This window comes from Streptomyces sp. HUAS MG56 (assembly GCF_058673395.1).
Genome location: NZ_CM178722.1, coordinates 5,761,428 through 5,819,098, shown reverse-complemented (window position 1 = coordinate 5,819,098; position 57,671 = coordinate 5,761,428). Strand labels below are relative to the sequence as shown.

The window sequence follows — 57,671 nt, the reverse complement described above, 5'->3', positions numbered from 1 at the left end:
CGCGCGCAACGCGGGCTCGGCGAGACGGATCCAGGGCTGGCCGGGGCCGAGCGTGGCGGTCAGCCGGAGCGCGGAGGTGAAGCCGACGGCGGTGCGCTCGCCGAGGGGGGTGCGAAAGAGCCGGGCCGCACATCCCGAGGGTCCCGGCCGGACCGGCACGTACAGGGGTCCGGCCGGGGACGGATCGGAGGGCTCGGGGTCGTCGCCGAAGAGAAGTGCTGCCATGGGGTGCCTCCCGAAGGGCAGGGAGCGAGTGGTCCGAAGGGCCCCGGACGCGGGGAGGCGGACCGGGGCTCGCCGTCGACGTTATGCCCGCCGTCCGGGGGGTTCCGGCGGGCCCTGACGGGACGCTGACGACGATCCCGGTGACCTTGACGCGCCGCTGACGGGTCCGGCCGAAGGGGTGGGAACAGGCCGTCAGAAGCCCGCCAAGAACTGACGTACGGGCTGTTCGAAGGGCGGGAACGGCGGTGTGATGGACGTGGTTTCCGCTGACGAGGAGGATCCGATGTCCGAGTACCGCCCGCCTTCGGCCGCCCGGGTCGTGGTGGGAGTGAACGGCACGCCGGGCGGCGCGGCCGCGCTGGCGCGGGCCGCCGTCGAAGCCAGGCGCCGGGGGGCCGAACTCTGGCCCGTGCTGGCGTGGGAGCCGCCGGAGGGCGATCTGGCCTCCCGCCGGTTCCCGGCCACGAAAGCCCTGGTCCCACGGTGGGAGCAGCTGGCGCGCGAGCAGTTGGCCGCGGCGCTGTGCGACGTGTTCGGCGCCGCGGACACCGGGCTGCCCGGGCAGGCGCTCGTCGTCCGTGGCACCCCCGGCCGGGCGTTGGTGCGGACAGCGGGCCGGGAGGACGACGTCCTCGTCGTCGGCACCGGCGGCCGCGGCCTGCTGCGCCGCTCCCTGTGGCCGTCGGTCAGCCGCTACTGCCTGGCCCATGCCTCCTGCCCCGTGCTGGCGGTACCACCGTCACCGCTGGAGGCGGAACTGGCGGCGGTGCGGCGCCGGAACACCTGGGGACTGCCGTTGCTGCCGCCGACCGCGACCCCCTGAGGCGGGATCAGCCCCCGCTCACCCGCACTCGCCCGACGCGACCAGCCCCGCGCCCCGCTCGCGCGACGGTGCCGTCCGTACGGCCAGCACCATCGTCAGTCCCCCGCCCGGCGTGTCCTCCGCGTGCAACGTGCCGCCGATCGCCTCGGCGAAGCCCCGCGCGACCGCCAGGCCCAGCCCCACACCGACGCCCCGCGGAGCGTCCCCGTAGCGCTGGAAGGGTTCGAAGATGCGGTCCTTGGCCTCGTCCGGTACGCCCGGACCCCGGTCCACGACCCGCAGTTCCACCCGGTCGGCGAGGGCGCTCGCAAAGACCAGTACGGGCTCGTGCGCCGGGCTGTACTTGACGGCGTTCTCGACCACGTTGGCCACGGCCCGCTCCAGCAGGCCCCGGTCGACCGCGACCATCGGCAGGGTCTCCGGGATGTCCAGCTCCACGCTGTCCTCCGGCACCCCGCCGAGCGCCATCGGCACGACCTCGTCCAGGTCCGTCTCGCGGATGATCGGGGTCACCGTGCCGGTCTGCAGGCGGGACATGTCCAGCAGGTTGCCGACGAGATGGTCGAGGCGGTCGGCGCCCTCCTCGATGGCCGCGAGCAGTTCCGCCCGGTCCCGCGGGGACCACTCGACGTCGTCCGAACGCAGCGAGGTGACCGACGCCTTGATGCCCGCGAGCGGGGTGCGCAGATCGTGGCTGACGGCGGCCAGCAGGGCGGTCCTTATGCGGTTGCCCTCGGCGAGCTCCTTGGCCCGGTCGGCCTCGTGCTGGAGCCTTTGGCGGTCCAGGACGACGGCGGCCTGCGCGGCGAACGCGGCCAGCACCCGGCGGTCGGCGGCGGGCAGCACCCGGCCGCTGAGCGACAGCGCCATGTGGTCGCCGACGGGCACGTCCACGTCGGCGTCCTCCGGGATCGCGGCCGGGCGCGGGCCCACGCTGCCCGCGCAGGTCCAGGGTGCCGTCTCGGCCGAGCGCTCCAGCAGCGCGGCCGACTCCATGCCGAAGGTCTCGCGCACCCGTTCCAGCAGCTCCTCCAGGCCGGTCTCGCCGCGCAGCACGTTCCCGGCGAGGTAGGACAGGATCTCCGACTCGGCGCGCAGCCGGGCCGCCTGCTGGGTGCGCCGGGCCGCGAGGTCCACGACCGAGGCGACGGACACCGCGACCCCGACGAAGATCGCTATGGCGACGATGTTCTTCGGGTCGGCGATCGTGAGGGTGTGGACGGGCGGCGTGAAGTACCAGTTGAGCAGGAGGGAGCCCACGACCGCGGAGGCCAGCGCCGGGTAGAGGCCGCCGAGCAGCGCCGCCGCGACCGTCAGCGTCAGGAACAGCAGCATGTCGTTGGCGAGGCCGACGTCCGGCGTGGTGCTGGTGAGCAGCCAGGTCAGCAGCGCCGGTCCGAGCACGCCGACCAGCCAGCCCCGGATGACCCGGGAGCGGCCGAGCCGGGCGCCCCGGGCGGCGGGCAGCCCCGGGCCGCGGCCCTTGCCCGCCTCGTCGTGCGTGATGAGGTGCACGTCGAGGTCGGGACCGGACTCGACGGCGACCGTGGCGCCGACGCCCGGCCCGAAGACGTACTGCCAGCCGCGCCGGCGCGAGACGCCGAGGACGATCTGGGTGGCGTTCACACCGCGCGCGAAGTCGAGCAGGGCGGCCGGTATGTCGTCGCCCACGACATGGTGGAAGGTGCCGCCGAGGTCCTCGACCAGGGTGCGCTGGTCGGCGAGTTCCTTCGGCGAGGCGGCGCTGAGGCCGTCGCTGCGGGAGATGTAGACCGCCAGCACCTCGCCGCCCGCGCCCTTCTCGGCGAGCCGGGCCGCACGCCGTATCAGCGTGCGCCCCTCGGGGCCGCCGGTCAGACCGACCACGATCCGCTCGCGCGAACCCCAGATCGTGGAGACCCGGTGCTCGCTGCGGTACTCGGTCAGGTACTCGTCGACCCGGTCGGCCACCCACAGCAGCGCCAACTCCCGCAAGGCGGTGAGGTTTCCGGGCCGGAAGTAGTTGGCGAGGGCCGCGTCGACCTTGTCCGGCCGGTAGATGTTGCCGTGCGCCATGCGGCGGCGCAGCGCCTCCGGGGACATGTCGACCAGCTCGATCTGGCCCGCCCGCCGGACGACCTCGTCCGGCACGGTCTCCTGCTGCCGGACGCCGGTGATCGACTCGACGACGTCGCCCAGCGACTCCAGGTGCTGGATGTTGACCGTCGAGATCACGTCGATCCCGGCGGCGAGCAGCTCCTCGACGTCCTGCCAGCGCTTGGCGTTGCGCGAGCCGGGGATGTTGGTGTGCGGGAGTTCGTCCACGAGCGCCACGCGGGGGCGGCGGGCGAGGACGGCGTCCACGTCCATCTCGGTGAAGACGCTCCCCCGGTACTCGATCTCCTTGCGCGGGATCACTTCCAGGCCGTGCAGCATCACCTCGGTGCGCGGCCGGTGGTGGTGTTCCACGAAGGCGACCACGCAGTCGGTGCCCCGCTCGATACGGCGGTGGGCCTCCGACAGCATCGCGTACGTCTTGCCGACGCCGGGTGCCGAACCGAGGTAGATCCGGAGCTTGCCGCGTGCCATGTGGTTCCTCGGGGTCATTCCTCGAAGCGGTAGCCCATGCCGGGCTCGGTGATGAGATAGCGGGGGTGGGACGGGTCGGTCTCCAGCTTCCTGCGCAACTGGGCCATGTAGACCCGCAGGTAGTTGGTCTTGTTGCTCTGCGAGACCCCCCAGACCTCCTGGAGGAGGTGCTTCTGGGTGATCAGCCGGCCGGGGTTGGTCACCAGGATCTCCAGGAGGTGCCACTCGGTCGGGGTCAGCCGGACGTCCCGCCCGGCCCGTACGGCCTTCTTGGCGAGCAGGTCGATGCTGAAGTCCGCCGTCTCCACCAGGGTCAGCTCGGGGACGAGCGGGGTGTCCTCGGTGCGGCGGACGGCGGCCCGCAGCCGGGCCAGCAGCTCGTCCATGCTGAACGGCTTGGTGACGTAGTCGTCGGCGCCGGCGTCGAGCGCGCCCACCTTCTCGTCGGAGGCCTGCCGGGCGGAGAGCACCATGATCGGCACCCGGGTCCAGCCGCGCAGCGCCTTGATGACGTCGACGCCGTCCATGTCGGGCAGGCCGAGGTCCAGCAGCACCACATCGGGCTGGCGCGCGGCGGCGAGCCGGAGCGCGGTGGCTCCGTCCGGGGCCGCGTCCACCCCGTAGTGACGTGCCTGCAAGTTGATGACGAGGGCCCGTACGAGCTGCGGGTCGTCCTCCACCACGAGCACCCGGGTCATGGGTGTGTGCCTCTCCTGTCATGCCTGCGGGAGCCGGCACCCGGGGTGTCCCGAGGTGCCGACTCCCGGCGCGAATCGCGTAAGACCGTCACTTCTTGGCCACGAGGTCCTTGAGCGCGATGTTGAGTTCCAGGACGTTCACCTGCGGCTCGCCGATGAAGCCGAGGGTGCGGCCCTGGGTCTGGTCCTTGACGAGCTTGTCCACCGCGGCGACGGACAGTCCGTTCTTCGCGGCGACCCGGTGGACCTGGAGCTCGGCGTACTCCGGGGAGATCGCCGGGTCCAGTCCGGAGCCGGAGGAGGTGACCGCGTCGGCGGGGACGTCGGACGGCCTGACGGTGTAGCCGGGCACGGAGTTGTCCTTGACCACGGCGTCCCTGGCGGCGAGCACCTGGGCGCAGAGCGTCTTGTCCGCGGGCTGCGCGGGGCATTCGCCCTTCACCGCGCCGCTGTCCGCGGCCAGGTTGGTCGCACCCGAAAGGATCAGGCTGTAGCGGGTGTTGACGGTGTTGGTGCCGAGGCCGTTCTGCGGGCGGCCCTGGAACCACTTCAGGTCCGGGTCCGCGCTGGTCTGCCCCTTCTTCAGCGGCAGGTTGTACGACTGCCCGATCAGGGACGAGCCCACGACCCTGCCGTCCGCCTTGATCTCCGAGCCGTTCGCCTTGTTGTTGAACAGGGCCTGGGCGACACCGGTGACGACCAGCGGGTAGATGACGCCCGTCACCAGGGTCAGCACGAGCAGGGCGCGCAGGCCCGCCCCGAGCAACCGGACGGTGTTGGTAACCGAGTTGTTCATGGCGATCAGCCGATTCCGGGGATGAGGGAGATGAGCAGGTCGATGATCTTGATGCCGATGAAGGGCGCGATCAGGCCGCCGATGCCGTAGATCCCGAGGTTGCGGCGGAGCATCTTGTCCGCGCTCATCGGCCGGTAGCGCACGCCCTTCAGGGACAGCGGCACCAGCGCGATGATGATCAGCGCGTTGAAGATGACGGCCGACAGGATCGCGGAGTCGGGCGAGGACAGGTGCATGATGTTCAGCTTGTCCAGGCCCGGGTAGACCGCCGCGAACAGCGCCGGGATGATCGCGAAGTACTTCGCGACGTCGTTGGCGATGGAGAAGGTCGTCAACGCCCCACGGGTGATGAGGAGTTGCTTGCCGATCTCGACGATCTCGATGAGCTTGGTCGGGTTGGAGTCGAGGTCGACCATGTTGCCGGCCTCCTTGGCGGCCGACGTGCCGGTGTTCATGGCCACGCCGACGTCCGCCTGGGCGAGCGCGGGCGCGTCGTTGGTGCCGTCACCGGTCATCGCGACGAGCTTGCCGCCGGCCTGCTCCCGCTTGATGAGGGCCATCTTGTCCTCGGGGGTGGCCTCGGCGAGGAAGTCGTCCACGCCCGCCTCCTCCGCGATCGCCTTGGCGGTCAGCGGGTTGTCACCCGTGATCATGACCGTCTTGATGCCCATGCGGCGCAGCTCCTCGAACCGCTCCCGCATGCCCTCCTTGACGACGTCCTTCAGGTAGATGACACCCAGGATCCGGGCGCCCTTGTCGTCGTTGACCGCGACGAGCAGCGGGGTGCCGCCCGCCTCGGAGATCCGGTTGGCGATGGCGTCGGCGTCCTCGGCGACGGTGCCGCCCTCGTCCTTCACCCAGGCGATCACCGAGGCGGTGGCGCCCTTGCGGATCTTGCGGCCGTCGACGTCCACGCCCGACATACGGGTCTGGGCGGTGAACTCGATCCACTCGGCCCCGGCCAGCTCGCCCTGGTGCCGCTCGCGCAGCCCGTACTTCTCCTTCGCCAGGACGACGATGGAACGGCCCTCGGGGGTCTCGTCGGCCAGCGAGGACAGCTGGGCCGCGTCCGCGACCTCCGCCTCGGTGGTGCCCCTGACCGGCGCGAACTCGGCGGCCTGCCGGTTGCCCAGGGTGATGGTGCCGGTCTTGTCCAGGAGCAGCGTGGAGACGTCGCCGGCGGCCTCGACCGCGCGGCCCGACATGGCGAGCACGTTGCGCTGCACCAACCGGTCCATGCCCGCGATGCCGATCGCGGAGAGCAGCGCGCCGATGGTGGTCGGGATCAAACAGACCAGCAGGGCGACCAGCACGACCATGGTCAGGTGCGTGCCCGCGTACGTGGCGAACGGCGGCAGCGTGGCGCAGGCCAGCAGGAAGACGATGGTCAGCGACGCCAGCAGGATGTTCAGCGCGATCTCGTTCGGCGTCTTCTGCCGGGCCGCGCCCTCGACCAGGTTGATCATCCGGTCGATGAAGGTCTCGCCGGGCTTCGTCGTGATCTTGATGACGATCCGGTCGGACAGCACCTTCGTACCGCCCGTGACGGCGCACCGGTCACCGCCGGACTCGCGGATGACGGGCGCGGACTCGCCGGTGATCGCCGACTCGTCCACGGAGGCGACGCCCTCGACGACGTCGCCGTCACCGGGGATGACGTCCCCGGCCTCGCAGACGACCAGGTCACCGATGGTCAGCGCGGTGCCGGGCACCTCCTCCTCGGAGGTGCCGTCCGCGAGCAGCCGGCGCGCGACGGTGTCGGTCTTGGCCTTGCGCAGGGTGTCGGCCTGCGCCTTGCCGCGGCCCTCGGCGACCGCCTCCGCCAGGTTGGCGAAGATCACCGTCAGCCACAGCCAGGCGCTGATGGTCCAGCCGAACCAGTCGCCCGGGTGCTGGAAGGAGAAGACGGTGGTCAGGACCGAGCCGATCCACACCACGAACATCACGGGCGACTTGACCATCACCCGCGGGTCGAGCTTGCGGAAGGCGTCCGGCAGTGACTTGACCAGTGCCTTGGGGTCGAAGAGGCCCGCGCCGACACGGCCCTCGGCGGGCTTGTGCCCGGTGGGGACGTCGCTGTGCGGCGCCCGGGTGGGAGTGGCTGTGGACATCGAGTCCTCTTGCTTGTCTATGCCAGTGGTCATGACGCCAGTCCCTCCGCGAGCGGACCCAGGGCCAGGGCCGGGAAGTAGGTCAGACCGGTGATGATCAGGATCGCGCCCACCAGCAGGCCGGTGAACAGCGGCTTCTCGGTGCGCAGGGTGCCCGCCGTCTCCGGGACCGGCTTCTGCTCGGCGAGCGAGCCGGCCAGCGCCAGGACGAAGATCATGGGCAGGAAGCGGCCGAGGAGCATCGCGAGTCCGGTCATGGTGTTGTACCAGTCGGTGTTCGCGTTCAGACCGGCGAAGGCCGAGCCGTTGTTGTTCGACGCGGAGGTGAACGCGTACAGCACCTCGGAGAATCCGTGCGCGCCGGAGTTCAGCATCGAGTGCGGCGGGGTCGGCAGGGCCATGGAGGCCGCCGTGAAGACCAGCACCAGGGCGGGGGTGATGAGGATGTAGCAGGCGGCGAGCTTCATCTCGCGGCCGCCGATCTTCTTGCCCAGGTACTCGGGCGTACGGCCGACCATCAGGCCGGCGATGAACACCGCGATGACCGCCATGATCAGCATGCCGTACAGACCCGAGCCGGTGCCGCCGGGCGCGATCTCGCCCAGCATCATGCTCAGCATGGTGATGCCGCCGCCCAGGCCGGTGAAGGAGGAGTGGAAGGAGTCCACCGCACCGGTCGAGGTCAGCGTCGTCGCCACCGCGAAGATCGAGGAGCCGCCGACGCCGAAGCGGGTCTCCTTGCCCTCCATCGCGCCGCCCGCGGCCTGGAGCGCCGGGCCGTGGTGGGCGAACTCGGTCCACATCATGAGGACGGTGAAGCTCAGCCAGATGGTGACCATCGTGGCGAGGATCGCGTAGCCCTGCTTCACGTTGCCGACCATCACGCCGAAGGTGCGGGTCAGCGCGAACGGGATGACGAGGATCAGGAAGATCTCGAAGAGGTTGGTGAACCCGGTCGGGTTCTCGAAGGGGTGGGCGGAGTTGGCGTTGAAGTAACCGCCGCCGTTGGTGCCCAGTTCCTTGATGGCCTCCTGGGAGGCGACCGCGCCGCCGTTCCACTGCTGCGAGCCGCCCATGAACTGGCCGACCTCGTGGATGCCGGAGAAGTTCTGGATGGCGCCGCACGCCACCAGCACGATCGCGGCGACGGCCGCGCCCGGCACCAGGATGCGCAGTGTGCCGCGCACCAGGTCGGCCCAGAAGTTGCCCAGCTCACCGGTGCGCGAGCGGGCGAAGCCGCGCACGAGGGCGACGGCGACGGCGATGCCGACGGCGGCCGAGAGGAAGTTCTGCACGGCCAGACCGGCGGTCTGCACGACGTGCCCCATGGTCTGCTCGCCGTAGTACGACTGCCAGTTCGTGTTGGTCACGAACGAGACGGCCGTGTTGAACGACTGCGCCGGGTTGACCGCGGAGAAGTGCAGCGAGCCCGGCAGGACGCCCTGGAGCCGCTGGAGGAGGTAGAGGAAGAGGACGCTGACGGCCGAGAAGGCGAGGACGCCGCGCAGATACGCGGGCCAGGTCATCTCGGCGTCGGGGTTGGCGCCGATGGCCTTGTAGATCCACTTCTCGATGCGCAGGTGCGTGCGCGATTCGTAGACCTTGGCCATGTAGTTGCCGACGGGGACGTAGACGAGCGCCAGCGCGCCTATGAGGGCGAGCAGCTGGAGCACGGCTGCGAGTACGGGACCCATGTCTGTTCTCAGAACCTCTCCGGGAAGATCAGGGCGAGGACGAGATAGCCCAGCAGGGCGACGGCCACGACGAGGCCGACGATGTTCTCGGCGGTCACAGCTTCGTCACCCCCTTGGCGACGAGGGCCACCAGCGCGAAACCCGCGAGCACGGTGACGACGAAGGCCAGATCGGCCATCGCGAACTCCTGGAGTGAGGTTCGGTTGAAACGGACGTGTACGAGGAAAGCGCCTGTGTGGCCGGATCCGACCCCCCGTTGACGGCTCTCATACGGCCGCGCCGACGCCTTTGACGGCTCTCTTACGACCCCCGGCCCATACCGGTGGGTAGCCCTGTGATCACAGCCGGAAGCGCAGCCGGCAGATCACCGCGTCCGTCTCCCGGCGTACGGCGTGGGCGACGACCGCGCCCCGCTGGTTCTGCAGCAGCCGCTGCCACAGCCGCTCCGGCTCCGCCTCCGGGATCAGCACGGTGACCCGGGTGCCCGGTTCGGCGGCGGCCACCTCGCGGACGTACGCGGCGATGGGCCTGCCGAGGCTGCGCCGGGCGCAGGACAGCCGTACCAGCTCCACGCCGGGGTCCCAGTCGGCCCAGGCGCGCTCCAGGGCGTGCAGGTGGGCCCGGTCCTCGGGGTCGGGGTAGCAGACGGTCACCGCGCGGACCTCGTCGCCGAGGGAAACGGCCGCGGTCAGCGCCTCGGAGGTCAGCCGGGACAGCGTGGACACCGGCACGACCACCAGCGAGCGGTCGCGGTGCGGGGCCTGCGGGATCCGGCCGAGCCCGAGGCGCTCGCCGATCCGGCCGTAGGCGCGGTGCACGGTCTCGAAGGCGACGACCAGCAGCGGCAGCGCGATGACGATCAGCCAGGCGCCCTCGGTGAACTTGCTCGCCGTGACGACGACGGTCGCGACGCCGGTGAGGACGGCACCGAAGCCGTTGAGCAGCGCCTTTCCGCGCCAGCCCGGGCCCTGCTGGAGCCACCAGTGCCGGACCATGCCCACCTGCGCGATGGTGAAGCCGACGAAGACGCCGATCGCGAACATCGGCACCAGGGTGTTGGTGTCGCCGCCGGAGAAGACCAGCAGCGCGGCCGAGACGACGGCGAGCGCGAGGACGCCGTGCCGGTGCACCTGGCGGTCGGCCTTCAGCGCGAAGACGTGCGGGGCGTAGTTGTCGCGGGCGAGCAGCTTCAGCAGCACCGGCAGCCCGCCGAAGGAGGTGTTCGCGGACAGGGCCAGCAGGAGCATCGTCGCGAACTGGACGACGTAGAAGGCCCAGTTGTGGCCGAAGGAGGCGTCCGCGAGCTGGGCGAGGACGGTGACGCCCTCGACCGGCTGGAGGTGGAAGCGGCCGATCAGCACCGACAGGCCGATCAGCATGAGCCCGAGCACGGCGCCGAGCGCGACCTCGGCCCGCTGCGCCCGCCGGACGCGCGGCACCCGGAAGGAGGGCACGGCGTTGGCGATGGCCTCCACGCCGGTCAGCGCGGCACAGCCGGAGGCGAATGCTTTCAGCAGAAGCAGCGTGCCCACGGAGGAGGCGTTGTCGGCGAGGACCGAGGCGTGCCCGGCCGCCGTCGCCGTGCTCACCGGGTGGGAGCGGAACAGCCCCACGGCGATGAGGACGAAGATCGAGCCGACGAAGACGACGGTCGGCACGATGAACGCCTTCGCGGACTCCACGATGCCGCGCAGATTGACGCCCGTGATCAGGACGAGCACGGCCAGGCACAGCCACAGCCGGTCGGCGTAGAGGGAGGGGAAGGCGGAGGTCAGGGCCGCCACGCCGGCGGTGACGGCGACGGCGACGTTGAGCACGTAGTCCAGGACCAGCGAGGCGGCGGCCACCAGGCTCGTCCGCGCGCCCAGATGCGTCTTCGCCACGGCGTAGGAACCGCCGCCGTCCGGGAAGGCCGCGATGACCTGCCGGTAGGACGCCACGAGCACGGCCAGCAGGGCGGCGATGGCCAGCGTGACGGGCATCGTGAAGCCCAGTCCGTGCGCACCGGCGGCCGCGAGGACCAGCACGATCGCCTCGGGGCCGTAGGCCACCGACGCCATCGCGTCCAGCGAGAGGGCGGCGAGCCCCGTGACGGCCGTCAGCCGGTGGCGTTCGCCGGTATCAGGCGGCTCCTCGCCGGCGGGGACGGCATCCGGCTGCTCGGTGGTCAGGACGGACATGGGCGTGCTCCTTGTTCGTGCGCGGCCTTGCGTGCGCGGGCGCACCCAGGTTCTGTCTGTTTCCGGCCGCATCCGACCGGTCCTTGCGGGATCTTCGCGCCCAACCGGCCCGTCTTGACGTGTCCTTGACGGGGGTCCGCGTCAGAGCCGTGTCAAGGTGCGCGAGGCGGCTTCCGCAGGTCAGTACCGTGAGCGGCATGACGGGCTCCGGCGCGACGGCGAACGACCAGAACTGGACACGGGAGCGGTGGAGCGCCGTCCGCTGCGCCGCCCTGCCCCTCGTCCTGCTGCTCCTGCTCGACTGGGCCACCGGCCGTGCCGCCCTGTGGCGTACGGCGCTGTGGCTGGCGCTCTCCGTCCTGCTGTTCGCCGTGCTGTGTCCCGCCCGTGTCACCGCCGGCCCGAACTGGCTGTCCTCGCGCCGGCTGGGCCGCGAACACCGCGTCCGCACCGACCTGCTGATCTCGGTCCGCGTCCTGGACGGCGTCTCCCAACGGCTGCTGCTGCGGGACGCGTGGGACGGCCGGGTCGAGATCGACCCCGAGGTCCTGCTCCGCAACCCGCGCCTGTGGCACCACCTCGCCCAGGGCGCACGGCAGGCCACGGCCGACGGGCTGCTGCTGTGCGGCGAGACCGCGCTGCACCGCCTGTCGTCCCGGGTGGAGAGGGAGACGGCGCTGGGGGTGTTCAGGGTGTCGGGGCTGGAGTAGGGGGCCGCAGCGGGGCCGGGGTCCGGTGCCGTGCACCATGTCCGGCATGAACGTACGGACGGCTCGCCCCCGCTGGTGGCTGGGGCTGCGCGGCTTCGGCTGCTTCCTGCTGGGCGGCGGCCTCGGCTTCCTCGCCTACGCGGCGCTCACGCACCGGCCGGGCGGGCCGCCGTGGGGCGGCCTGCTCCTCGGCGCGCTGGTGTGCGGGGTGCTCGGTGCGCTGTTTCCTGGACGGCGCCGCCGGTGAACCGGGGCCGGGGGTGAGCAGGAAGCCGCGCAGGCAGTGGCCGTTGCCGTAGGCGCGCCGTTCGGTCTCGCCCGCCGGCCGGCACCTCCTACACGCTCTGTTCGGAAGGTTCGGCGCCCACCGGCACCGCCGCGAACGGCAGCGAGACCACCATCGTCAGTCCGCCGCCCGGGGTGTCCTCGGGGCTGAGGGTGCCGCTCATCGCCTCGGTCAGGCCGCGGGCGAGGGCGAGGCCCAGGCCGAGGCCGGTGGTGTTGTCGGTGTCGCCGAGCCGCTGGAAGGGCTCGAAGAGGCGGTCGCGGCCGTCGGCGGGCAGGCCCGGTCCCCGGTCGATCACCCGTAGTTCCACCCGCCCCGCCAGCGCGCTGGCCGTGACCAGCACCTTCCGGCCGGGCGGGGTGTGGCGGGCGGCGTTGCCGACCAGGTTGGCGATCACCCGCTCCAGCAGCGGCGGGTCGGCCAGGACCGCCGGGATCGCCTCGACGTCCGCCACCTCGACGTCCGGCACGTCCGCCAGCGCCGGCGGCAGCACCTCCTCCAGGGAGGTGGCCCGCAGGTTCAGGGTGAGGGCGCCCGCCTCCAGGCGGCTGAGGTCGAGGAGGTTCTCCACCAGGCGGTTGAGCTTGGCCATCGACTCGTCGGCGGTGGACAGGAGTTCCTCGCGGTCCTCCGCCGTGAAGGTGACGTCGCGGCTGCGCAGCGAGGTGACGGCGGCCCAGCCGGCGGCGAGCGGGGTGCGCAGGTCGTGGCCGACGGCCCGCAGCAGCGCCGTACGCAGCCGGTCGGCCGCCTTCACCGGCTCCACCTCGGCCGCCGCCTGTGCCAGCCGGGCCCGCTCCACCGCCGAGCCCACGTGCGCGGCGAACGCGGCCAGCACCCGGCGCTCGGAGGAGGAGAGGGTACGGCCGTGCAGGGCGAGCCAGGCGCCGGCTCCGGCGGGCACCGCCGTCAACCCGGGCGCCGCGTCCGGGGGTTCGTCGACCAGGTCCGCCGACTCCATGCCGAAGGTCTCGCGGGTGCGCTCCAGCAGGGCCGGGATGGTCGCCTCGCCGCGCACGATGCTGCCGGCCAGGGACGACATGGTCTCCGCCTCGGCCGTGGCCCGGGCGGAGCGGCGCGACAGCCGCAGGGAGCGGTCCACGACCGCGGCCACGGTGGCCGCCACGACCGCGAACACCGTCAGCGCCACCAGGGCGTTGGGATCGTCCAGGGTGAAGGCGCCGATGGGCGGGATGAACCAGTAGTTGAGCAGCAGGGACGCCGTGATCGAGGCGATCACCGCCGAAGCCACGCCGCCTATGCAGGCCACCCCGACCACCGCGAGCAGGAACAGCAGAGCCTCGCTGGTCAGGTTGAGCGTGCCGCGCAGCTGGGCGAGCAGGGCCGTGATCAGGACCGGCAGCACCAGTCCGGCCACCGGGCCAGCGATCAGCCGGGCCGTCGAGAGCGTACGGCGGCGGGACGGCAGCAGGGTGCCGCGGCCGGCCCGTTCGTGGGTGACACGGTGGACGTCGATGTCCCCGGACAGCTCGGTGACCGTCTCGCCGGTGCCGGGTCCGGTGAGGAAGCGGGCCAGCCGGCCGCGTCTGCTGGTGCCGAGCACGAGCTGGGTGGCGTTCTCGGCGCGCGCGAACTCCACCAGGGCGGTGGCCACGTCGTCACCGACGACCGAGTGGTAGCTGCCGCCCAGGTCCTCCACGAGCCGGCGCTGCCGGGCCAGGGAGGCGTGCGAGACCCCGCCGGCCGCGAGCCCGTCGCTGCGGGCCACGTGGACGGCGAGCAGATCCCCGCCGGCCGACCGGTCGGCGATGCGGGCGGCCCGCCGGACGAGCGTGTCGCCCTCCGGCCCGCCGGTCAGGGCCACGACGACCCGCTCCCGGGTCTCCCACACCCGGCCGATGCCGTGCTGCGACCGGTACTCCTGCAACGCCTCGTCCACCCGGTCGGCCGTCCACAGCAGCGCCAGCTGCCGCAGGGCCGTCAGATTGCCGGGCCGGAAGTAGTTGGCGAGCGCGGCGTCGATCTTCTCGGGGGCGTAGATGTTCCCGTGCGCCATCCGCCGGCGCAGTCCCTCCGGCGGCATGTCCACCAGCTCGATCTGCCAGGCCCGCCGCACCACCTCGTCCGGCACGGTCTCGTGCTGCGGCACCCCGGTGATCTTCTCGACCACGTCGTTGAGGGACTCCAGGTGCTGGATGTTCAGCGCGGTGATCACGTCGACACCCGCGTCCAGCAGGGTCTCGATGTCCTGCCAGCGCTTGGGGTTGCGGCCGGCGCCCGGGATGTTGCTGTGCGCGAACTCGTCCACGATCGCCACGTGCGGCCGCCGGGCCAGCACCGCGGCCAGGTCCATCTCCTCGAACTGCCCGCCCCGGTACGAGCAGGACGCCCGGGGCACGGCCTCCAGGCCGTCGAGCATGGCCTCGGTCTGCGGCCGCCCGTGGCACTCCGCGAACCCGATCACCACGTCCGCCCCGCGCGCGGCGCGGCGCCGTCCCTCGTCGAGCATGCGGTAGGTCTTGCCGACTCCCGGGGCCGCCCCGAGGTAGACCTTCAGTCGTCCGGGCCGTACGTCACTCATCGCCGCCGACGCGCTCCGCTCGCTGATCCAACTGATTCGACTGATTCGAAGGTGCTTCCTCCAAGGAAGCCGCTTCCCCCGACCCGCCCGCGCGCTTGTTAGCGCTTCCTTGGCGGGGGCCCCGGGGACCTTGACACTGTCTTGATGGGGCCTGGCCCGATAGGGTGAGGCCAGGTGTGCCGGGAAGTCTGGTCGGCCGGGGGCCGGAGCGGCTTCCGCAATCCCCTTTCGCATCCCCGGGGGACGGCATGCGCAGCGTCGGTACGGTTCTCGCCCTCGTGGTCCTCGCCACGCTGGTCGCCACGTTCGCGCGCCGCTGGCGGATCCCCGCGCCCTCACTGCTGGTGGTCGCCGGTCTCGCCGTGGCCCTGCTGCCGGGCACCCCGCAGATCGCGATCAGCCCCCAGATCATCGGTCTCGTCGTGCTGCCCCCGCTGCTGTACGCGAGCGCCGAGGACATGCCCTGGCGGGAACTGCGCGCGGTGTGGAAGCCGGTCGGGATCCTCGCCATAGGGCTGGTCCTCGCCTCGGCGGCGGCCGTCGGCGCGGTCGCCGTGTACGTGACACCCCTGTCCTGGCAGATGGCGTTCGTGCTGGGCGCGGTGCTGGCCAGCACCGACCCGGTGGCCGTCACCGCGCTGGGCCGCCGGCTCGCGCTGCCGCCGCGGGTGCAGGTCCTGGTGCAGGCGGAGAGCCTGTTCAACGACGCAACCTCGCTGGTGCTGGTCCGGGTGGCGGCGGGCATCGCCGTCGCCTCGGCCGCCGCCCACTGGGACTCGGCGGGCGGCGAGTTCTTCCTGCTCGCGGGCGGCGGCACGGTGATCGGCGCGGCGGTCGCCGGCGTGATCACCCTGATCCGGCGGCGCACCGAGGACCCGGTCCTGGAGACGGTGATCGCGCTGGTCACCCCCTACGCCGCCTACCTCCTGGCCGAGGTCGCGCACACCTCCGGCGTGACGTCGTGCGTGGTCGCCGGGGTGGTCCTCGGCGGCCGGGGCGACCGCCTCACCAACGCCCGCATCCGCCTCCAGCTGCACGCCGTCTACGGCACGGTCGTGTTCCTGCTGGAGAGCGTGGTGTTCAGCCTGATAGGGCTGGCCCTGCCCGCCCAGGTGCGGGCCCTGGCCCACGGCGACCGGGCCTGGCCGCTGTACGCCCTCGCGGTCGCCGCCACCCTGATCGCCGTACGGCTGCTGTGGCTCGCGCCGCTGTCGGCGGTCGTGCAGCGCAAGGGCGGGATCAGCCGCATGAACTGGCGGATCCCGGTGGTGCTGACGTGGGCCGGCACCCGGGGCGTGATGCCGCTGGCCGCCGCGCTGTCCATCCCGGTGGCCATGAAGGACGGCACACCGCTCGACGGCCGCCCGCTGGTGCTGGTCCTGACCACGTCGGTCGTGGTCGTGACCCTGGTCGTCCAGGGCTTCACCCTCGCCCCGGTCGTGCGCGCCTCCGGCATCGCCCTGGAGCCCGCCCACACCGCCCGCGAGGAGGCTCGCGCCCGCTCCCACCTGGCCCACGCCGGCCTGGCCCGCCTGGAGGAGCTGGCCGAGCTGGAGGTCGTCTCCGACGTCGTCCTGGACCGCCTGCGCCGTGGCCTCACCGCCCGCCTGGAGGACGCCCGGGACCGGCTGGCCGAGAGCAACGGCGCGGAGGGCACGGCGACCGAGTCGGCCGACCTCGTCTACCGGCAGCTGCGCCGGGACCTGATAGCGGTGGAGACGGCGGAACTGCAGCGGCTGTACGACGGCCACGCCATCAGTGACACCACCCGGCGCCGGCTGCAGCGGGCGCTGGACCTGGAGGAGGCTCGGCTGACGGACGTCTAACGGAACTCCGCCAGCCTCGGGCGCAGGCCCAGGACCGTCAGGGCCAGCACGGCCGACAGACCGCCGCCCGCCCACGGCAGCAGATCGCTCACCGCCGCCCGCCCCTCGTCCACCGACGCGTCGAAGTGGGCGCGGTTGATGCCCGTGACCTTGTCCAGCGCGACCATCCAGGCCTCGAAGTGGGCGTTGGACGTGCCCGGTTCCCAGCCCGTGCAGAACTCGGCCGCCTCGCGTTCCTCGCCGGCCGCGAGCAGCGCGCGGATGCTGCGGTCGTCGCGCTGGTAGACGGCGTAGGTCTCCACGGTCCTCTCGGCCGCGGCCCGCTCGCCGGGGAAGGTGATGTTGTCCAGCTCGCGCCGGAACTCGCCGGTGAAACGCAGGTCGTGGTGGTCGGACCGGTACGCCTGCCACGTGGTGGCCAGTTGTGCGTCGTACGTCGGCAGGGTCGCGCCCGTGAGGCCGTACAGCTGCTGGGACTTGGCGAGGAAGGCGTCCGCGTACCGGTCGCGGCGCTGCGGGTCGAGCAGGTAGCGGCTCTCGTCGGCGTTGGCGTCGTAGGCGAGGGCGCGGGCGCGGGAGAGGGCGACGACGGAGTCGAAGGCGTCGTGCCGGGCCACCCGCAGGTGGGACGACGAGGCCGACAGCAGGTGGGCGCCGAGGATCACCGCGAGCAGAGTGCAGCAGGTCGCCGCCAGCAGCCCGGGATTGAGGACACGGCGGAAGGTGCGGGCCACGTACCACTGGAGGACGCCGAGCACGGCGAGCAGCGCCGCGCCGAGCGCGAGGACGGCGGCGAACTGCGCAAAGAGGGCGGAGCGGGCGGTCGTGTACTCGGCTTCGAAGGCCGTGTCGTTCGACGACACCAAAGCGCTTGCCGCGGGCAGGAGTTGGCCGCGCAGCAGGTCGGTGGCGCGACGGTGGTCGGCGAGGGCGGCCGGTCTGCCGCCGTGGTGGCCGTCGTTCTCCAGAGCCCGGCCGATCAGCTCCTGGTACTCGGCGAAGCCGTCCGTCAGCGACTCGACCGTCTTCTCGTCGGCCCGGCTGCCCTGCGCCGCGACGGCGAGGGTGCGCAGGTCGTGCCCGATCTCGCGCCGGGCGTCGGCGTAGTGGCCGACGGCCTTCGTGTACGGCGTCGTCAGGCGCCCCTGTCCCGCGTCGCCGTTGGACAGCAGGATGTTGGCGGCCTGGGCGTCCATGTCGTTCAGGGCCAGGTCGAGGTCGGCGGCGCTGGTGGTGCGGGGCGCGTCGCGGTCGGCCACGGCGCCCCATGTCCCCGTCAGGGCCAGGCCCGCCACCAGCAGAAGTCCGGCGAGGGCGGCCGCGAGCAGGACCGTGGCCACGCGCAGAAGGCGCAGCCGTGCCGGCACGGTGGCCCAGTAGCGGCGGCGCAGAGCGGCCCGCGCGGCCTCGGCCTGTCGCCGCAGGCGCAGCCCCGGACCCGGTCCGGCCGTCCGCGAACCCCCTCGCTGGCCCGGTCCGGGGCTGCCCCCGCGCGGGGCGACCGCCGCTCTCCGTGGCGGAGTGTTCTCCCCGGCCTCCTCTTCGGTGCCAGGACTCTGCGCTGATCCGGCCGTGAGAGTCACGGTCCCTCCAACGTCACGCCACGGACGGTGTCGCCCGTCCCCCGTTGACGATCAGTCTGCGACCGGATCCGGCCACCCTTGGCCGGCGTTGACGGTTCCCTGATGCATCCTCAGGTCGGTTTGACGGCCTTTTGACGGCGTCGGCGGCGAAGCCGTATGAGTGCCGCAAATTCCCCGCTGAGCAGGGCGGACCGTGCGGCGGGCGCGGTTAGATTCGCTGCCTCTGTCACCCCCCTCCAGAAGGCACGAAGGTGTCCATGCTTCCCGCCGCCCCCGAGCAGACCCCGTCGGCACACCCCGAGCGCGCAGGCCGGGCGAGACCGGCGCGCGGGGCGCGGCGCCGGGCGCCGAGCGGGCTGTTCGAACCGGCCCAGCTCGTCCGCTCCCTGCCCGAGGCCCTGCACAAGCTGCATCCCCGGGTCCTGGTGAAGAACCCGGTGCTCTTCGTCGTCTCCGTCGGCGCGGCCCTGACCACGCTGTCGGCGCTGCTGCACCCGGACGTCTTCACCTGGGTCATCAGCCTCTGGCTGTGGCTGACGGTCGTCTTCGCCAACCTCGCCGAGGCCGTCGCCGAGGGCCGCGGCAAGGCGCAGGCCCAGGCGCTGCGCCGGGCCCGCACGGACACGGTGGCGCTGCGGCTGGAGCACTGGAGCTACGGCACGAACCTCGCCACCGCCCGCACGGAGGCCGTCGCCGCCACCGACCTCAAGCCCCTGGACGTCGTACTCGTGGAGGCGGGCGAGCTGATCCCGGCCGACGGCGACGTCATCGACGGGGTCGCGGCCGTGGACGAATCGGCGGTGACCGGGGAGTCCGCGCCGGTGATCCGGGAGGCCGGCGGCGACCGCAGCGGGGTCACCGGCGGTACGACGGTGCTGTCCGACCGGCTCCTGGTACGGGTCAGCGCCCGGCCCGGGCACAGCTTCCTGGACCGGATGATCGCCCTGGTGGAGGGCGCCGCCCGGCAGAAGACCCCGAACGAGATAGCGCTCAACATCCTGCTGGCCTCACTCACGGTCATCTTCGTGCTGGTCGTGGTCGCGCTCCAGCCGATGGGCGCGTACGCGGGCGCCGCCCAGTCCACGACCGTGCTGGTCGCCCTCCTCGTCACCCTCATCCCGACCACCATCGGCGCCCTGCTCTCGGCGATCGGCATCGCGGGCATGGACCGGCTGGTGCAGCGCAACGTGCTCGCCATGTCGGGCCGCGCCGTCGAGGCCGCCGGCGACGTGAACACCCTGCTGCTCGACAAGACCGGCACCATCACCCTCGGCAACCGCGAGGCCGCCGCCTTCGTCCCGATGCCCGGTGTCCGGGAAGCGCACCTCGCGGAGGCGGCCCAGCTGTCGTCGCTCGCCGACGAGACCCCGGAGGGCCGCTCCGTCGTCGTCCTCGCCAAGAACCGGCACGGCCTGCGCACGCCGGAGCAGGGTGCGCTGGCGAACGCCCACTGGGTCGCCTTCAGCGCGCAGACCCGGATGAGCGGGGTAGACCTGCGCTGGCCGAACGGCGCGGTGTGCGCCGTCCGCAAGGGCGCCGCCGGGCAGGTCATCGAGTGGGTGCGCCGGTACGGCGGCCACGTGCCGCCCGAGGCCCAGCGGTACTCCGACGCGGTGGCCGCCGGCGGCGGCACGCCCCTGCTGGTGGCCGTGCACGACTGGGACGGGCCGCGCGTGCTCGGCCTGATCCACCTCAAGGACGTCGTCAAGGACGGCATCCGCGAGCGCTTCGCCGAGCTGCGCCGCATGGGCATCCGCACAGTGATGATCACCGGCGACAACCCGCTGACCGCCCGCGCCATCGCCCAGGAGGCGGGCGTGGACGACTACCTGGCCGAGGCGACCCCCGAGGACAAGCTCGCGCTGATCAGGCGTGAGCAGGAGGGCGGCAAGCTCGTCGCGATGACCGGTGACGGCACCAACGACGCGCCCGCGCTCGCCCAGGCGGACGTCGGCGTGGCCATGAACACCGGCACGTCGGCCGCCAAGGAGGCCGGCAACATGGTCGACCTCGACTCCAACCCGACCAAGCTCATCGAGATCGTCGAGATCGGCAAGCAACTCCTCATCACCCGCGGCGCGTTGACGACCTTCTCCATCACGAACGACGTCGCCAAGTACTTCGCCATCATCCCGGCGATGTTCGCGGGCACGTACCCGGGCCTGAGGTCCCTGAACGTGATGGGCCTGCACAGCCCGACCTCCGCGATCACCTCCGCGATCATCTTCAACGCGCTGATCATCGTCGCCCTGATCCCGCTGGCCCTGCGCGGCGTGCGCTACACCCCCGCCTCCGCCCACGACCTGCTGCGCCGCAACCTGCTCGTCTACGGCCTCGGCGGACTCGTCCTGCCCTTCGTCGGCATCAAGGTCATCGACCTGGCCGTCTCCCAGGTGCCCGGCCTCGGCTGACCCGCGCCCGCGCGGCTGACCCCGTCAAGGACACGTATGCGCACGTCAGGGCCCCGTCAGGGAAGGCGTTTCCGGCTTGCCCGGCCCGAGCGGCGCGGCTTCCATGGAGGGCGTGAACAGCGCCTGGCCCCTTTCCGACCGGCCGCCGAGTCCCTCCCCCAGCCTTCGGCCGGGGGTGCCCCCATCTCGCTTCGCTCGGCCGCCGCGTCGTACGCCGCGCTGAACGGAAGCGCCCGCGCCGCGCCGGCAGCGCGTCCCGCCGACGCCCGCCGTGCCGACGCCGCGTCCGCCGACGCCGCTTTCCGTGACCCGAGGGGCGCCGTGACCGGCTCCGGCGCCCCTCGCTCCTCCCTCTCCCTCTCCTCCCTCATCTCCTCCTTCTCCTCCATCCGGACAGGATCATGACCCAGGCACCCCTTTCATCCCGAACCGTCCTGATCACGGGCGCCACTTCCGGCATCGGCCACGAGACGGCACGACAGCTCGCCGAGCGCGGCGCCACCGTGCTGCTGCACGGCCGTACGGCGACCGAGGCGCGCGCGGCGGCGGACCGGCTGGCCGCCACGGCAGGCATCGCGCCGGCCCAACTGTGTTCGTACGGCGCCGACTTCGCCCACCTGGAAGAGGTCGAGGCCCTCGCCCGCGCGGTCGTCGCCGAGCACCCGCACCTTGACGTCCTCGTCAACAACGCGGGCATGGCGGCTCCCGAGCGGCACACCGTCACCGCCGACGGCAACGAGATCGCCTTCCAGGTCAACTTCCTCGCCCACTACCTGCTCACGTGCCTGCTGGAGCCGGCGCTGACCAGCGACCCCGGCGGCCGGGTGGTGAACGTGTCCTCCTCGCTGCACCGCACGGCCTCCATCAGCTGGGCCGACCCGAACCGCGCCCGCCGCTACTCGCGCCTCGCCGCCTACGCCCAGTCGCAGCTCGCCCTCACGGTCTTCGCCGCCGACCCGCGCGTCACCGCCGTCTCCGTCCACCCGGGCGTCTGCGACACCGCGCTGCTCCCGCTCTACGCCCACGAGGGCACCACCCCCGCCGAGGGTGCCGCGCACGTGGTCCGGCTCTGCGACCCGGCCGTCGAGATCGTCAACGGCGCCTACTACGACCGCGCCGAACGCGTCGACCCGGCCCCGGCGGCCGGCGAGGACCGCACGGTACGGCGCCTGAACAAGCTGGCGGACCTGCTGGTCGGCCGGACCGTCTGAAGTGCGCACCGCAGAGAACTCCCGCGAGGCGTCGACGCTCAGGAGGGCCCGATGATCGAGATCCCGCCGCCGGACGCACGGGCGCTGGCGCGCTGGTTCCCCACCGGTGCCCCCGGTCCCGCCACGATCGGCGAGCACGCGCTGGCCACCGGCGTCGGCCGGTGGTGGGCCGACCGGCCCGTGCAGCCGCGCGCGGTCGCCGTCTCCTGCGCCGGGCACGTCGTCCTGCGCGGCAGCCCGCAGCGGCTGTCGCCGGAACTGCTCGCCCCGCTGGCCGGCAGCCGGATCGAGGCCCCGGACCGGTTCCTGCCCGTCCTCGGTGCCGCCTTCGACCGGCTCACCCCGTGGGAGCGCATGGTCTGGACGCTCCAGGCACGGCCCCAGCCCGCGACCGTCCCGCACGCCGTGACCGTGCGGCGCCTGGAGCCGGCCGACACCGGCGCCCTGGACGCCCTCGGCCCGGACGCCTCCTGGCTCTCGGCCAGCTGGGGCGGGCCGCTCGGCCTCGCCGCCTCGGGGCACGCCTGGGCCGCGGTGACCCGCGCCGGCCGGATCCTCGCCGTGGCCTGCACCTACTTCCGCGGCACCGGCCACGAGGACGTGGCCGTGTACACCGTCCCCGACCGCCGCCGCCTGCACCTCGGCCTGGCCTGCGTCACCGCCCTGTGCGCGGACGTCGTCGCCCGGGGCCACACCCCCGCCTGGACCTGCTCCCTGCACAACCGCGCCAGCCGCCTGCTGGCGTGGCACGCCGGGTTCCGGTTGGTCCGCGAGTACGTCCACCACGCCGTGGGCAGCCCGGTACGGCCCGCCCGGCCGAGCGCCCTGGCAGGCGGCGCGTAAGGATTCCGTCAGGATCGGGCCGTACCCCGTCAGGGGAGCGTCAGCAGCGGTCGCCGGACCGCGCGGCCGTGCCTAGCGTCGGCACCATGCGACGCAGCACAGCGGCCGGGACCGCCCGCGACCGTCACTGGCGTGGCAGTGCCCGGCTCGCGGCGAGCTGTGCCCTCCTCTTCGGCACGCTCGCCTTCCTGGTCGACTGGGACGCCGGCACCCTGACCGGGCCGCGCGCCCTGCTCTGGGCCGCCCTCGCGACAGCGGTGGGCGTGGTGCTGCTGCCGCAGCGGGTGAGCGCGGGCCCCGGCTGGCTCGCGGTGCGCACCCCCTGGCGCCGGCGCGTCGTCCGCACCGACGCACTCACGGCCGTACGGCAGTACGACGGCGTCTCCTCCCACCTGGTCCTGCGGGACGTCCACGGCCACCGGCTGGAACTGGACCCCCGGATCCTCGCGGCCAACCCGCTGCTCTGGCACGAACTCGACACCGGGGTGCGCCGCTCCCTGGAGCGCGGCACGCTGCGCCAGGGCGCCGACGTGCTGGACCGGCTCGGCCACCGCATCGACGGCGAGGCGGCCGAGGGCGTACTGCGCGCTTCGGGCCTGTCCTGACCCTCCCGGCGCGGCCCCCGTAGGCTTTCCTCGTAGCACCCCGCAGGAACGTCGTGGAGCCGTGAGAGAGGTCCCGTTGAGCTTCTGGTCGATCTATCAGCACGGCCTCGCACGTGTCGCCGCCTGCACCGGCCACACCGTCATCGCCGACCCGCCCGCCAACGCCGCCTCCGTCCTGCGCCACGCGCGCCGGTGCGACGAGGAGGGCGTCGCGGTCGCCGTGTTCCCCGAGATGTGCCTGTCCGGGTACGCGATCGAGGACCTGCTGCTCCAGGACGCCCTGCTGGACGAGGTCGAGTCGGCGCTCGCCACCGTCGTCGCCGGGTCGGCCGAGCTGCTGCCGGTGCTGGTGGTCGGCGCCCCGCTGCGCCACCGCGGCCGGGTCTACAACTGCGCGGTGCTGGTCCACCGGGGCCGGATCCTCGGCGTCGTACCGAAGTCGTACCCGCCGAACTACCGCGAGTTCTACGAGCGCCGCCAGATCGCCGCGGGCGACGACGAGCGCGGCGGAACGATCCGCCTGGCCGGTGCCGACCTCCCCTTCGGCGTGGACCTGCTCTTCGCGGCGGACGACGTGCCCGGACTGGTCCTGCACACCGAGATCTGCGAGGACATGTGGGTCCCGGTGCCGCCGAGCGCGGAGGCGGCGCTGGCGGGCGCGACCGTCCTGCTCAACCTCTCCGGCAGCCCGATCACCGTCGGCCGCGCCGAGGACCGCAAGCTGCTGTGCCGCTCGGCCTCCGAGCGCTGCCACGCCGCCTACGTGTACGCGGCCGCCGGTCTCGGCGAGTCCACCACCGACCTGTCCTGGGACGGCCAGACCCTGATCTACGAGAACGGGGTGCTGCTGGCCGAGACCGAGCGCTTCCCGGCCGGAGAGCAGTACGCCGTCGCCGACGTCGACCTCGACCTGCTGCGCCAGGAGCGCCAGCGGACGGGCACCTTCGACGACAACCGCCGCACCCACGCCGCCCGCACCGCCGACTTCCGCACGGTGTCCTTCGAGCTCGCCCCGCCCACCACCACCGACCTGGGCCTGCGCCGCCGCCTGGAGCGCTTCCCGTTCGTGCCCGCCGACGCCGAGCGGCTCGCCCTGGACTGCTACGAGGCCTACAACATCCAGGTCGCCGGGCTCCAGCAGCGCCTCGCCTCGATCGGCGGCCCCAAGGTCGTCATCGGCGTCTCCGGCGGCCTGGACTCCACGCACGCGCTGATCGTCGCCGCGCGCGCGATGGACCGCGCCGGCCGCCCGCGCAGCGACATCCTGGCCTTCACCCTGCCCGGCTTCGCCACCAGCGACCACACCAAGGACAACGCCCACAAGCTGATGCGCGCCCTCGGCGTCACGGCGTCCGAGCTGGACATCACGCCGACGGCGCGGCTGATGCTGAAGGAGATGGGCCACCCCTTCGCCGCCGGCGAGCCGGTCTACGACGTCACCTTCGAGAACGTCCAGGCGGGCCTGCGCACCGACTACCTGTTCCGGCTGGCCAACCAGCGCGACGGCATCGTCCTCGGCACCGGCGACCTCTCCGAGCTGGCGCTCGGCTGGTGCACGTACGGCGTCGGCGACCAGATGAGCCACTACAACGTCAACTCCGGCGTGCCGAAGACGCTGATCCAGCACCTGATCCGCTGGGTCGTCAGCAGCGGCCAGTTCGACGACGAGACCGGCAAGATCCTCACCGCGATCCTCGACACGGAGATCAGCCCCGAACTCGTACCCGGCGAGGAGATGCAGTCCACCGAGTCGAAGATCGGCCCGTACGCGCTGCACGACTTCACCCTCTGGCACGTGCTGCGCTACGGCTTCCGCCCCTCGAAGATCGCCTTCCTGGCCTGGCACGCCTGGCACGACCAGGAGGCCGGCGCCTGGCCCCCCGGCTTCCCCGAGGCCGAGCGCCGCGCCTACGACCTCCCCGAGATCCGCCGCTGGCTGGAGGTCTTCGTCCGCCGCTTCTTCGGCTTCTCCCAGTTCAAACGCTCCGCCATGCCGAACGGCCCGAAGGTCTCGGCCGGCGGCGCCCTCTCCCCGCGCGGCGACTGGCGCGCCCCCTCGGACGGCAACGCCCAGGCGTGGCTGCGGGACCTGGAGCGCTTCGATCTGACCGGGGCGTAGGCGGGTCGCGCGCGTCGGCGGGCGTTCAGTTGTTCCACGTCTCGTCGTACGGATCGTGCGGCACCGGCACCGGCTGTGCCGAGCTGACCTTCAGGAACGGGATCGGCCCGTTGTTGACGGGGTCGCGGCCCAGCCGGGGGCTGTACGCACCGGTCACCTCCAGCCACGCGTCCGGCCGCAGCACCGGCGGCAGTTGACCGGTCAGCCCGATCTTGACCGGCTGGGCGTCCGCGGCACAGCAGTTGAGGGCCATCCGCACCAGATACGGCTGCCCCGAACCGTCCAGCGCGAGGAACCCGGTGACCTGGACCGTCCGTCCGCTCAGGGAACGGCCGTTGCCGTAGGCCGCGCGGGAGGCGTAGTCGACCACGGACAACCGCGCGGGCCCGCTGCCGCCGGGCAGCGGCCCGACGCCGTACGGCTTCTGCAGCGCCGTCCCCGAGCGCAGCGCGCTGTACGAGCCGAGGGCGGGCGGCGCGACGAGGATGAGCGCGAGGAGAGGCAGCAACAGAAGCCAGGAGACCCGGGGTTCGGGGTGAGCATGCCCCTCGTGAGCATGCCTCTCGTGAGCATCACCCTCGTGGGCCTGGCCCTCGTTTGTCCGCTGCCGCAGGCGATGCCGCCCGCGCTCGTACCAGACGGTCGCCAGCGCCCCCACGATCAGTACCGCGCCCGACGCCAGCAGCAGCGGCTGCAGGCCCGCCTTGACGTAGCGCAGATACAGACCGGTGCTGCCCGCGTGCAGCAGCGCGGCGCCGAGCAGGAACATGACGGCGGCCTGGGACTGGCGGTTCACAGCAGCACCGTCCCGACCACCACGGCACCCGCGACGGCCATCGCGAAGGTGGCGGGGGCGAAGCGCAGGGCGAAGCCGCGGCCGAAGGTGCCGGCCTGCATCGCGAACAGCTTGAGGTCGATCATCGGGCCCACCACCAGGAACACCAGCTTGGCCGTCAGGGAGAACTGGGTCAGGGAGGCCGCGACGAACGCGTCCGCCTCCGAGCAGATGGACAGCAGTACGGCGAGGACGGCGAGGGCGAGGATCGCGACCAGCGGGTTCGCGGCGGCCGTGCGCAGCCACTGTGCGGGGGCCACCGCCTTCAGGGTCGCGGCGGCCATCGCGCCGAGCACCAGGAAACCGCCGGCGTGCACGGTGTCGTGCCGGACCGAGTTCCAGAACGCCTCCCACCTGGTCGCGCCCTCGTGCGCGCCGTGGGCCGGCGGGCGCAGCCAGTCGGTGCGGCCCAGCCGCTGCCACAGCCAGCCCATCACGCACGCCACCAGCAGGCTCGCGGCGAACCGGCCGAGGACCATCTCCGGGTCGCGGGGAAAGGCCACGGCGGTGGCGGTCAGCACGATCGGGTTGATGGCCGGGGCGGAGAGGAGGAAGGCGAGGGCGGCGGCCGGGGTGACGCCCCGGCGCACCAGCGCGCCCGCCACCGGCACCGACGCGCACTCGCAGCCCGGCAGGATCGCGCCCGCGACCCCGGCCACCGGGACGGCGAGGGCGGGACGGCTCGGCAGGGCGCGCGCGAAGAAGGACGGCGGGACGAACGCCGCGAGCGCCGCCGAGAGCAGCACGCCGAGCACCAGGAAGGGCAGCGCCTGCATGGTCACCGCGACGAACACCGTCATCCAGCTCTGCATCAGCGGGGTGCCGAGAAGTCCGCGGATCGGGGACTGGGCGAGCACGGCGAGGAGCAGGGTCAGGACCAGCACCAGCGGAGAGCTGAGCCGACGGCCCTCCTGATCCGACGACGCGTCAGCGGGGCGTTCCTGCGCACCGGGTGGGGCGTCTTCGGTGATGGCCACGCGGTTACCTCCGGCTGGTGTGCTCCCTCCCCCTCGGTACGCGCATGCTTGCGCAGGTGTTCACACCGTTGCTGGAACCACTCTTCTTCTTGGGGCACTCTTTTCCCTCGTGGTGAGCGTTCCGAATCAGGGAGGCCAGGGTGCCGCGCGCGGCGGGCCGAGGGCCCCGCGTGCGCACATGGTGGTGTGCGGTGACGACGGGCTCGCGCACCGGCTGGCCGCCGAGTTGCGCGGGGTCTACGGCGAGCAGGTCACCCTGGTCGTACCGCCGGACGAGCGCACCGCCCGCCCGCCGGTGGTCGGCCGGGCCCGGGCGGCGTCGGCGGCGCTGTTCGACCGCGTGGTGAGCGCGACGGTGGGCCGGGCGGGTGCCGTCGCCGGGGCCACGACGCCGCCCGCCGCGAGCGGCTCCGGCGGTGCGGACGGGCAGGACGGACCCCGGGTGCTGGAGGCCGTCGGCCTCGGCGAGGCCGTGCTCGCCGAGGCCGGGGTGGAGCGGGCCGCCGCGCTCGCCCTCGTCTTCGACGACGACGAGACCAACATCCGCGCCGCCCTGACCGCCCGTCGTCTCAACCCGCGGCTGCGCCTCGTCCTGCGGCTCTACAACCGCCGGCTGGGCCAGCACATCGAGGAACTCCTCGACCAGGCCGCCGCGTTGGCGACCGGTGACGGCGAGGGCGCCGCGGACGCCTCCACGACCGTGCTGTCGGACGCCGACACCGCCGCGCCCGCGCTCGCCGCGACCGCGGTCACGGGCACCAGCAAGGTCGTCCAGACCGAGGGCCTGCTGCTGCGGGCCGTGGAACGCCCGCTGTCCGCGGACGGGCGGCCCGCCGGCTCCGGCCTGTACACGCTGGCCCTGCTGTCGGCGGGCGACCGGGCCGGCGGGGAGGGCCCGGACGGCAACGGGGAGCAGGAGACGCGGCTGCTGCCCGACGACGAGGAGGTCGCCCGGGCCGGCGGGCGCACGGCGCTGGTGCTGGAGCAGGCGTCGGCGGCGGGCGGCCCGGACGCGGACACGGCCGGCCGCCGGGCGGGCGGGCGCGGGATGGCCGGCCGCGGGGTGGGGGGCGTGCCGCCGCTCGCCTCGCTGTTCTCACGCCGGCTGCGCTGGTCGCTGGCGGGCATGGTGGCCTGCGTCGTCGCGCTCGCCGTCGCGCTGTGGCTGGTCAGCGGGATCCAGCCGCTGCGCGCCTTCTACTACACCCTCCTCGATCTGCTCGCGATCGACGACCCCGCCAAGGAGGCGCCCCTCGGCCGGCAGCTCCTCCAACTCCTGTCCGCGTTGGTCGGGTTGCTGCTGCTGCCGGTGCTGCTGGCGGCCGTGCTGGAGGCGCTGGGCACCTTCCGCACCGCCTCCGCCCTGCGCAAGCCGCCGCGCGGCCTCGGCGGGCACGTGGTGCTGCTCGGGCTGGGGAAGATCGGCACCCGGGTCATGACCCGGCTGCGCGAACTGAACGTCCCCGTCGTGTGCGTGGAGTCCGACCCGGAGGCCCGCGGCCTCGCGACCGCGCGCCGCCTGCGGGTGCCGGTGGTCCTCGGCGACGTCACCCAGGAAGGCGTCCTGGAGGCCGCCAAGATCCACCGCGCGTACGCCCTCCTCGCCGTGACCAGCGCCGACACCACCAACCTGGAGGCGGTGCTGTACGCGCGCACCGTACGGCCCGATCTGCGGGTGGTGCTCCGGCTCTACGACGACGACTTCGCCACCGCGGTCTACCGCACCCTGCGGGCCGCGTACCCGCACGCGCTGACCCGGAGCCGCAGCGTCACGCACCTGGCCGCGCCCGCGTTCGCCGGGGCGATGCTCGGCCGGCAGGTGGTGGGCGCGATCCCCGTGGGCCGCAGGGTCCTGCTCTTCGCCTCCGTGGACGTGGCCGGCCATCCCCAGCTGGAGGGCCGCACCGTACGCGAGGCCTTCCAGGCGGGCTCCTGGCGGGCCCTGGCCCTGGAGGGCCGCACCGACACGGCCCCGGACCATGTGCTGGAGAAGGGGGACCGTGTCGTCGTCGCCGCCACCCGCAGAGGCCTCGCGGAACTGCGCTGACCCGTACGGGGGTTACGCCTTGGGCAGGTGCCGCGCCGCGAAGTCCATCTCCAGCCGGACCTGCTTGATGCGCTCGTCCACGACCAGGGAGCCGTGGCCGGCGTCGTAGCGGTAGACCTCGTGGGTGGCGCCGCGGGCGTCCAGGCGCTTGACGTAGTTGTCGATCTGGCGGATCGGGCAGCGGGGGTCGTTGACTCCGGCCGAGATGTAGACCGGGGCCTTGACCGCGTCGACGTACGTCAGCGGGGAGGACGCCTCGAAGCGCTCCGGGACCTCCTCCGGGGTGCCGCCCAGCAGGGTGCGGTCCATGGCCTTCAGGGCCTCCATCTCGTCGTGGTACGCGGTGACGTAGTCCGCGACGGGCACGACCGCGATGCCCACCGTCCAGGCGTCCGGCTGGGTGCCGATGCCGAGCAGGGTGAGATAGCCGCCCCAGGAGCCGCCGGTGAGGACCAGGCGCTCGGGGTCGGCGAGGCCGGAGGAGACCGCCCAGTCGCGGACCGCCGCCACGTCCTCCAGCTCGATCAGGCCGACCCGGTGCTTGAGGGCGTCGGTCCAGGCGCGGCCGTATCCCGTGGAGCCGCGGTAGTTGACGCGGATCACCGCGTACCCCTGGTCGACCCAGGCGGCCGGGCCCGCGGCGAAGGAGTCGCTGTCGTGCCAGGTCGGGCCGCCGTGCAGGTCGAAGACCGTGGGCAGGGGGCCGGTCGCGCCCGCGGGCTTCTGGATCAGGGCGTGGATGCGGCCGCCGGGGCCCTCCACCCAGGCGTCCTCCACCGCCACCGACGGCGGGCACAGCAGGCCCGGGGGGTCCAGGACGACCCCGCCGGACGTGGAGCGCACGGCCGGCGGCTCCTCGGCCGACGACCACAGGTACTCCACGCTGCCGTCGGGGCGGGCCGTGGCGCCCGACACCGTGCCGGGCGGGGTGGGGATGCGGGTCAGCTCGCGGCTCGCGAGGTCGAGGCGGAACAGCTCGCTGCGGGCCTCGAAGCCGTGCGCGACGAGCAGGGCCGAGCCGTCCGGGTACCACTCGGCACCGACGTCGCCCGGCAGCTCCAGGGCGAGGTCGGTCTCCTCGCCCGTCACCACGTCCCACACCATGGGCTCCCAGCGGCCCCGGCGCTGATGGCCGATGAGCAGCCGGGTGTCGCCGTCGACGGGGGCGAAGCCGAGCACTTCGAGGCCCAGCTCCTCGGTGCCGCCCTTGGTGTCGTCCAGCTCGGCGACCGTCGTGCCGTCCGGGCGCAGCACGCGCAGCGCCGCGTGCATGGCGTCGCCGTGCTCGGTGTGCTCGACGGCGATCAGGGAGCCGTCGCGCGAGAGGTCGCCGACGCCCGCCGACTCGCGGTGGCGGTAGATCTCGGCCGGGGCCTCGCCCGCGCGGGCGAGGTGGATCGTCGTACCGTCCTCGTCGGTGGAGCGGCCGACCACCGCCGTGCGGCCGTCGCGGGCGAGGGCCAGCCCGGCCGGGTAGGAGGGGGCGAGGCCGGGGACCGCCGGCTCGGCCGCGCCGCCCGCGAAGGGCTGGCGGCGCCAGACGCCGAACTCGTCGCCGTCCTTGTCGTCGAACCACCAGATCCAGGCGCCGTCCGGGGAGAGCACGCCGTCCGTCGTGCCGTTCGGCCGGTCCGTCGCCTGGCGCTGCTCGCCCGTCGCGCGGTCCCAGGCGTACAGCTCGTACGTCCCCGTCGCGTTCGACACGAACAGGGAGCGGTCCGGTGCGTCCTCCGCCCAGTCGGGCAGTGACACCCGCGGCGCCCGGAAGCGCTTCTCCCAGTCCGGCAGGTCGTGCATGTCGTGCATGTCGCTCTCGCTCATCGCCCCAGTCATGCGCCCATACTGCCTGGCCGCGCCGACAATTGTGTGGCGAGTGTCCGCAGCCTGTGGATAACTTTCGGCTCCTGACCGCACAGCGCCCGCCGGTGTCCGTCCCGCCGAACCGACGAGAGGACAATCGCGCCATGTGGGACCGGTCGGGCAGGTCGCTATCGGGCGCCCCGCGGGCGGGGGTCCGGCGGCGGCGCCGTACCGTGGAGGGCGTGTACCGCTTTCTGCTGACACCCCGCTGGTGGGGCATCAACGTCTTCGTGCTGCTCGCCATCCCGTTCTGCGTCTTCATGGGGTCGTGGCAGCTGAGCCGGTTCGAGGGGCGGGTGCACGACAGCCGCGCCGCGACCAAGCAGGCCGCCTCCGACCAGCGGGAGACCGCGAAGCCGCTGGACACGATGCTGCCCGTGGACCAGGCGACCTCCGGCCGCCGGGTCAGCGCGCACGGCCGGTACGGCACCCAGCTGCTGGTGCCCGGCCGGCAGCTCGACGACAGGAACGGCTTCTACGTCCTCACGCTGCTGCGCACCGACTCCGGCAAGGCCCTGCCGGTCGTACGGGGCTGGCTGCCGGGCACGGCTGACGCCGCGAAGGCCCCGGCCCCGCCGACCGGTGAGGTCACCGTCACCGGCGCGCTCCAGGCCTCCGAGACGCCCGGTGACAACGGGGTCAGCGCGGCCGGCGGGCTCCCGGCGGGCCAGACTGCGGCGATCAGCTCGGCGTCGCTGGTCAACCTGGTGCCGTACAAGCTGTACGACGCCTGGATCACCCTCGACACGGCCGACTCCGGCATGAAGCCCGTCCCCGCGACCGCCCCGTCGGGCAGCGGCCTGGACCTGAAGGCCTTCCAGAACCTCGGCTACACCGGCGAGTGGTTCGTCTTCGCGGGCTTCGTGGTCTTCATGTGGTTCCGCCTGCTGCGGCGCGAGGCGGAGGCGGTACGGGACGCCGCGCTGGGCCTCCTGGTGCCGGAGGAGGAAGAGACCCCGGCCGCGGTGAGCGCCCCGTAGGAGGCGCCGCCGGGGTTATTACGGCCCCGCCAGCACCCCGGTGTAGTACACGGTCCCGGCGCACGCCTGCGGCACCGTCGCCGAGGCCGTCGGCGAGCCGCCCTGGGCGGTGTGCGTGACCACGACACTCCCCGGGGCCGTGCCCCCCTCCGTGCCCAGCTGGGTCGTCGTGCCCGACGTCGTGCCGCCCGTGTCCGAGCCCGCGGTGCCGGAGGCGCCGGCCTGCGGGGTGGGCGTCGGGTCCGGCGACGGGCCGCCGGTGGAACCGGCGGTGGAGCCGCCCGTGGCGGTGGAGCCGCCGGAGGTGGGGCAGGACTGCGAGGGCACGAAGGCGAACTTCTCCTCGTACGCCGCGCCGGGCTGCAGCACCAGTCCGGAGACCTCCAGCGACGGGTCGGGCAGCCCGGTCGCCGCGTCCCCGGCCACATGCCGGGCGGTGACGATCTTGGCCGGGTCGGCCGCGCCCTGAGCGGCGGGGGTGACCTTGCCCGCGCCGCCGACGGAGCACGCGACGGAGGAGGTGTTGGTGACCTGGAACGTGCCGTAGACGACGCCCGCGGTGTCGGGCGCGGCGGCACTGCCGGTCGCGGACCCCAACTGCGCGGCCTTGCACACCGGGGCGCCGCCCGCGGAGAGCGTGGCGCTCGGATCGGCGCCCGCGGAGCTGGTGGCGCCGCCGCCGCTCCTGCCCTTCTCGCCGGTCCTGCCGGGCTGCCGGCCGGGCTCGGCGCTCGCGCTGCCCCCGCCCTTCTTCCCGGAGGTGCCGCCGGCCGGGGCCGGGTCCTGCCCGGTGCCGCCCTGGGCCTGGGAGGACTGGCCGGCCATGGCGGTGTCGGGGTCGGTGCCGCCGGCGTCCGAGACGTGCACGAGGGCCGGGATCGCCGTGCCGAAGAACAGGGCCGCGGCGGCCACCCCGACGACGGCCTGCCGCTTGCGGGCCCGCCGGGCCGGCACCGCGCGCCGCAGCCGCTCCAGCGAACCGGACCGCGGCTCGATGTCGTCGACGACGGAGTGCAGCATCCGCCGCAGCGCGAGCTCATCGTCCCCGAGGCCGCCGAGCTCCGCACCGAGCCCGTCGGGATCCGGGCCGAGCCCCTCGGCGTTCTTCTCGTCGGGGCCGTGGTTCACAGTTCCGTTCCCAGCGTGCGATTGCTTGTGCTCGTCCTCGTCGTGCCGCCTCATGCCGGCCCTCGCTCACTCATGCCGGTGCCTCCATGGCCACCCGCAGCGCGGCGATGCCGCGCGAGCCGTACGCCTTCACCGAACCCAGGGAGATCCCCAGGGTCTCGGCGACCTGCGCCTCGGTCATGTCCGCGAAGTAGCGCAGCACCAGGACCTCGCGCTGGCGGCGCTGGAGGCCCTTCATCGCCTTGATGAGGTCGCGGCGCTCCAGCTGGTCGTAGGCGCCCTCCTCCGCGCTGGCCATGTCGGGCATCGGCTTGGAGAGCAGCTTCAGGCCGAGGATGCGCCGGCGCAGCGTGGAGCGGGAGAGGTTGACGACCGTCTGGCGCAGATAGGCGAGGGTCTTCTCCGGGTCGCGCACGCGTTTGCGGGCGGAGTGCACGCGGATGAAGGCCTCCTGTACGACGTCCTCGCAGGAGGCGGTGTCGTCGAGGAGCAGCGCGGCCAGGCCCAGCAGGGAGCGGTAGTGCGCGCGGTAGGTCTCGGTGAGGTGGTCGACGGTGGTCCCGGCGACCGCGTCCGCCGCGGCCCCCTCGGCTCCGGCTTCGTCTCGCTGACTGGGTATGCGGGCGGGCCGCGCGGCGGGCATGGGCGCGATCACCGGCATGCCGCCGGGCGTGCGGGGCCGCAGCGCCGCACGGGGCGGCCGGAGTGCCGCGGTGCCGCGGGCCGCACTGAGTTCGAGTACCTCTGCCACGCCTGTTGGACACGCCTCCCCCCGCCAGGGTTGTACGTGCCGGACGTCACATATGCGACAACCGACGGTGCTTCGAGAGCCGTCATGCGTCCCGCTCTTCCCCTATGTCCGATGTGGAGCAGGCGTCCCCACGCCCGGTCCGCTCACGGCGTCCCCGCGCCCGAAGAGTGACCGCAAAGACGCTCCCCGCCCCGCGCACGGTTGCGGGGGCGGGGAGGGAAATCCTCTGTCGCCGTGATCCAGTGGATCAAGTGGTTTGGACCATGCTTCCGGCCACATTCCTTACACGGATCCTATAAACCTCTTGCCGTTTTTCGGACTCGGTGGCCGAATCTCTACGCCGTGCTCTCCGCGGCTCTCTCCGCGGCGACCAGTTCGGCGATCTGCGCGGTGTTCAGCGCGGCGCCCTTGCGGAGGTTGTCGCCGCAGACGAACAGCTCCAGCGCGGTCGGGTCGTCCAGGGCGCGCCGCACCCGCCCGACCCAGGTCGGATCGGTGCCGACGACGTCGGCCGGGGTCGGGAACTCACCGGCCTCCGGATCGTCGTAGAGGACGACCCCCGGCGCGGTCGCGAGGATCTCGCGGGCGCCGTCGACGGTGACCTCGCCCTGGAAGCGGGCGTGGACAGTCAGGGAGTGGGTGGTCACGACCGGCACCCGGACGCAGGTCACGGCGACCGGCAGCTGCGGCAGCCCGAGGATCTTGCGGGCCTCGTCGCGGACCTTCATCTCCTCCGAGGACCAGCCGTCCTCACGCAGCGACCCGGCCCACGGCACGACGTTCAGCGCGACCGGCTCCGGGAACGGGCCGGTGTGCTCGCCGACGGCCCGCCGCACGTCACCGGGTTTCGTCCCCAGCTCGGTACCGGCCACCAGGGACATCTGGGCCCGCAGCGTGTCCACACCGGCCTGCCCGGCCCCGCTCACCGCCTGGTACGACGACACCACCAGCTCGCGCAGCCCGAACTCGGCGTGCAGCGCGCCCAGGGCGACGATCATCGTCAGGGTCGTGCAGTTGGGGTTGGCGACGATCCCGCGCGGCCGCATCCGAACGGCGTGCGGGTTGACCTCGGGCACCACGAGCGGCACCTCGGCATCGAGCCGGAAGGCGGCCGAGTTGTCGACGACGACCGCGCCGCGCGCGACGGCGACCGGCGCCCACGCGGCGGCGACCTCGTCCGGCACGTCGAACAGGGCGATGTCGACCCCGTCGAAGGCTTCTTCGCTCAGGCCCACCACCTCGACCTCCGCCCCGCGCACGGCCAGCTTGCGGCCGACCGAGCGCGGGGAGGCGATCAGGCGGATCTCGCCCCAGATGTCCGCGCGCTGGGACAGGATCTGGAGCATGACCGCGCCGACGGCCCCGGTCGCTCCCACGACCGCGAGCGTCGGCCTGCCGGTCGGTGCCATTACCGGCCCGTGCCTCCGTAGACGACGGCCTCGTCGGTGTCGGAGTCGAGTCCGAAGGCGGTGTGCACGGCGCGCACGGCCTCCGGCACGTCGTCGGCGCGCGTGACGACCGAGATGCGGATCTCGGAGGTCGAGATCAGCTCGATGTTCACGCCGGCGTCGGACAGCGCCTCGAAGAAGGAGGCCGTGACGCCCGGGTTGGTCTTCATCCCGGCGCCGACCAGCGAGATCTTCCCGATCTGGTCGTCGTAGCGCAGCGAGTCGAAGCCGATGCCCGGCCGGTTCTTCTCCAGCGCGTCGATGGCCTTGCGGCCCTCGGTCTTCGGCAGCGTGAAGGAGATGTCCGTCAGGCCGGTCGCGGCGGCGGACACGTTCTGCACGACCATGTCGATGTTGATCTCGGCATCGGCGATGGTCCGGAAGATCGCGGCGGCCTCACCCGGCTTGTCCGGCACACCGACGACCGTGATCTTGGCCTCGGAGGTGTCGTGCGCGACACCGGAGATGATGGCCTGCTCCACCTGCTTGTCCCCAATCGGCTCACTGCTGACCCACGTGCCCTGCAGCCCGCTGAAGCTGGAGCGGACGTGGATCGGGATGTTGTAGCGGCGGGCGTACTCCACACAGCGGTGGAGCAGCACCTTGGACCCGGACGCGGCCAGCTCCAGCATGTCCTCGAAGGAGATCCAGTCGATCTTCTTCGCCTTCTTCACCACACGCGGGTCGGCGGTGAACACGCCGTCGACGTCGGTGTAGATCTCGCAGACCTCGGCGTCGAGCGCGGCGGCCAGCGCCACGGCCGTGGTGTCGGACCCGCCGCGGCCCAGCGTGGTGATGTCCTTCTTGTCCTGGCTGACGCCCTGGAAACCGGCGACGATCGCGATGTTGCCCTTGTCGAGCGACTCCCGGATCCGCCCCGGCGTGACGTCGATGATCCGGGCTTTGTTGTGGACCGAGTCGGTGATGACGCCTGCCTGGCTGCCGGTGAACGACTGGGCTTCATGCCCCAGGTTCTTGATCGCCATCGCCAGCAGGGCCATGGAGATCCGCTCTCCGGCGGTCAGCAGCATGTCGAACTCACGCCCGGCAGGCATCGGAGAAACCTGCTCGGCGAGATCGATCAGCTCGTCCGTCGTGTCGCCCATCGCGGAAACGACGACGACAACCTGGTTGCCGTTCTTCTTCGCTTCCACGATCCGCTTGGCGACGCGCTTGATGCCCTCGGCATCGGCTACGGAGGAGCCTCCGTACTTCTGCACGACAAGGCCCACGTGCGCTCCTCGCTCGGTTCGTTTGTGTCGGCTCAGTCTAACGAGCGCCCGAATTCCACCACCCTGGTCCCGCATGGTGAGACGTCGGACGTCCGCGTTCCGCATCTGCCCAGACTCCGCCGTGCCACGCGGAAAAGTGCGCCGCGTCACAGCGGAGGAGCGGTGACGGCGGGCGCCGTGAGCGGCCCCCCGGTGATCGCGCCGGCCGCTACTTCCCCCGCCGGATCCCCAGCGGCTCGCCGATCTCCTCGGCCATGACGCGGCCCGCCTCGAACTCCAGGGTCTCGTCGCCCATCGTGGCCTGGTCGGTGTCCAGGCCGTCGAGTTCCTCCAGGGGCTGGTTGAGGCGGACGTGGATGAGGACCGACTGGAGGGCGCGCAGGACGGAGGAGGCCGTGGGACCCCAGTTGGAGAAGTACGAGAACTGCCACCACCACAGGGCCTCGGTGGTGCGGCCCGCGCGGTAGTGGGCCATGCCGTGGCGCAGGTCGGTGATGATGTCGGCCAGGTCGTCGGAGATGCGGGCCGGAAGCGGGGCCTTGCGGGGCTGGTAGGGGTCGAAGACCTCCGAGTAGACGTCGACCGGTTCCAGCAGGCGGGCCAGGTTCTCGCGGAGTTCGTCGACGTCCGGCTCCGGGCCGAGGTCGGGCTCGTAGCGCTCGTCGGGGACGATGTCCTCGTGCGCGCCCAGGCGGCCGCCGGCCAGCAGGAGCTGGGAGACCTCCAGGAGGAGGAAGGGCACGGTCGAGCCGGGTTCGTCGCCTCTCGCCACCTCTGTGACGGCCACCAGGAAACTCTCGACCTGATCCGCGATCTGGACCACGAAGTCGTCCGGGTTCTGCGTCGAGTCGTGCAGTGTGGCGTCAGACATCTAGGAGTCGTCTCCCCTCGAAGGCGCGGCCGAGCGTGACCTCGTCCGCGTATTCCAGGTCGCCACCCACCGGGAGGCCGCTGGCCAGGCGGGTGACCTTCAGGCCCATGGGCTTGATCATCCGGGCGAGGTAGGTCGCGGTGGCCTCGCCCTCCAGATTCGGGTCCGTCGCCAGGATCAGTTCCGTGACCGTCCCGTCGGCCAACCGCGCGAGAAGTTCTCGTATACGCAGGTCGTCGGGGCCCACACCCTCGATCGGGCTGATCGCGCCGCCGAGCACGTGGTAGCGCCCGCGGAACTCGCGGGTGCGCTCGATCGCCACCACGTCCTTCGGTTCCTCCACCACGCAGATGACCGACAGGTCGCGGCGCGGGTCACGGCAGATGTTGCACAGCTCCTCCTGTGCCACGTTGCCGCAGGTCGCGCAGAAGCGGACCTTCGCCTTCACCTCCAACAGGGCCTGGGCGAGGCGCTTCACGTCCGTCGGTTCCGCCTGGAGGATGTGGAAGGCGATCCGCTGCGCGCTCTTGGGACCGACGCCGGGCAGCCGCCCCAGCTCGTCGATGAGGTCCTGGACCACGCCTTCGTACACCGGACTGCCTTTCCTGGAGACCTTTCGGTACGTACCGTAGTTGGCCCGGGCTCAGAACGGCAGACCGGGGATGCCCGTGCCGCCGCCGAGCCCCTGGGCCAGCGGGCCGAGCTTCTGCTGCTGGAGCGACTGCGCGTTCTCGTTGGCCGCGTGCACGGCCGCCACGATCAGGTCGGCGAGCGTCTCGGTGTCGTCCGGGTCCACCGCCTTCGGGTCGATCTTCAGTGCGCGCAGTTCGCCCGCGCCGGTCACGGTGGCCCGCACCAGACCGCCGCCCGCCTGCCCGTCGACCTCCGTGTTCGCCAGTTCCTCCTGCGCCCGCTGCAGGTCCTGCTGCATCTTCTGGGCCTGCTGGAGCAACTGCTGCATGTTGGGCTGGCCACCACCGGGGATCACGATCAGCTCCTCTGCGCTCTTCTCGGAGTCGTTCTCGGATTTCTCCGCTGAGCATGAGCCTACGTGGTCCACACTGCCGCCGCCCCGCCACTCTTTCGAGTGAGAACCCCGGCAGCCCTATACCTGATCAAGGCCCTCTTCCGGGCGGAAAACCTGGGAAAGGCCCCTCTTCGCCACCCATTGGGCGGTAGGAAGGGTGCCGCGCGTCGGCAGAGATCGGCAGGAATTGTCACGCAACGTAATCAACCGTGGTCAGTAGGGTCAGTAGGGAGTGCCGGGTGGGTCAGCCGGATATGCAGCCCGAGGGTCCTCCTCAGGACGGGCGGGGCGAGGGTGCGGCCGGGCTGCGGCCGGGCGACCTGACCGGGCGGCCCTTTCCGCTCGGGGACTGGGGCGAGCCCGCCGAGCGGCTCGACGAGCTGTACCGGTGGGCGGAGCGCGGGGCGCTGCGGACGGCGTCCTGGTATCTGCGCGACCGGGTGTGGAAGCGGCGGGGCGCGCGCATGCTGCGGGTCGGCGCGGCGGCGGGCGTGGCGGCCGGTGCGGCGCTGCCGCTGCTGGATCTGACCAAGGTGGCGCACGGGGTGGCCCCCTGGGGCTGCCTGGCGCTGCTCGTCGCGGTCGCGTGCGTCGGCATCGACCGCTACTTCGGCGTGACCTCGGGCTGGATGCGGGACGTCGCCACGGCGCAGGCGGTCGCGCGGCGGCTCCAGGCGTTCCAGTTCGACTGGGCCTCCGAGAGCATCCGGGAGGTGCTGGGCCCGGCGGAGGGCACGGCGGGCGAGGCGGCCGAGCGGTGCCTGGGCGTGCTGCGCCGGTTCTCGGAGGACGTCACCGAGCTGGTGCGCACGGAGACGACCGACTGGATGGTCGAGTTCCGCACCGGGTCCGCGCCGCTGGGCATCCAGACGGCGGCGCCGGCGGCGCCGAGGACGGAGACGGGGGGCGCCGGCGGCCGCTTCCCCCTGCCCCCGGCGAACGGCTCGCGCCCGAACATGCCCAGGCAGCGCCCCCCGGAACCGCGATGACCCGCTGACCGCCCACGACACCCCCTAGGCGCAGAGTTTCATCCCCTCCGGCGTCCAGCACGGCACGTGCCCGTGCGTCCGTACGACGTCCTGTCCGGTCCCCCGGGTCAGATACGTCAGGAAGCTGGAGGCCAGGGAGTCGGCGGGCGGCTGGCCGTAGGTGTACGCGTACTCGATCTCCCGGTACGGATACGCGCTGTTCCCGTGCTCGATGGCGTCCACCGACGGCGCGTTGTGGTCGAGGTCCAGCACGCGCACCCCCTTCGCGTCGTCGGCGAGGTTCAGCTCGCTGTAGCCGATCGCGCCGGGCAGCTGGGCGACCTCGGTCAGCACCTGCCCGGTGGAGTCGAGTTCGCAGCGGGTCACCGGCGCCGTCGCGTCGTCCTTGTGGGCGCAGTCGACGGAGGAGTTCGCCATCTCGCCGCGCCCCAGGACACGGCGCTGGAAGACCTGCCGGGTACCGGAGTTGGCGTCCCGGCTGACCAGGCGCACGGGCAGCGAACGGCCGCCCAGCTGGCTCCAGTCGGTGACCTGCCCCTGGTACAGCCGCCGTACGTCCGCCGTCGACAGGTTCGTCAGGCCCACGTCCGCGTTCACGACGAGGGCGAAGACCGACACCGCGACCCGGTTCTCCCGCAGTTCGGGCATGTCGTCCGGCTTGGGCCCGTCGGAGAGGGCCACCAGCGGCGGCGACCCCTGCGCCTTCGTCTGCTCGCCCTGCGCCGCCAGCTGCCGTACGCCCGCCGTCGATCCGTGCGCGTCCACGGTGACGGTCGACCCGGCGCAGTCGTGCTCGTACTTCTTCGCCACCTCCTGCGCCACCGGCGCGAACGCGGTCGACCCGGTGACGGTCAGCTCGCCCTTGGCGCAGCCGATCGGGGGCGGCGTGCCGTCGCGGGCCACGACGATCCCGGCCAGGGTGACCACGGACAGGGTGAGCATGACGGTGATGAACCGGGTGGCGCGGCTGAACACCGGCGGTTTCTCGTCCGGCGTGGCGCTGCGGTTGGGATGGACCTCGCCCTCCTTGATCCCGCCGTGGATCCGGATGTCCCGGCCGACGCCACCGCCGGTCAGCAGCACGAGCAGCTTGAAGTGGTCGCCCTTGTTCAGCGGGACGCGCGGGATGCGCAGGGTGCTGCCCTCGTAGCCGAAGCCGCGCTCGGCGGTGAAGTGGTCCATCAGATGGTCGCGTTCGGTCGCCTGGGTCACCGAGACGCCGCGCACGATCCGGTCGGTGAACACCGCGTTCAGGCCGTGCAGTTCAGGGCTGGTGTAGTCGTCGCGGTCGATGCCGAGCGAGCCGTCGTTCTCGACGCGGAGCAGCACGAGCGTCGCGTCGCTCATGTCCGGCGCCCCGTCGAAGTCGAAGAGCAGGAGACCGAGCCTGCGGTCGGCGCGGCCCGAACGGATGTCGTCGCCTATCGCGTTGTCCATCTGTACGCGGTAGCCGATCCGCTTGCGACGCGGCACCCGGCGCTCGTACATGACCATGCCCGCCGACGCGGCGATGCCCAGCAGAGCGGTGCCGACCGCGACGACGTTCTCCGTGCTCAACCACGACATGTGGTGCCCCCGCCACTCCCCCGAGCCGGATCGTGCGGACACGGTACGCGGGCAGGGGCGCGGAGAAGGGGACGAAGCGGACAGCGTCCCCGAAGTTCGCCGAGCGTTCAACTGCCCCGGGGGAAACGGACGTTCCGTCACTGCTTGGTGTACGTCAGGCTCTCCCCGCCGCCCGCCTGCTCCCGCTTCAGCGCGTCGCCCGGCAGCAGGGTGATCTCGGTGGCGGCGCCCGGTGTGCAGGAGGAGGCGGGTGCGCCGGAGCTGACGGTGGACGGACCGATCTCCAACGGGCCGCTGCCACTGGGCTGTTGGGCGAGCTTGGCCTCGAAGACACAGTGGTACGTCCCGCCGCCGTCGGTCGGCCCGTCCGCGACCAGGGTCAGCACGGTGTCGCCCACCCGCCCCTGCCGGATGGTCAACTGGCGGATGTTGGGTCCGTTGGCGCTGTCGATGCTCGTCCGCCAGGTGCCCAGATAGCCCGCCGGGACCGCCCCGTCCGAGGACGCGGAGGAGGAAGAGGAGGGGGAGGACGGTGTGGAGGTGCCGGGGCCGGACGAGCCGGACGTCCCGCCGTTCGCGGCCGCCGAGGTCGCGGGCGGCGAGGAGCTCCCGCCGCCCTTGGCGTGCCCGCCGCCGTTCATCAGCGCGTACACCGAGCCACCGGCCCCCAGCGCCACGATCAGCGCGATCACGACGAGCAGCGCGGTGGACCGCCCGCTGCGGCGCTCCGCCTCGTCCTCCGGGGCGGCCCCGGGCCCGCCGCCGTACGTGCCGTAGGCGGGGTACGGCGGCTGCGGGTATCCGTAGCCACCGGGGCCCTGGTGCTGGGGGTACGTGGGAGCCGGCTGAGGAGGCTGGGGGTACGGCGGCACGGGCTGCGGGTGCTGATGTGCCTGCCCGTGGCCGGACTGCGTGGGCGCGGACGGGGCCCCGGGCACCGGCGCCCCGCCCGCCACGACGGTGGGCAGCCGGTCGGTGCCCCCGCCGCCGGCCTCGCCCCCGTCCCCCTCGTCGGAGGCGGCGGCATGCTCGGGCGAGCCGCCGCGGCCCCCGCCCTCGGCCGCACCGCCCGCACCCGCCGGGGGCGAGGCCGGGGCGGCGCCCCGCGTGGGCTCCTCCACCTCCAGCAACCGCACGGCGTGCCTGCCCAGTTGAGCGACCAGCACCCCCGGCAGCCAGGGGTCCCGGGACCGCCCCCCGGACACGGTGTCCTCCGCCCCGGTCCGCTCCAGGATCACGTCCAGCGACGGCCGGGCCGCGGGGTCCTTGCGCAGGCACTGCCGCACCAGGTCGGCGATCCCCTCCGGCACCCCCGTGAGATCCGGCTCCTCCTGGGCGATCCGGAACAGCAGCGCGTGCCCACCGCTGCCTGCGGTCCCGAAGGGCAGGGCGCCGGTCGCCGCGTACGCCAGCACGGACCCCAGACAGAAGACGTCGCACGCGGGGGTGATCCGGTCGCCCCGCACCTGCTCGGGCGCCATGAACCCGGGCGAGCCCACCAGCGCCCCGGTCCGGGTCAGGCCCTCCTCGCCCCCGCCCGGCGAGGCCGTCTCCAGCGCCCGGGCGATCCCGAAGTCGATGACGCGCGGCCCGTCGATGGTCACCAGCACGTTCGACGGCTTGAGGTCCCGGTGCACGATCCCCGCCGCGTGGATGTCCTTCAGCGCGTGCGCGAGCCCGGCCGCGAGGATCCGTACCGACCGCTCGGGCAGCGCCCCGTGGTCGTGGCCGACGACCTGCTGGAGGCTGGGCCCGGCCACGTACCCGGTCGCCACCCACGGCACGGCGGCCTCGGTGTCCGCGTCGAGCACGGGCGCGGTCCAGTACCCGCCGACCCGCCGCGCTGCCGCCACCTCCTGCCGGAAGCGGGCCCGGAACTCCTCCTCGCGGGCCAGTTCCGCACGGACGAGCTTCACGGCGACGGTACGGCCCCGGTCCGACCGGGCCAGATACACGTGCCCCATCCCACCGGCGCCCAGCCGCGCCAGCAGCCGGTACCCCCCGATGAGCTGCGGATCCCCGGGCCCCAGCTTCTCCATACCTCGCGCCGCCCTCCCCATGCGCCCCTGATGGGCAACGGACCGAGAATAATGCGGTCGCACAAGGAGTCGAGCAGGCCCGCCTCCACGGTTCCGTAACGGGCCGGCCGCCCTGTTCCGGCACCTCCGGGAGCTCCCCGTTCGACAATCTGTCGCGGAAACCCCCGTCCCACGGAACAAGACGCCGATAGGCCTTCCGCATCGCGGACATTTACGCTCGGCCGCATGACCCCTCAGCCCCATCCCGAAGCCGGTGCCGCAGTGAAGGCCGCGGACCGCGCGCACGTCTTCCACTCCTGGTCGGCCCAGGACCTCATCGACCCGCTCGCCGTCGCCGGCGCCGAAGGGTCGTACTTCTGGGACTACGACGGCAAGCGCTACCTGGACTTCACCAGCGGGCTCGTCTTCACGAACATCGGCTACCAGCACCCCGAGGTCGTCGCGGCGATCCAGGAGCAGGCGGCGAGGATGACCACCTTCGCGCCCGCGTTCGCCGTCGAGGCGCGCTCGGAGGCGGCCCGGCTGATCGCCGAGCGGACCCCGGGCGACCTGGACAAGATCTTCTTCACCAACGGCGGCGCCGACGCCGTCGAGCACGCGGTGCGCATGGCGCGCCTGCACACCGGCCGCCCGAAGGTCCTGTCGGCGTACCGCTCGTACCACGGCGGCACCCAGCAGGCGGTCAACATCACCGGCGACCCGCGGCGGTGGGCGAGCGACAGCGCCGCGGCCGGCGTCGTGCACTTCTGGGCGCCGTACCTCTACCGCTCCCGCTTCTACGCCGAGAACGAGGAGCAGGAGACCGCGCGCGCCCTGGAGCACCTGGAGACGACGATCGCCTTCGAGGGCCCCGGGACCGTCGCCGCGATCATCCTGGAGACCGTCCCGGGCACGGCCGGGATCATGGTCCCGCCGCCCGGCTACCTCGCCGGTGTCCGCGAGATCTGCGACCGCCACGGCATCGTGTTCGTCCTGGACGAGGTGATGGCGGGCTTCGGCCGCACCGGTGAGTGGTTCGCGGCCGACCTGTTCGGTGTCGTGCCCGACCTGATGACCTTCGCCAAGGGTGTGAACTCGGGTTACGTCCCGCTCGGCGGTGTCGCCGTCTCCCAGAAGATCGCCGAGACCTTCGGCAAGCGCCCCTACCCCGGCGGCCTGACCTACTCCGGCCACCCGCTGGCCTGCGCCGCCGCCGTCGCCACGATCAACGTGATGGCGCGGGAGGGCGTCGTCGAGAACGCCCGGCGCCTCGGCGCCACGCTCCTCGGCCCCGCGCTCGCCGAGCTGGCCGAGCGCCACCCGAGCGTCGGCGAGGTCCGCGGCACCGGCATGTTCTGGGCGCTGGAACTGGTGAGGAACCGCGAGACCCGCGAGCCGCTGGTGCCGTACAACGCGGCCGGCGAGGCGAACGCCCCGATGGCCGCCTTCACGGCCGCCGCCAGGCAGCACGGCCTGTGGCCCTTCGTGAACATGAACCGCACCCATGTGGTCCCGCCGTGCAACGTCAGCGAGGCCGAGCTGAAGGAGGGACTGGCCGCCCTCGACGCCGCGCTGAGCGTGGCAGACGCGTACACGGTGTAACCGAACCGCGGCTGCCGCCGGGAAGACTCGAACGCGTAAGGTGACGTGCTCGTACGTAAGCAGACGAGTACCGAGTACGTCACCGACCGCGTGAGGAGAGGCCCGACCATGTCCGGCAACGCCGCTGTGACGCGCAGCACGCTGCGCCAGCAGATCGCGGACGCGCTCCGTGACGAGGTGCTCGCGGGGCGGCTGCGACCGGGCCGGGCGTTCACGGTCAAGGAGATCGCCGACCAGTACGGCGTCTCCGCCACCCCTGTCCGCGAGGCGCTGGTCGACCTGTCCGCGCAGGGCATCCTGGAGGCCGACCAGCACCGCGGCTTCCGCGTGCCGGAGTACTCCGTCACCGACTACCGGAACATGATCGAGGCCCGCAGCCTGGTCACCGACGGCATGTTCCAGGCCCTCACCACCGGCCACCCCGCCTTCCGCACCCCGCCGGACGACCCCCGTACGACGGCCGCGCTGACCACCGTCCGCCGCCGCGGCGAGGAGGCCGCGCGGGCCGCGACAGCGGGCGACCTGACCATCCTCATCGGCTACGACCTGCGCTTCTGGCGCGAGCTGAGCGCCCTGTTCGGCAACCCCTACCTCGGCGACTTCCTGCACCGGCTGCGCGTGCAGTCCTGGGTCTGCGCGGTGCAGCACCTGCTGCGCCTGCCCGATCTGCGCGGCCGCCTGTGGGCCGGGCACACCGAGCTGGTCGACGCGCTGGCCCGCCGCGAGGCCGACACCGCCCGCCGGATCGTCGCCGCCTCCAACGCCCACTCCCTCGCCCTGCTGGAGCACCTGACCAACGGGTGATCGAGCAGTACCCTTCCCTGACCACCTTCAGTGTGCGAGTGATGTGTGCGAGGAGCCCTCTTTGGCCTGTGACCTGTGGCTGGTGCCGCTCGTGGATGTGTTGTGCCACACCCCGGACAATCCGTTCGCCGACGAACTCGCGCAGTACAACAAGGCACTGGCGGAGGCCGGCCTGCCACCCGTGCCGGTGTACCAGTACATGCCGGGCCTGAACGGCGAGGTCGCCCCGGTGGCCGGCTTCGACTACGACGCCCTGCACTTCCTGCGCCGCGCCTACCTCCTCCAGGCGTGCGGCCTGCCGGTGACCCCGGTCGGCGAACTGGGCAGCGACTACGAGCAGTTGCTGGAGATGTTCGAGTCCACGGCCCAGCAGTCGCACCTGGTCTGGCACTACGACCACGCGGGCGCGTACGTCCCCGTCGACTTCCCGCACCCGCTGTCCAACGAGGAACTCCTCGCGGGCGGCGGCCCGTTGGGCAGCTCGCAGAGCCTGCTGCGGGAACTGGAGTACGTGGCCCCCTCGCTCGGCATCGACCCGGCCAACCCCCCGGCCGCCCCGGCCGCCCCCGCGGCCCCCACGGAGCTGGAGGAACCGGCGGTCCCGGCGCCCTACGACCCGAGCCCCTTCGCCCGCGAGCGGCACGTCTGGCTGGGCCTGCACGCGGCGGCGACCCGCTCCCTCGCCCAGGGCTCGATGATCGTCTTCAGCTGACCGGCGGGCCACTGCCCGCGGGAGCAGTGACCCGCCGGTGCACGGCAGGGTGGTCGCGGTGGTCTAGAAGACCGGCGTCCCCGCCTGCGTCAGCTTCCAGTTGACCTTCGCGAAGTCCGCCGGGTCCAGCGTCTTCTTCGCCGTCACGTAGTCGATCATCAGCTGCCGGATCTCGTTGGTCGAGCTGTAGGCGATCGGCGCCGAGGCGATGTGCGGGTAGCCGGAACCGCCGTTCGCCCGGTAGTTGTTGACGGCCACGACGAAGACCTGGTCGGCGGCGACCGGGGCGCCGTTGTAGGAGAGGTTCTTGATCCGGGACCCCTCGGGCTGCGCGATGTCGATCTCGTAGTCGACGCCGGCGGCCACGTCGTACATGTAGTCCCAGAAGCTGTTGGCGTTGGTCAGCGTCGCGGTGTCGACCTTCGTGCCGGCCGGGACCTGGTGGTAGTACTTCGCCGCGTACTCCAGGTAGTCCTTGAGCTGGGCGCCCGTCAGCTTCTTGCCGTACAGGGTGTTGTCGTAGATGTAGAGCCCGGCGATGTCCTTGATGGTGACGTTGCCCTTGGGGATGTCGGCGGTGCGGCTGAACGGCGCGGCGACGGAGACCAGCGGCAGGGCGGCGTCGGCCGCCGAGAGGCCCGCCTTGACCGTGTCGGCCTGGACCTTCTGGATGAAGTCCATGATCGGCACGTCCTTCCAGCAGGACTCGGCCGCCGAGAGGTCCTCGGTGCAGGTGCCGACCGCGGTGTTGACGTACTTCACGACCAGCTCGTGGTCGGCCTCCAGGAGCTTCTTGATCTCCGGGTCCTCGTCCACCGTGTTGGGGTTGAGGGTCTGGGCCTTCTTGCCGACGACCTTCCAGCGGCCGTGCTCCAGCTCGACCTCGAAGTCGAAGACGCTGAGCCGGTAGCCCCAGCAGTACGGCTCGGAGAGGAGGACCTCCTCGCCGGTCTCCGCGTTCTTGACGGTGTAGGAGGGCACCTCGACGTGGGTGTGGCCGACCAGGATCGCGTCGATGCCGGGGACCTGCTCGGCGACGATGTTGGAGGCGTTCTCGACGTACGGCAGCGCGTCGCCGTACGAGGACGAGCCGTCCAGGCCCGAGTGGTCGGTCAGGAAGACCACGTCGCAGCCGAGCGCCCGCAGCCGGGGCACGTACTTCTTCGCCTGCTCCACCAGCCCGGGGAAGACCATCTTCCCGCTGACGTTGTCCTTGTCCCACAGGGCGATCCCGGGGTTGGTGAGCCCGAGGATGCCGACCTTGATGTCGGGGGCGCCCGGCACGCAGATCCGCTTCACGGTGTACGGGTGGAAGGCGGGCCGGAGCGTCTTCGCGTCCAGCGCGTTCGCGCCGAGCAGCGGGAAGTGACACTGCTTCTCGAACCTGCGCAGCGTCTCGATGCCGTAGTTGAACTCGTGGTTGCCGAGGGCGGCGGCGTCGTAGCGCATGTGGTTCATGGCCACGGCCATCGGGTGCCGGGGGCCCTTCTTGCCGTCGGTCCCGGTGATCGGGTCGACGCGCGCGAAGTAGTAGGCGAGCGAGGTGCCCTGGATGATGTCACCGGCGTCGACGAGGAGGACGCGGTGCTCGCCCTTGGCCTCGCGCTGCTGCTTGATGAGCGTGGCGACCCGCGCCACACCCACGGAGTTGCCCGCCTTGTCGCTGTAGGCCGCGTCCTTGTAGTAGTCCCAGTCGAAGACGTGGCTGTGCAGGTCGGTGGTGCCGAGGATCGAGAACGACCAGGTGCGCGGCGTGTGTCCGCGCTGCTGCTCGGCCGCCCGGGCGGGCGCGGCGGCGACGGTCCCGGCCGCGGCGACGGCCGCTCCGGTGACGGCCGACTTCTTCACGAACTCCCGGCGGTTCATGGGACTGACGGGCATTCAGGGCTCCTGGAGCGAGGATGAGAGGAAGGAATGGGTGGAACGCGGCGGCAACTACCCGCGTAGATGCTTGCCTTGGACTCTTCCCCTGAGAACCACGAACAACCCAAGGGCCGGTCAAGGAACTTCATGTCCATGACCGGCCCGTGACGTGGGGTCGAACTGTGGGGAACTACCAGGAATTACGGAACCACGAACTACAGGAACGAGTTGATCTCGATCGTCTCGTCCCGGCCCGGGCCCACGCCGATCGCGGAGATCGGGGCGCCGGACATCTCCTCCAGCGCCTTGACGTAGTTCTGGGCGTTCTTCGGCAGGTCCGCGAAGGACTTCGCCTTGGTGATGTCCTCGCTCCAGCCCGGCAGCGTCTCGTAGACCGGCTTCGCGTGCCGTACTCGCCGTCGGCCTGGTCGCCCTCACCGCCGTACGGTTCCCCGGCACCCTGCGTTCCGGTGGACGCCCATACCTCGATGGTGCATCACGCCTGACGACGGAGCACCCGCCGATCGTACGGCGGGGAGACATCGGTCACCCGCAAGGGGACGCGCAGCTCAGGGCGAGAGGTCGCCCATCCAGACGCGCCGCCCCAGCTCGTCCAGCTCCGCCTTGATCTGTCGGCACTCGGGCAGCGCCCGGCCCAGCAGCCGCCAGTAGTCGAGGCCGTGGCCGGACACCCTCACGTGGGCGAGCTCATGCGCGATCACGTAGTCGACCAGGTGGATGGGCAACTGGAAGGTGGCCCAGTGCAGAGACATGACCCCGTGTCCCGGCCCGGTCCGGTAGCTCCCCCATCGATGGCCGAGATCGCGCACACGGACCTCCGGCTCAGGCACATCCATCCGCGCAGCCCACGGCTGAAGGCGTCCTCGCGTCCATCGCTGCCCGGCCCGGGTGTACCAGTCCGCGAGAGCCGCACGAATGAGTACCGGGTCCTCGCCGACCGAACCGTCGACCTGCAACCGTCCTGCGACCAGTCGCACCGGGGGCACGTCGACTCCGCTCCCCGGTCGCGACGGCTGCCATCCGGCTGACCGCTCCCCGTCGACGAAGAGCAGCCGGTAGTCCCGCCCGAGGTACCGGTGAATCTCACCGTCCCGCAGCGTGCGGACCGGGTGCAACTGGCGGCGTTCCTCGCTGAGCCGCGTCTTGTCGTCGATCCAGGCGCTGCTGCCGCGTACGAACTCCCTGACCCGCCGGAGTTCGCATCCTCGGGGAACGTGCAGGGTGAGGGTCCTGTCGCGCTCCACGGTCAGGCCGATGCGGCGGCGCCGTGCACTGATCCGCACGCGCAGCTCGCACCCGTCCACCACCAGGGAGCCGTCCTCGGTGAGGACGGGCTCGCCGGGGCGGTTCTCCAACGGCTCGGGATGCTCTGGCACGGGTCTATTCTCGCCGGGCCTCCGTCCGGAACTCCTCCAGGTGGTCCACGGCGTAGCCCGCGAGTGTCGAGGCCAGTCGCTTCACCTCCTGGCGGCCCTCACCGCCGAGCCGGTACCCGGCCGCGCGGAGGCGCTCGTACAGGCGTGCCTCCAGCTTCGTCACATGTGCCTCGCCGCCGCCGAAGGACGCCAGCCGGACCTGGCCGGTGATCTCGTCGTGCACCTCGGCCACGAGTCGGCGCAGGTCTTCCGGGGTGGGGTCGTCCAAGATCTCGCTCTCCGTCAGCTTCTCGCCGAGCAGCACGTACAGCCGCCGCTCCATGGGACTCAGGTCGGCGACGGCGGGATCGCTCCGCTCCGCCTGCCGGGCACGTTCGACCAGCGGACCGATCCTGGTGCTGATCTCGTCCCAGCGCCCGGCGAACTCCTCCAGCACCCGCTCCAGCTCCTTCGAGAGCTGGGTGTAGACCGGCCGGTCCTCCACCGCGCGCCGTTCCTCCAGGTGATAGCGGAGTGCCTGCACCTGCTCCGCGGCGGCCTCGCGCACCGGGAGGGTTCCGACGACCTCGTCGAAGTCGGGGGCGAGAATCGACACCGGCGGGATCTTCTGGATCACCTCCTGAGCCTCAAGGTGGTCGGCGATCAGCGCCCGCACCTTCCGGCCGTAGCCGCGCATGGCAAAGCCGCCGCCGGTGTCGTCCCGGTAGTGGCGTCGGACCCGCATCTGCAGCACGCTCCACGCCCTCAGATCCGGCAGATACTCCAGGGCGTCCTGGTGCGGCAGGACGCGGTTCACGGCGTCCAGGAACGCGCCGAGGGAGGCGTCGAAGCCGGCACGCTGCTCCGGGTCCTCCAGGGCCAGTACGGCACGGGCGAGGGCGGCGGGGGTAGTGAGGCCGTCCGGGTCGATGCCCAGCCGGCCGAGGAGAGCCCGGAACTTCTTCGCCGTCCGCTTCAGCTGCGGGATCTCCTCCTCCATGCTGTGCAGCGAGTCCAGGGCGGGCGGGTTCCCCCGGTACGCGGCCAGGGTGACGCCCAGGTTGTTGAGCACGCCGTAGTAGTCGACCACCAGGCCCTCGGTCTTGCGGCGGGCGGTGCGGTTGACCCGGGCGATGGCCTGGAGCAGTTCCGCGTCGCGGATGGGCCGGTCCAGGTACAGGGCTTGCTCGATGGGTGCGTCGAAGCCGGTGAGGAGCATGGACTTCACGATGAGGAAGGCGATCGGCGGCTGCTCGGCCGGCTTGTTCCCGCCCCACACGAGGTCGCTCCACGGGTTCATCCCGCCCACCGACCCGGCGGGGACGGGATCGGGCTCGGTGACCGGTTTGGTGACCCACGGGTTGTCCGGCGGCAGCTCGGGGAAGGGCGCCAGGAAGCGTGCGATGTGGTCCCGCTGCCGGTCCTCGTCGGTCCACTCCCGCCACAGTCCGTCCTTCTGCTCGGAACCGGCGGAGATCACGGGTACGAAGTCGATGCGGCGCAGCAGCTCCTGGTACTGCCAGGCCCGCAGCAGCAGCGTCTCGTCCCGGGTGTACGTCTCCGGCGCCCGCTCGCGCAGGCCTTCCCGTCGGCCGCTGGCGTCGAACTCCGCCACCCGGTGCAGCAGTTCGGCCCGCGCGTCCCGCAGCGCCTCCCGGTACAGCACCGCGGCACGCCTGCTGACAGCGGCCACCTGCGCCTTGAATCCGCCGGTCAGCGGCCCGATGACGTAGTGCTCCAGCATATCGGCGGCCTTGCGGCGGATGAGCGGCACGGACTCGGCGACGGCGCGCGCGGACGGCGTGCCGTACTTCTTGCGCACCCGCTCGCGCTCGGCGTCGTCCAGCGGCTCGATCAGGTCCTCGAAGCACTCGTCCATGTGCTCCCGGTCGCGCACTTCGGCGGTGGTGGCCCGTCCCTCGTAGCGCACGGGGACAACGACCTTGTCCCGCTCGGCCTCGGTCATGCGGTAGGTGTCGAGGTACTCGGGATCCCCACCGGGCCGGCTGCTCGGTTCCAGTCCGAAGATGCGCCCGGTGTCGTCGAGCCGCCCCCGCATCAGCGGGGTGCCGGTGAAACCGATCCGGGCGGCGTTGGGCAGAGCCTTGCGCAGGCAGGCATGGAGGACGGAGGTGTGGGACCGGTGCGCCTCGTCGACCAGGACGACGACGCGGTCCTCGTCACTGCACTCGGGGAAGATCCGTTCGGCACGGCGCAGCGTCCGCTCGTCCGGGGCCGGGTCGGCGACCTCCTCGGCATCCTCCCCCGCTGCCACACGTTTGCGCGCCTCCTCGAAGTCCTCGGCCAGCGCCTGGTCCTCCCCGTTGGCCGTGTCACCCGCTCCGTCGCCGGAGCCGGGCGCCAGGTCGCCGAGGAACTTCTGGATCGTGGCGAAGACCACCATCCGGCCGCCGGGCTTGCCCGCCTTGGTCAGCAGGCGCTCCAGATCAGTACGGGACTTCGCCTGCACCACCCTGGTGTCGCTCAGTTCCACAGCCTTGCGCAACTGCCGCTGGAGGTCGGTGCGGTCGGTGACGGCGACGAGCGTTATGCCGTTGAGCGCCGGGTCCTCGCTCATGTGCAGGCGGCGGGCGAGGAACTGCATGGTGAAGCTCTTGCCGGCGCCCTGGGTGTGCCAGACGACTCCGCCCCGCCCGTCGGGGTCGCGGCCGGTGACGCGTCGGCTGGGGCGGGTGCGCAGCCGGTGGACGATCTTCTCGGTGGCCCGGTACTGCTGGTGGCGGCAGACGACCTTCGCCGTCCCGGTCTTCCGCTGCGCCTTCTTCCCGGCCTGGCGGCCGTCCCGGCCGTCGTCGTCGTTGAGCGGCTTCTCGAACACGTAGTGCCGCACGATGTTCAGCAGATTGCCGGGCCGGAGGACCATGGCCGTCAGGCGGTGCTGAAGCGTGGGCTGCTCCTCCGGCCCGAGCAGGCCCCAGCCACGCAGTTCACGGCGCAGCGCCTCGGCTCCGTCGTCGCCGGGTACGGCAGGGTCGGCGTAGTCGGGGGCCAGGCTGCGCCACAGCGCGTAGTGCTCCTCGGAGGAGGAGTACGTGCCGAGAGCGGCATCCTCCCCGTCGGCGGCCACGAGCAACTGCACCGGCGCGAACAGGTGCGGCACGCCACGCGGGGCGCCGGTGCCCTGCCGGGTGTCGTCGTCCAGGGGGCGCCCGGTGTAGGCACGCAGGTCTCGGATGGCCCGGCCGACCGGATCACGGACGTACGGCGACTTGCACTCCACCACGACCAGGGGGATGCCGTTGACGAACAGCACGAGGTCTAGCACGGCCGGCCTGCCGTCCGCGTCGTGCACACGCAACTGGTCGACGACGACGTAGTCATTGCGGGCGAGGATCTCCTCCCGGCTCCCCTCCATCGCCTCCTGCGACCAGTCCACGAACTTCGTCTTGACGTCCTTGTCTCCCGGTCCGGGTTGCAGGATGCCGTGCAGAAGGAGGGTGGTGGTGTCCCGGTTGGCCTGGGCGAGCGATCCGGCGGTCACATGACGGGCGGTGCCACGCAACCGGATGACGGCTTGTTCGGCCTGCGTATCACTGGTCATCCAGGGCGAGTTGCGCCGTACGGCCGCGCGCAGCCGCTTTTCCAGCAGCACCGCGCGAAAGTCGTCCCGCTCGCCCTCGTCCCGGAGCCGCGCACCCTCGATGTGCTGCCACCCCATCGCCATGAGGTGTTCCAGGAGCGGCCGTTCAACCTCGTCCCTCTCGGCCGTTCCCCCAACCGCTCCGGCAGCCATGCCCGCGCCTCCCCAGCGTCACGGTGATCCGTAGAAGACCCATTGTGACCACTGGTGGCGCGCACGCCCAGAAACCCGTGCGCCGGGGGAGGTTGACGCACGGGTTTCGGCCAGCGGGGCGCTCAGCGGGGACAGGTGTTTCGGCCGGGTTCGGTACCTCTGGTCCCTACAGGCTCCCGTGGCCGGTGGCCACCTCCCTGCGGCAGTCGGGCCGCTTGCTCTCCGGCACGATGAGGGCCGCGGTGTCGTCGTCGAGGGCGTAGCAGAGTTGGGCGTGCAGCATCTCGGCTTCGGCGGGAGTGAGGCACAGTGCCGCGTCCGAGTCGAAGACTCCGTCCCGGGACAGCCAGAGGTCGATGGTCAGGGTCCCGTCATCCTGCCGGCGGACAGGCTTGCTGGGTACGCGGTTCACCTGGACCCGCGCGTTCGGCGTCGCACCCATCAGGCCGCCACCTCCAGGGACACGGCGGGGGCGCCGATGCGGTGGCCATGAATGACCCACGGCCCGATGTCGATCCCTTCGAGGGCGAGGACGAGGGCCGCACGGCGTTCGGTCTGTTGCTGCTGTCGTTCGTGGGCGAGGAGGTAGGGGCGGACAAGAGGGCCGGTGTCGTGGATGGGGGTGGCGAGTTCGATCCGCTTTGCAGTGCGGGACTTCGCCCTCGCCAGCAGGGCTTCGCTCAGGGCGGGTACGGCAGCGCGGTGGACGAACAGCCGCAGGCCGGAGAGGGTGCGCGGGGCCGCGTGGGCGCACCTCGGCCGACCCGGACACCGACGCCGGCCCGTGGCGGGAAGGAGGAGGGCGAGGACCGGGGCAAGTGTTCGTTCGAGGGCATGCCGGATAGGCTTGGACATGCTGACGCTCCTATGCAGCGTTGGCCCGCCCCGGGGTGCTGGAGACACCGCCGGGGCGCTTTGCATCAGGGGGTAATCGGGTGACTACCGCCCGAGACCAGGCTAGCGCCAACAGTGCGGATGCATCAACGTTGATGCGAAGTTCGCTCTGACAGTCCCGGGTCAGAGCAACTCGTCGAACTCGCCCGCCTTGGCCCCAGCCAGGAAGGCCGCGAGCTTGGCCTGGGTAGTCCTGACGACGATGTCGGGCTCGTCGCTCTCCCTGACCAGCACCTGGCCGTCGACCACCGCCAACTCCAAGCAGTTGCCTGCCTGCTCGGAGTACGACGACTTGCGCCACTGAATGTCCATCTGATTCACGCTTTCACAGTTCGTGCAGCACCTTGCGTATGAAGTCCCGCGAGGGTCCAGGCTCCAGGGACCGCTGCTCCATACGGTCCAGTACAGCGCGGTAGTTCGTCAGATGCGTCTCCGAGTCCAGGAACGTCACACCGCTCGGCACGTCGATCTGCACGGTGTCGAGCTGCCGGACTGGACCACAGGCGTACATGGTCGAGCTGCCCGCACTCGGGAACCCGCCTGCCGAGAACGGCACCACGCGGAGGGTGACGGCATCGCGCTCCGACTGCTCCAGCAGATACTTCAACTGCCGCTTCACGATGGCCGATTCCCCGAAGAGCATCCGCAGAGCGGCCTCATGGAGGAGGAAGGAGCATGCCGGAGGGTCCGTGCGGTCCAGCAGCGCCCGGCGACGCATGCGGAAGGCAACCTGGAGGTCCAGTGCCTCCGAGGACAACGGCGGTACGGCCTCCCCGAACACCGCACTTGCGTAGTCCACATACTGAAGCAGGCCGGGAAGATGCGTGATCTGTACGTGCCGAAGAGCCACAGCATGATGTTCCAGCTCGGCCAGATCGAGCATGTACGAGGCGATGGAGTCCCTGAACTCGTCCCACCAGTTGGAGCCGGCACGCTCCTTGGCCATGCTCGCGAGAGCATCGACGTAGGCGGGATCGGGACAGGAGTAGTTGGCCGCCCACACACGCACCCGATCAGGGCTCACGCCGAACCGAGCGGACTCGGTGTTACTAATCGCCGTCTTGTCCACGCGATGCAGCGCGGCAGCCTCGGTGAGGGAGAGCCCGACATGCTCGCGCATCCGCCGAAGCTCAGTCCCGAGGCGCCGTTGTCTGACTGTTGGCGGCTTTCGGACGGGCATACCCCTCCTTCACCTGGCCGAATTCTTTGCACGCCCCGGTCGAGAATGCCGGTGACTATTTTTGTCACTCAACAAATACTCCGCAACAGCTTCTTGCAGCAAACTAACTTTCTCAACTTCATCACGAGAAGCTTCACATTCTTCTTGCCATGCTCTATAAAATCGCACAACACGAAGCTGGTCATCCAGGCTGAAATTGGGAACTGGCACACCCGCGATTGCAGCCTGAGTAATAAGAGGCTGACCAGTTTGACTGCGAAGCTTCCGAAGGTTAAACCACTTCAAATATACCGCAATGAATTCAGGATTCCAGCCAGGAGAAAAATCTCGCACCCAGAGTGCATTGTCTGTAACCCACGCCTGCTCGCCCACGAAACGAACAGAACCAACTCCCCCCTCGCCAACTCGCCCGATCACGATCGTAGGCCCACCGGTAAGCCGACAATCCCCTCTACCTGCGAAACCGCTACTTCCTACAATCGGATAACGCCCCGTCGGGTTTACGCCTGCCCGCTCCATCGGAAGGCCGCCGGACATTTTGATTACGTCACCGCAAACGCTATACCCCCCACTCCCCTGCGGATCACAGGACAGCATCTGCGTTAGAGCACTGTCCGCTACAGATTTCCTCTTAGCGAGGCCTTCTTCAGTGACACGCTTCAAGTCAGACAGGGTTTTCAGTCTTTCAACAATTTCCTCCTGCCTTGAAACGGGGATCCATGGAAACAGAATCCTGGCAAATCTACTTCCACCCAGATGAGAGATGCTCGTCTTCTCGGCTACGCGGGCAAATACGCCCCGCCGACGCCACTGCACAAATACCGCTTGAGCATACTCTGGAATGACTTGACTTCCCGGCCTAAAGCGGATCAAGGTATTCTGGAAACAGAAAGCGCCGAAACCTCCATCATAGATGGCACTTCTTCCAACGTTAAGCAGGCTTTCCTGCCCTTCATTCAGAAGAAGATCACCCGGGCGCAGTTCGTAGACACGCCTCTCTGCGTCCGTGAACCCCATAGCCTTTACGTCGCTGTAGTCGATACGCCCTTCAAACACATTGGCAACTCGTAGATAAGGCATCTTTCCATGGGCACGACTGCTCGCCGGCGAAAGCTGCTTACCCATCCGCACCTCGCCGACCTCGCCGACCGGCACCCAACGGACTTCCGGCTCAACCGACATAGCCCAGCTCCTTCAGGAAGCCGTTCAGCCGTTCTTCGGCCTCCATGCGCCGCTTCTCGATGTCGCGCAGCGACACCAGGTACTTCCGCTCCCAGCCCACGTATGCGTCGACCAACTCTCGGCGCCGACGCACCACATGCCCCTCCAGCTTGGACGCCAGGTCGTCACGAAGAATGCCCAGCACGATCTCGCGGGCTCGGTCATCACTCAGGTTCTTCCGAGCTTCGTGCAGCCGAGGCGTCGGGCGGTTCGCAGGCTCGTCCTCCACAGCCACAGCCAACTCGGTCTGCCCCGAAGAGCTTTCCGCCACCTTGGGCTTCTTCTTCGTGGTGGCCACCGACGCACCCCCCATCCCGTCGAAGGGATAGAACTCCTCCTCCAGCGTCTTCACCGCCTTGTTCGCCGCCGTGCGGTCCCGCTTCAGCTTCTTCAGGTCCGCCTCGCTTAGCAGCGCCTCCGCGATCGCCGGGTCGAGGGCCGACCCCTCACCGTCGCCGTCGGCCTCGGCGCCGTCGGGCAGCTCGCCGTCCTCCGTCACCCCCGCCGCCGCAGCCGCCCGCGCGGCCTCCGCCTCCTCCGCGGCCTTCACCTTCGCGTCCAGCTTCGCCTTACGCTCGTCCGCCGCCGCGAGTTCCTTCAGGAAGTCGGGGACGAGCCGCGCCACCACCTTGTGCGCGTACGCCTGGCGTCGCTCCGCCGCCGAGCGCTTGCGCGCACCTCCGCTCCACGGGTCGGGCTCCGGCTCCAGCATGGTCTCGACCGTCTCGACCCAGCCGTCGACAACTCCCCGGAAACCGTTTCCTGCCAGCGCCTTCAGCTCGTTCTTCGCGTCCTGCCACCACCCGGCGACTGCCCCCGCGAGCGCGAAGCGGTCCAGTACGCCGACGCCGAGCAACGTGTCGCGGAAGGAATCAATGAGATCGGCTCGCAGCCGGGCCAGCTGCGCCCGCTTCTCGAACTCGGTCCGGTCGTCACCCTCGCAGGGAGCCAGCGCGGTGATCTTCTCCGTCTCCGTCGCCCACCACTTGTCGAAGGCCTGCCACAGATCCTGTTCACGACCCCTGGCCAACGCGGTCAGGCGGTCGGCGTCCGGGCGCTGCTCCTCCGGCAGGAAGTCCACGTACGCCGGATCGTCCGGACGCTCGGCGAACAGGTCGGTCAGCTGGACGCCGTATGCCTCCAGCAGCTGCTTCTTCTCTTCCGCCTCGATCTCCGCGCGCGGCACTCCGCCCACCAGGTGGGCCCGTACATCCTGCGGCTCGGGTGGCGGGGTGTTGTCGACGTACCGCCGGATGTTGAGGTTGTAGGCGTTGTCCCGCAGTTCCTGCCGCTCGACCCAGCGGG

The 57,671-nt window shown here is 71.7% G+C and carries 46 protein-coding genes and 1 pseudogene (2 of these 47 cut by a window edge); 15 read left to right on the top strand and 32 right to left on the bottom strand.

Annotated elements, in window-relative coordinates; genetic code table 11:
* Positions 1-225, bottom strand: the 5' portion of a protein-coding gene (locus AC4OXY_RS27515) for an SAV_915 family protein (RefSeq protein ID WP_356029729.1). The gene continues 102 nt to the left of window position 1, outside the view; the window shows 225 of its 327 coding nt (coding positions 1-225); it begins with the start codon at positions 223-225; its stop codon lies off the left edge, out of view.
* Between the two features lie 283 nt (positions 226-508).
* On the opposite strand from AC4OXY_RS27515, the gene AC4OXY_RS27510 reads away from it, so the two are divergent.
* Entirely contained in the window at positions 509-1,048 is a 540-nt protein-coding gene (locus AC4OXY_RS27510) for a universal stress protein (protein ID WP_362823885.1), read from the top strand.
* 18 nt (positions 1,049-1,066) lie between these two features.
* Here the strand turns inward: AC4OXY_RS27510 and AC4OXY_RS27505 are convergent, their stop codons facing one another.
* The 7 genes from AC4OXY_RS27505 to AC4OXY_RS27475 form a co-directional block, all read right to left on the bottom strand.
* Complete coding sequence (locus AC4OXY_RS27505; RefSeq protein ID WP_356029732.1) at positions 1,067-3,616, bottom strand: DUF4118 domain-containing protein; 2,550 nt, start codon at positions 3,614-3,616, stop codon at positions 1,067-1,069.
* Between the two features lie 14 nt (positions 3,617-3,630).
* A complete protein-coding gene (locus AC4OXY_RS27500; protein ID WP_356029734.1) occupies positions 3,631-4,314 on the bottom strand; it encodes a response regulator in 684 nt (227 codons plus the stop codon).
* Positions 4,315-4,402: 88 nt separating this feature from the next.
* Entirely contained in the window at positions 4,403-5,110 is a 708-nt protein-coding gene (locus AC4OXY_RS27495; protein ID WP_376288027.1) for a potassium-transporting ATPase subunit C, read from the bottom strand.
* Positions 5,111-5,115: 5 nt separating this feature from the next.
* Positions 5,116-7,254, bottom strand: a complete 2,139-nt coding sequence (kdpB, locus tag AC4OXY_RS27490; RefSeq protein ID WP_356029737.1) for a potassium-transporting ATPase subunit KdpB — start codon at positions 7,252-7,254, stop codon at positions 5,116-5,118.
* Positions 7,251-8,915, bottom strand: a complete 1,665-nt coding sequence (gene kdpA / locus AC4OXY_RS27485; RefSeq protein ID WP_491991246.1) for a potassium-transporting ATPase subunit KdpA — start codon at positions 8,913-8,915, stop codon at positions 7,251-7,253. The genes kdpB (AC4OXY_RS27490) and kdpA overlap by 4 nt, the downstream gene beginning before the upstream one ends.
* An 8-nt stretch (positions 8,916-8,923) precedes the next feature.
* Positions 8,924-9,013, bottom strand: coding sequence for a K(+)-transporting ATPase subunit F (gene kdpF, locus AC4OXY_RS27480; protein WP_016434100.1), 90 nt, complete (start codon positions 9,011-9,013; stop codon positions 8,924-8,926).
* 240 nt (positions 9,014-9,253) lie between these two features.
* Positions 9,254-11,095, bottom strand: a complete 1,842-nt coding sequence (locus AC4OXY_RS27475; protein WP_356029740.1) for an APC family permease — start codon at positions 11,093-11,095, stop codon at positions 9,254-9,256.
* 197 nt (positions 11,096-11,292) lie between these two features.
* On the opposite strand from AC4OXY_RS27475, the gene AC4OXY_RS27470 reads away from it, so the two are divergent.
* Both AC4OXY_RS27470 and AC4OXY_RS27465 read left to right on the top strand, forming a co-directional pair.
* Positions 11,293-11,805 (top strand): hypothetical protein, encoded by a 513-nt coding sequence (locus AC4OXY_RS27470; RefSeq protein WP_491991245.1) that lies wholly within the window; start codon positions 11,293-11,295, stop codon positions 11,803-11,805.
* Between the two features lie 46 nt (positions 11,806-11,851).
* Positions 11,852-12,052 (top strand): hypothetical protein, encoded by a 201-nt coding sequence (locus AC4OXY_RS27465; protein ID WP_356029743.1) that lies wholly within the window; start codon positions 11,852-11,854, stop codon positions 12,050-12,052.
* A gap of 88 nt (positions 12,053-12,140) precedes the next feature.
* Here the strand turns inward: AC4OXY_RS27465 and AC4OXY_RS27460 are convergent, their stop codons facing one another.
* Positions 12,141-14,633 (bottom strand): ATP-binding protein, encoded by a 2,493-nt coding sequence (locus AC4OXY_RS27460; protein ID WP_376288024.1) that lies wholly within the window; start codon positions 14,631-14,633, stop codon positions 12,141-12,143.
* A gap of 248 nt (positions 14,634-14,881) precedes the next feature.
* On the opposite strand from AC4OXY_RS27460, the gene AC4OXY_RS27455 reads away from it, so the two are divergent.
* Entirely contained in the window at positions 14,882-16,459 is a 1,578-nt protein-coding gene (locus tag AC4OXY_RS27455) for a Na+/H+ antiporter (protein WP_356029746.1), read from the top strand.
* On the opposite strand, the gene AC4OXY_RS27450 is transcribed toward AC4OXY_RS27455, so the two are convergent.
* On the bottom strand, positions 16,456-18,042 hold the full coding sequence (locus AC4OXY_RS27450; protein ID WP_376288023.1) for a GlnX family signal transduction membrane protein: 1,587 nt from the start codon (positions 18,040-18,042) through the stop codon (positions 16,456-16,458). The genes AC4OXY_RS27455 and AC4OXY_RS27450 overlap by 4 nt on opposite strands.
* Positions 18,043-18,299: 257 nt before the next feature.
* On the opposite strand from AC4OXY_RS27450, the gene kdpB (AC4OXY_RS27445) reads away from it, so the two are divergent.
* The 5 genes from kdpB (AC4OXY_RS27445) (at position 18,300) to AC4OXY_RS27425 (ending at position 25,231) form a co-directional block, all read left to right on the top strand.
* Complete coding sequence (gene kdpB / locus AC4OXY_RS27445; protein WP_491994649.1) at positions 18,300-20,453, top strand: potassium-transporting ATPase subunit KdpB; 2,154 nt, start codon at positions 18,300-18,302, stop codon at positions 20,451-20,453.
* A 401-nt stretch (positions 20,454-20,854) separates the two neighbouring features.
* Positions 20,855-21,664 carry an SDR family NAD(P)-dependent oxidoreductase gene (locus tag AC4OXY_RS27440; protein ID WP_491991244.1) on the top strand — a complete coding sequence of 270 codons (810 nt, stop codon included), beginning with the start codon at positions 20,855-20,857 and terminating at the stop codon, positions 21,662-21,664.
* 51 nt (positions 21,665-21,715) lie between these two features.
* Positions 21,716-22,507 carry a GNAT family N-acetyltransferase gene (locus tag AC4OXY_RS27435; RefSeq protein WP_376288021.1) on the top strand — a complete coding sequence of 264 codons (792 nt, stop codon included), beginning with the start codon at positions 21,716-21,718 and terminating at the stop codon, positions 22,505-22,507.
* Between the two features lie 86 nt (positions 22,508-22,593).
* Positions 22,594-23,112, top strand: coding sequence for a hypothetical protein (locus AC4OXY_RS27430; protein WP_356029752.1), 519 nt, complete (start codon positions 22,594-22,596; stop codon positions 23,110-23,112).
* 76 nt (positions 23,113-23,188) lie between these two features.
* Positions 23,189-25,231 carry an NAD(+) synthase gene (locus AC4OXY_RS27425; protein WP_356029865.1) on the top strand — a complete coding sequence of 681 codons (2,043 nt, stop codon included), beginning with the start codon at positions 23,189-23,191 and terminating at the stop codon, positions 25,229-25,231.
* A 25-nt stretch (positions 25,232-25,256) separates the two neighbouring features.
* Here the strand turns inward: AC4OXY_RS27425 and AC4OXY_RS27420 are convergent, their stop codons facing one another.
* Positions 25,257-26,027, bottom strand: coding sequence for a TIGR03943 family putative permease subunit (locus AC4OXY_RS27420; protein ID WP_362822353.1), 771 nt, complete (start codon positions 26,025-26,027; stop codon positions 25,257-25,259).
* The gene (locus AC4OXY_RS27415; RefSeq protein WP_491991243.1) at positions 26,024-27,043 is read right to left on the bottom strand and encodes a permease; all 1,020 of its coding nucleotides are present in this window, start codon (positions 27,041-27,043) and stop codon (positions 26,024-26,026) included. Before AC4OXY_RS27415 ends, AC4OXY_RS27420 begins: the two co-directional genes overlap by 4 nt.
* A gap of 178 nt (positions 27,044-27,221) precedes the next feature.
* On the opposite strand from AC4OXY_RS27415, the gene AC4OXY_RS27410 reads away from it, so the two are divergent.
* Positions 27,222-29,090, top strand: a complete 1,869-nt coding sequence (locus tag AC4OXY_RS27410; RefSeq protein ID WP_356029867.1) for an NAD-binding protein — start codon at positions 27,222-27,224, stop codon at positions 29,088-29,090.
* Between the two features lie 12 nt (positions 29,091-29,102).
* Here AC4OXY_RS27410 and AC4OXY_RS27405 read toward each other — a convergent pair whose 3' ends face one another.
* Positions 29,103-30,911, bottom strand: a complete 1,809-nt coding sequence (locus tag AC4OXY_RS27405; RefSeq protein WP_491991242.1) for a S9 family peptidase — start codon at positions 30,909-30,911, stop codon at positions 29,103-29,105.
* A gap of 221 nt (positions 30,912-31,132) precedes the next feature.
* On the opposite strand from AC4OXY_RS27405, the gene AC4OXY_RS27400 reads away from it, so the two are divergent.
* The gene (locus AC4OXY_RS27400; RefSeq protein ID WP_356029757.1) at positions 31,133-31,930 is read left to right on the top strand and encodes an SURF1 family protein; all 798 of its coding nucleotides are present in this window, start codon (positions 31,133-31,135) and stop codon (positions 31,928-31,930) included.
* A gap of 18 nt (positions 31,931-31,948) precedes the next feature.
* On the opposite strand, the gene AC4OXY_RS27395 is transcribed toward AC4OXY_RS27400, so the two are convergent.
* From AC4OXY_RS27395 to AC4OXY_RS27365, 7 genes are all read right to left on the bottom strand, one after another.
* Positions 31,949-33,058 carry a hypothetical protein gene (locus tag AC4OXY_RS27395; RefSeq protein WP_356029758.1) on the bottom strand — a complete coding sequence of 370 codons (1,110 nt, stop codon included), beginning with the start codon at positions 33,056-33,058 and terminating at the stop codon, positions 31,949-31,951.
* A 70-nt stretch (positions 33,059-33,128) separates the two neighbouring features.
* The gene (locus tag AC4OXY_RS27390) at positions 33,129-33,809 is read right to left on the bottom strand and encodes a SigE family RNA polymerase sigma factor (RefSeq protein WP_079176770.1); all 681 of its coding nucleotides are present in this window, start codon (positions 33,807-33,809) and stop codon (positions 33,129-33,131) included.
* Between the two features lie 335 nt (positions 33,810-34,144).
* Entirely contained in the window at positions 34,145-35,218 is a 1,074-nt protein-coding gene (locus AC4OXY_RS27385; RefSeq protein WP_356029760.1) for an aspartate-semialdehyde dehydrogenase, read from the bottom strand.
* A complete protein-coding gene (locus tag AC4OXY_RS27380) occupies positions 35,218-36,489 on the bottom strand; it encodes an aspartate kinase (protein WP_356029761.1) in 1,272 nt (423 codons plus the stop codon). The genes AC4OXY_RS27385 and AC4OXY_RS27380 overlap by 1 nt, the downstream gene beginning before the upstream one ends.
* A gap of 208 nt (positions 36,490-36,697) precedes the next feature.
* On the bottom strand, positions 36,698-37,360 hold the full coding sequence (locus AC4OXY_RS27375) for a DUF5063 domain-containing protein (RefSeq protein ID WP_362822356.1): 663 nt from the start codon (positions 37,358-37,360) through the stop codon (positions 36,698-36,700).
* Positions 37,353-37,952, bottom strand: a complete 600-nt coding sequence (recR, locus tag AC4OXY_RS27370; protein WP_356029764.1) for a recombination mediator RecR — start codon at positions 37,950-37,952, stop codon at positions 37,353-37,355. The genes AC4OXY_RS27375 and recR overlap by 8 nt, the downstream gene beginning before the upstream one ends.
* 51 nt (positions 37,953-38,003) lie before the next feature.
* Entirely contained in the window at positions 38,004-38,348 is a 345-nt protein-coding gene (locus tag AC4OXY_RS27365) for a YbaB/EbfC family nucleoid-associated protein (protein ID WP_356029766.1), read from the bottom strand.
* A gap of 278 nt (positions 38,349-38,626) precedes the next feature.
* Between AC4OXY_RS27365 and AC4OXY_RS27360 the strand changes: the two genes are divergently transcribed.
* A complete protein-coding gene (locus AC4OXY_RS27360) occupies positions 38,627-39,376 on the top strand; it encodes an SLATT domain-containing protein (protein WP_356029767.1) in 750 nt (249 codons plus the stop codon).
* Positions 39,377-39,400: 24 nt separating this feature from the next.
* Here the strand turns inward: AC4OXY_RS27360 and AC4OXY_RS27355 are convergent, their stop codons facing one another.
* Positions 39,401-40,942, bottom strand: a complete 1,542-nt coding sequence (locus AC4OXY_RS27355; protein WP_356029768.1) for a substrate-binding domain-containing protein — start codon at positions 40,940-40,942, stop codon at positions 39,401-39,403.
* Between the two features lie 137 nt (positions 40,943-41,079).
* The gene (locus tag AC4OXY_RS27350) at positions 41,080-42,981 is read right to left on the bottom strand and encodes a serine/threonine-protein kinase (protein WP_491991241.1); all 1,902 of its coding nucleotides are present in this window, start codon (positions 42,979-42,981) and stop codon (positions 41,080-41,082) included.
* 225 nt (positions 42,982-43,206) lie between these two features.
* Between AC4OXY_RS27350 and AC4OXY_RS27345 the strand changes: the two genes are divergently transcribed.
* The 3 genes from AC4OXY_RS27345 (at position 43,207) to AC4OXY_RS27335 (ending at position 46,078) form a co-directional block, all read left to right on the top strand.
* Positions 43,207-44,562 carry an aspartate aminotransferase family protein gene (locus AC4OXY_RS27345; protein WP_491991240.1) on the top strand — a complete coding sequence of 452 codons (1,356 nt, stop codon included), beginning with the start codon at positions 43,207-43,209 and terminating at the stop codon, positions 44,560-44,562.
* Positions 44,563-44,670: 108 nt separating this feature from the next.
* Positions 44,671-45,366: a GntR family transcriptional regulator gene (locus AC4OXY_RS27340; RefSeq protein WP_071373859.1), complete on the top strand. Its 696-nt coding sequence runs from the start codon at positions 44,671-44,673 to the stop codon at positions 45,364-45,366.
* Between the two features lie 61 nt (positions 45,367-45,427).
* Positions 45,428-46,078, top strand: a complete 651-nt coding sequence (locus tag AC4OXY_RS27335) for a putative DNA-mimic protein (RefSeq protein WP_362822361.1) — start codon at positions 45,428-45,430, stop codon at positions 46,076-46,078.
* Between the two features lie 63 nt (positions 46,079-46,141).
* On the opposite strand, the gene AC4OXY_RS27330 is transcribed toward AC4OXY_RS27335, so the two are convergent.
* From AC4OXY_RS27330 to AC4OXY_RS27285, 10 genes and pseudogenes are all read right to left on the bottom strand, one after another.
* Positions 46,142-47,959: a bifunctional metallophosphatase/5'-nucleotidase gene (locus AC4OXY_RS27330; protein ID WP_356029774.1), complete on the bottom strand. Its 1,818-nt coding sequence runs from the start codon at positions 47,957-47,959 to the stop codon at positions 46,142-46,144.
* 197 nt (positions 47,960-48,156) lie between these two features.
* Positions 48,157-48,348: pseudogene (locus AC4OXY_RS27325) on the bottom strand (adenylosuccinate synthetase); the annotation flags it as partial.
* A gap of 162 nt (positions 48,349-48,510) precedes the next feature.
* Entirely contained in the window at positions 48,511-49,338 is an 828-nt protein-coding gene (locus AC4OXY_RS27320) for a M48 family metallopeptidase (protein ID WP_491991239.1), read from the bottom strand.
* Between the two features lie 4 nt (positions 49,339-49,342).
* Positions 49,343-53,071 carry a type I restriction endonuclease subunit R gene (locus tag AC4OXY_RS27315; RefSeq protein ID WP_491991238.1) on the bottom strand — a complete coding sequence of 1,243 codons (3,729 nt, stop codon included), beginning with the start codon at positions 53,069-53,071 and terminating at the stop codon, positions 49,343-49,345.
* A gap of 166 nt (positions 53,072-53,237) precedes the next feature.
* Complete coding sequence (locus AC4OXY_RS27310; protein WP_491991237.1) at positions 53,238-53,513, bottom strand: hypothetical protein; 276 nt, start codon at positions 53,511-53,513, stop codon at positions 53,238-53,240.
* Positions 53,513-53,926 carry a hypothetical protein gene (locus AC4OXY_RS27305; protein WP_491991236.1) on the bottom strand — a complete coding sequence of 138 codons (414 nt, stop codon included), beginning with the start codon at positions 53,924-53,926 and terminating at the stop codon, positions 53,513-53,515. The genes AC4OXY_RS27310 and AC4OXY_RS27305 overlap by 1 nt, the downstream gene beginning before the upstream one ends.
* Positions 53,927-54,088: 162 nt before the next feature.
* Positions 54,089-54,277 (bottom strand): DUF397 domain-containing protein, encoded by a 189-nt coding sequence (locus tag AC4OXY_RS27300; protein ID WP_491991235.1) that lies wholly within the window; start codon positions 54,275-54,277, stop codon positions 54,089-54,091.
* 13 nt (positions 54,278-54,290) lie between these two features.
* Positions 54,291-55,145: a helix-turn-helix domain-containing protein gene (locus AC4OXY_RS27295; protein WP_491991234.1), complete on the bottom strand. Its 855-nt coding sequence runs from the start codon at positions 55,143-55,145 to the stop codon at positions 54,291-54,293.
* Between the two features lie 9 nt (positions 55,146-55,154).
* A complete protein-coding gene (locus tag AC4OXY_RS27290; RefSeq protein ID WP_491991233.1) occupies positions 55,155-56,327 on the bottom strand; it encodes a restriction endonuclease subunit S in 1,173 nt (390 codons plus the stop codon).
* On the bottom strand, positions 56,317-57,671 hold the 3' portion of the coding sequence (locus tag AC4OXY_RS27285) for a type I restriction-modification system subunit M (RefSeq protein WP_491991232.1). It continues 1,348 nt past the right edge of the window; the window shows 1,355 of its 2,703 coding nt (coding positions 1,349-2,703); its start codon lies off the right edge, out of view; its stop codon occupies positions 56,317-56,319. Before AC4OXY_RS27285 ends, AC4OXY_RS27290 begins: the two co-directional genes overlap by 11 nt.

Coding starts and splice junctions, on each gene's coding strand:
- AC4OXY_RS27385 (WP_356029760.1), bottom strand. CDS start 35,218: ATGGCACCGACCGGCAGGCCGACGCTCGCGGTCGTGGGAGCGACCGGG.
- AC4OXY_RS27465 (WP_356029743.1), top strand. CDS start 11,852: ATGAACGTACGGACGGCTCGCCCCCGCTGGTGGCTGGGGCTGCGCGGC.
- AC4OXY_RS27460 (WP_376288024.1), bottom strand. CDS start 14,633: ATGAGTGACGTACGGCCCGGACGACTGAAGGTCTACCTCGGGGCGGCC.
- AC4OXY_RS27315 (WP_491991238.1), bottom strand. CDS start 53,071: ATGGCTGCCGGAGCGGTTGGGGGAACGGCCGAGAGGGACGAGGTTGAA.
- kdpB (WP_356029737.1), bottom strand. CDS start 7,254: ATGACCACTGGCATAGACAAGCAAGAGGACTCGATGTCCACAGCCACT.
- AC4OXY_RS27410 (WP_356029867.1), top strand. CDS start 27,222: ATGGTGGTGTGCGGTGACGACGGGCTCGCGCACCGGCTGGCCGCCGAG.
- AC4OXY_RS27300 (WP_491991235.1), bottom strand. CDS start 54,277: ATGGACATTCAGTGGCGCAAGTCGTCGTACTCCGAGCAGGCAGGCAAC.
- AC4OXY_RS27510 (WP_362823885.1), top strand. CDS start 509: ATGTCCGAGTACCGCCCGCCTTCGGCCGCCCGGGTCGTGGTGGGAGTG.
- AC4OXY_RS27305 (WP_491991236.1), bottom strand. CDS start 53,926: ATGTCCAAGCCTATCCGGCATGCCCTCGAACGAACACTTGCCCCGGTC.
- AC4OXY_RS27430 (WP_356029752.1), top strand. CDS start 22,594: ATGCGACGCAGCACAGCGGCCGGGACCGCCCGCGACCGTCACTGGCGT.
- AC4OXY_RS27330 (WP_356029774.1), bottom strand. CDS start 47,959: ATGCCCGTCAGTCCCATGAACCGCCGGGAGTTCGTGAAGAAGTCGGCC.
- AC4OXY_RS27405 (WP_491991242.1), bottom strand. CDS start 30,911: ATGAGCGAGAGCGACATGCACGACATGCACGACCTGCCGGACTGGGAG.
- kdpA (WP_491991246.1), bottom strand. CDS start 8,915: ATGGGTCCCGTACTCGCAGCCGTGCTCCAGCTGCTCGCCCTCATAGGC.
- AC4OXY_RS27475 (WP_356029740.1), bottom strand. CDS start 11,095: ATGTCCGTCCTGACCACCGAGCAGCCGGATGCCGTCCCCGCCGGCGAG.
- AC4OXY_RS27505 (WP_356029732.1), bottom strand. CDS start 3,616: ATGGCACGCGGCAAGCTCCGGATCTACCTCGGTTCGGCACCCGGCGTC.
- AC4OXY_RS27345 (WP_491991240.1), top strand. CDS start 43,207: ATGACCCCTCAGCCCCATCCCGAAGCCGGTGCCGCAGTGAAGGCCGCG.
- AC4OXY_RS27440 (WP_491991244.1), top strand. CDS start 20,855: ATGACCCAGGCACCCCTTTCATCCCGAACCGTCCTGATCACGGGCGCC.
- AC4OXY_RS27375 (WP_362822356.1), bottom strand. CDS start 37,360: ATGTCTGACGCCACACTGCACGACTCGACGCAGAACCCGGACGACTTC.
- AC4OXY_RS27340 (WP_071373859.1), top strand. CDS start 44,671: ATGTCCGGCAACGCCGCTGTGACGCGCAGCACGCTGCGCCAGCAGATC.
- AC4OXY_RS27355 (WP_356029768.1), bottom strand. CDS start 40,942: ATGTCGTGGTTGAGCACGGAGAACGTCGTCGCGGTCGGCACCGCTCTG.
- AC4OXY_RS27500 (WP_356029734.1), bottom strand. CDS start 4,314: ATGACCCGGGTGCTCGTGGTGGAGGACGACCCGCAGCTCGTACGGGCC.
- kdpB (WP_491994649.1), top strand. CDS start 18,300: ATGCTTCCCGCCGCCCCCGAGCAGACCCCGTCGGCACACCCCGAGCGC.
- AC4OXY_RS27435 (WP_376288021.1), top strand. CDS start 21,716: ATGATCGAGATCCCGCCGCCGGACGCACGGGCGCTGGCGCGCTGGTTC.
- AC4OXY_RS27350 (WP_491991241.1), bottom strand. CDS start 42,981: ATGGAGAAGCTGGGGCCCGGGGATCCGCAGCTCATCGGGGGGTACCGG.
- AC4OXY_RS27470 (WP_491991245.1), top strand. CDS start 11,293: ATGACGGGCTCCGGCGCGACGGCGAACGACCAGAACTGGACACGGGAG.
- AC4OXY_RS27310 (WP_491991237.1), bottom strand. CDS start 53,513: ATGGGTGCGACGCCGAACGCGCGGGTCCAGGTGAACCGCGTACCCAGC.
- AC4OXY_RS27495 (WP_376288027.1), bottom strand. CDS start 5,110: ATGAACAACTCGGTTACCAACACCGTCCGGTTGCTCGGGGCGGGCCTG.
- AC4OXY_RS27295 (WP_491991234.1), bottom strand. CDS start 55,145: ATGCCCGTCCGAAAGCCGCCAACAGTCAGACAACGGCGCCTCGGGACT.
- AC4OXY_RS27290 (WP_491991233.1), bottom strand. CDS start 56,327: ATGTCGGTTGAGCCGGAAGTCCGTTGGGTGCCGGTCGGCGAGGTCGGC.
- AC4OXY_RS27455 (WP_356029746.1), top strand. CDS start 14,882: ATGCGCAGCGTCGGTACGGTTCTCGCCCTCGTGGTCCTCGCCACGCTG.